Consider the following 55,786-nt stretch of genomic DNA (forward strand, 5'->3'; position numbering starts at 1 on the left):
CACCGGAATCAACCTCCCCGCAGCGAAAACAGCCAAACAGCCGACCCAATGACTCCACACAGCTTGACAATCTGCGGCCCGCTCACCTTTGACACCCAAAGCGCAAACGCCCGCTCACTTTCGAGAGGAAAGTGAGCGGGCGTTGATCAAAAAAGTGCCAGACCTGAGTGGGCGTTGGGAGGCTACTTCTCCACGAGGGTGAGGACGTCGTAGGTGGCCACGATCTCGTCGTTCTGGTTGGTGAGCACGGCGTCCCAGGCAACCTCGCCGTATTCGTCGGTTTCGCGCGGCGTGATCTTCTTGGCTGTCAGGGTCACGCGGATGGAGTCCCCTGCGGCGACGGGCGTGATGAAGCGCAGATTCTCCAGCCCATAGTTGGCCAGGACGGGGCCCGGCGCCGGCTCCACGAACAGTCCGGCGCCCCAGGCGAGCAGGAGGTAGCCGTGGGCCACGATGCCCGGGAAGAACGGGTTGGCTTCGGCGGCCTCCTGGTTGGTGTGGGCGTAGAACGTGTCACCGGTGGAGTTGGCGAAAGCCGTGATGTCCTCCAGGGTGACCTGGCGCAGGTCGGACCGGACGGCGTCGCCAATCCGCAGCGTTGCCAGCGGCTTCCGGAACGGGTGCGTCCCTTCGGTCTCCACCGTGAAGTTCCGGTCAGCGCCGGTGTGCCACACGCCGGTGACGGCCGTGAGCATGTTGGGGGAACCCTGGATGGCGGTGCGCTGCATGTGGTGCATCACCGACCGGATGCCGCCCAGTTCCTCGCCGCCGCCCGCGCGGCCCGGACCGCCGTGGACCAGATGCGGCACCGGTGAACCGTGGCCGGTGGAGCTGCGGGCATCCTCGCGGTTGAGCATCAGGACGCGGCCGTGGTGGGCGGCGATGCCGGTAACCAGTTCCCGGGCCACGTCCGGATCGTTGGTGCACACGGAGGCCACCAGGGAGCCGCTGCCGCGGGCGGCGAGGCGGACGGCATCGGCGATGTCCTTGTAGCCGATCACGGACGAAACGGGCCCGAAAGCCTCCAGCGAGTGGACTTCCTCCGCCTCGGGGTCCTGCCAGTTCAACAGGACCGGTGCCATGAACGCCCCGCCTTCCACCACCCCGGTGGTCCCGTCGGCGGAGGTGACCGACGGCGAATCGAGGGTTCCGTACGCAAGCTCGCCGCCGGCGTCGAGCATGGACTGCACGGCCGCGCGCACGTCGTTGAGCTGTTCCACTGAGGCGAGTGCACCCATGGTGACGCCGTCGGCGCGGGGGTCCCCGAGGACGATGCGTTCGGTGATGCGTCTGCCGATGGCCGCCGAGACGGGGCCAACCAGCTCCTGGGGCACGATGGCGCGGCGGATGGCCGTGCACTTCTGTCCTGCCTTGGCCGTCATTTCGGTGACCACGGACTTGACGAAGGCGTCGAATTCAGGGGTGCCCTCCACGGCGTCCGGGCCAAGGATCGCGGCGTTGAGGGAGTCGGTTTCGGAGGTAAAGCGGACACCGCCCTGGACCACGTTCGGGTGGGACTTCAGGGACAGCGCGGTGGAGGCTGATCCGGTGAACGCCACCAGGTCCCGGTAGTCCAGGACGTCCAGCAGCCCGCGGACCGAACCGGAGACCAGCTGCAGCGAGCCCTTGGGCAGGATGTTTGATTCGACAATGGCCTTGACCACGGCGGCAGCCACGTAGCCGGTGGGGGTGGCGGGCTTGACGATGGTGGGCACGCCGGCGATGAAGGCCGGGGCGAATTTCTCCAGCATGCCCCAGACCGGAAAGTTGAACGCATTGATCTGGACGGCAACGCCGGGGATGCGGGTATAGATGTGTTCGCCGGCGAACGAGCCGTCCTTGGACAGCACCTCCATGGGCCCGTCCACCACCACCTGGGAGTTGGGGAGTTCCCGCCGGCCCTTGGAGCCGAAGGTGAAGAGGACGCCGATCCCGCCGTCGATGTCGATCATGGAATCCACCTTGGTGGCGCCGGTCTGGGCCGAGAAGGTGTAGAAGTGCTCGCGCCGGGCGTTCAGGTACTGCGCCAGTTCCTTGAGCTTGAGGGCCCGCTGGTGGAAGGTCAGCTTGCCCAGCTCAGCCTGGCCGGTGGTGCGTCCGTAGTCCACGACGGCGGCCAGGTCCAGCCCCTCCGTGCTCACCTTCGCCAGGACTTCCCCGGTGCTCGCATCACGGACGGGGACTGCCGAAGCCGACGAGCCGGCGTCGGGCGTCCACCATGCATCCATGATGAAGCTGGGCACTGTCTCCACGGTGTCGACCGTGGCCTGGGGAGCTGTGGCTGTGGTGGTCATCGTTGACGGTCCTTCCAACAAGGGGGCAGGCAAACACGACAGGTCATTACTGACCGTCCGTTCGGTAATATATTCACCATACATGAAGTGCCGTGCCGCAGACTAGAAGGCCGGGACTAATTCGGCCACCCAAAGGAGAACGTATGAGCACCCCATCCCCCATGGAAGCTGCGGAACACCAGCCTTCCGCGCACGAGCTGTGGAAGATCACGCTGGGCGAACTGGACGAAAAAATGGGCGTGAAGATCCTGGAGGAATCCGTGGAGCGCGTGGTGGCCACCATGCCGGTGGAGGGCAACCGGCAGTCGTTCGGACTGCTGCACGGCGGCGCCTCCCTTGCCGTGGGCGAGGCCGTCGGGTCCTGGGCCGCCGTCATCCACGCCAGCACCATGGGCAAGACGGCGGTGGGCGTGGACGTTTCCGCCACCCACCACCGCTCCGCCCGGGAGGGCCAGATCACCATCACGGCCACCCCCATCCACCTGGGCGGCACCCTGGCCACACACGAGGTGCTGATCACCAACGAGGCGGGCCAGCGGCTCTGCACCCTGCGCATCACCAACCTGCTGATGAAGCGAAAAAACTGACACCAAAAATCCGGGTACTGCATCCAAACGTGATGTTCCGGCGGTAGTAAGCGCGTAAGCATGAAACAGCCCGTCCCCGGGCATCCTTCAAGGAGTTCGAAATGCGCAAAATAACCGTCGCCGCTGGAGCACTTTCACTTGCCGCATCACTGGCCTTCGCTGCCCCCGCGCAGGCGGACAGCCGGCATCATGATGACGAACCCGCCCTTCTGTCCGTCCTGCATGGCGTGCCCGGCCTCACCGTGGATGTGTGGGTGAACGGCGATCTCACCCTGGACAACTTCACGCCCGGCACTTTGGCCGGGCCGCTGGAACTGGCGGCCGGGGACTACCAGATCGCCATCACGGGGGCGGATGCCACAAGCGCGGAGGACCCGGTGATCGGGCCGGTGCACGTTGAACTCGACGAGGGCGGCAACTACACCGCAGTGGCGCATCTTGACGCCGATGGCACCCCCACCGCGTCGCTCTTCACCAACGACACCAAGGCGCCCCGGAATGAGAAGAAGGGCAAGCTGACCGTCCGGCACGTAGCCGCTGCTCCCGCCGTCGACGTCCTGGCCGGCGGGTCGGCCGTGATTGAGGGACTCAGCAACCCGGACGAGGCAATCCTGAAGCTTAGGGCCGGGACCATCTCAGCGTCCGTCGCGGCAGCAGGGACCACCGACCCCGTCATTGGGCCTGCGGACATCACGGTCGAAGGCGGGAAGAACACCATCGTCTACGCGTGGGGCAGCCTGGCCGACGGCACCCTGGACGTCGCCGTCCAGGTGGTTGACGGCAAGGACAGGTGCGACGACGACCACTGACGGGCGTCCTGCCTGCGGGCCACGAATGAGCGCCACCCGGGGCGGGGCTGCGAGATGGCCGCCCCGCCCCCGGTGGCTACCTGGCAGACTGCCGGTTCCGGCGGCGCACCAGGACCATCAGGAGGACCCCGACGGCGAGCGCTGCGGCTGCGGCGATCGCGGCGGTGACCAACCCCGACGATCCGGTGTAGGCCAGGTCGCCGGCACCAGCGGAATCATTGCTGTTTCCCCCTGTATTGGCCAGATCCGCCGGGGGCGTGACAGTCGGCGGCATGGTGGGGGCCGGGGTGCTGGCCGGGGTACTTGACGGCGGGGTCACGACGACGGGAGTTTCGGCAGGCGGCGAAGGTGGCGTGTCCGTGGGGGCCGGGGTGGTTGGGGCCGGAGTGGTTGGGGCCGGGGCTGATGGCGTCGGAGTAGCCGGCGGCCCGGTGGGGGCCGGCGGAGCAGGTGGCTGGGCTGCGGCCGGGGCAAACTCAAAGTTGCCGGCACCCGATCTGCTGAACCCATTGACCGTCTCAGCCGTAAAGTGGAGCGTGTCCGTATCCTGCGGAGCGGTGAAGCTCCAGTTTCCGGCTGCATCCACGGGCACATCGAACGAGTCCTTCCCCTGGACCGTGATCCGGACACTGGAACCGGCAGCAACGGCTGAGGCCGGTGCCGCAGGAACCTGGCCGCTGATGGTTTGCCCTGGCTGGTAGGTCCCCCCGGGCCCCGGAGCCGTGACGGCAGGCTTGTTGAGGAAGAGTTCCAGTTCGTAGCCCGGCAGCACTTTCAGCGACTCCTCCAGGGTGGCTGCCACGGCAATGTTGTGGACTCCGTCCGAGTCACCGGCGGAATGGGTACCCACGGCGAAGTTTCCGGTGATCCAGGGGCCGCCGGAGTCGCCGCCTGCCGACTGCACATCATAAGAGAGGAATCCGTTGAACGCGCGGATGTCGTTAGGGTCCGTGGGATAGTTGGGGCCGCCAACCAGGAAGATTCCCACCGCACTGATGTGGCCGCAGGACCACCCCGTCCTCCATCCGGAACGGCAGACGGGCATGCCGGGCACCGGGGACTCGGTTCCGATGATCTTGACGTCCGGGCCTGGCTGCGACGGGTCGCCGTAGGTACTGGTGGCCGGCAGCGGATCCAGGCCCTGCTGGATGGTTCCAAGAACGGCGATGTCAGTTCCCACATTGCCCGGATCGGTGATCGCTGTGTAGTCGGGCCCGGTGGGGGTGTTCGGGTCGAGGACCGGGGAGTTTCCGGGACCGCCAAACTGGCTGAACGCGAAGCTGCCCAGGCGGCCCGCCGGCGCTCCCGCGAGCAGCAGGTCAGCTGTCTTGGCAGTACCGTCTTCTGCGCAGTGTCCGGCGGTCAGGACAGCGGGCAGTCCGGCCGGATCAAAGGCAGAGAAGCCCGTCGAACAGGTAAACCCGGTGTCGGACCTGTACCCGACCCCGCCGGGAACGTCCGCCTCCGGCTTGAGGGGGGCGGCGCCGTCGAGCACCACGTTGGTGTACTTGGAGACGAATTCCGCTGGCGAGATCCTGCCCGGCGCGGCGTCCGTGGACGGGGTGCCGGGCAGGCTGGAGGCCGTTCCGGGAGTTCCCTCCTGGGTTGATTGGGCGGATGCGACGCCGCCTGTCCGGATCACGAACCTGCCGCCGGAGGTGACCACCGCCTGCAGCCCCGCCGTACCCACCTCGCGCACGTAGGCGTGGAAGAGCTGCTCTGTGCTGGCCGCCACCTGCGAGCCGGGTGCGGGCGCGGCGGGCTTGGCGGAGGGCGTCTGCTGGGAAGCGGACGACGGCGGCGGGCTGGCTGGCGTGCCGGCAGGTTCCGTTGCCGGCGAGGTGGGATTCGGAGCGGGACCGGCCGGCTCTTCAAGCGAGATGCCGGGGACACTTGCTGCCAACTTCCCGACCGCCGACTCCAGCTCGGGTCCGCTGCCGGTCACGATGATCCTGGTGTCCTGGAACCTGATGCCGGTATAGCCGGGGATGGTGCGCAGTTGTTCCGCCGCAGCCGCTGCCTGGCTGCCCAGCTCCCCGGCCGCGGTGAACTGTTCCGGCGTGAGGCCCAGGTCCCGCAGTATGGCGGCGTCAAGGGATGCCTGGGGAAGGCTGCTGTTCCCGGACGGGCTTGCGGCACTGTCCGCAGGGGCGGTGCTCGTGCGACCTGGCGAAGATGTGGCTGAGGGTTGGGTTGGGGAGCTCTCTGTCGGGTCAGTGAAGGCCCACCCAGGCGCGGCCCCCAAGGCCGAGGCGGCCAAAATTCCTGTAGCCGCCCCCACTGCGAGGCTGCGCTTTCCTTGCCTGAATGCCGTGGCGGTTCTCATCGTGGTTCCTTTGCGTAGGCAGCTCCGGACAGCACCAGGACAGCGTCCAGTTCCGAAGGGCTGAGTCCATTCGCGAGCAGGTAGTTCCGGGTGTCCAGACCGCGGACAAACGCGACCACCGCGAGCCCGCTCTGCTCCAGCAGGGGCGCCAGTTCCGGCTCAGTCAGGTACCGCTCGCGGCTGTGGGGCGGCCCGTGGGTGCGGTACCGCTCATTGATGCCGCGGGCTGCCCGCCGGTAGCCGTCGGCGATGGCATCGTCGGAGTCTCCCGCCAGGTCCTGGATCAGGGCGGCGACGAGTCCACTGCGGTCGCGGCCGGCGGCACAGTGCAGCAGGACCTTCCCCTTCGGAGCCGCCAGGGCGATGCTCCGGAAGACGCCCACCAGCTTTTCCGGGAAAAGACGGGCATTTTCGGCATAATGGGCGGGATCATTCAGGTAGGCGCCGGTGACCGCGGTGAAGCGTGGATCACCGGGCTCCTCCGTGGGTGCCTGCACCACGTCGATTCCTGCCCAGGCAGCGGCCGGCACCACGGGATCGTTGTCCCGGCGCCGCCCCTCCGCAGTGTTGCGAAGGTCCACGACGGTGCGGACGCCGTCGTCGAACACCTGCTTCCAGCCTGTTTCAGTCAGCCACTCACGCCGGCCCATCCGGTATATACCCCCGGAAACGTGCCAGGCGTTGACAGCTCCATCCCAGTCCATGGGCCTGCCAAGTTTGTTCACCCGGACAGCTAACCACACGCCCCGTAATGCCGCACGTCACAAAAAAACGCGGCCGGTAAGGGTACAAAGGCCCCACAGCGTCAATCCACCGGGCAATACTCTTGCAACGCAAGCTACTCAATGTGACTCATGTTCAAAGGGGACCCCAGTGGGAAATGCTCTATTACGACGCCGAATCCCGGCTTTCGCCGCCGGCCTCGCCAGCCTGGTGATGGCGTCGGGCCTTGCGGCCATTCCAGCCGAAGCGGCACCGGCTCCAAAGGTGGACTACGTCGCCCTCGGTGATTCCTATACCGCTGGCATTGGCGCCGGACCCTATGACGAAACTAAAACCTGCATCCAGACCTCCGGCGGCTATGTGGACATTGTGGCTAAGACGGGTCGTGTAAACCTGCTCGTGAACGCCGCTTGCAGCGGTGCGGAGCTCACAGGCGGGCCAACAAGCGTGGCCGCACAGCTCAGTGACCCCGAGACGCTGGCCGCTTTGGCGGATGCCGAACTGGTGAGTTTCACAGCAGGCGCGAACGATTTGGGATTTGCACAGATAATCGGAATCTGCGCGACGTTGAGCCCAACAGATTGCAGAAATGCCGTCACTGCGGCGACCTCAGAGGCGAGCCTGAGTGCGCTCACCCTGGCGTTAGCTGAAACATACAAGGCGATCCAGACAGCCGCACCGCATGCGACGATCGTCGTATTGGGATACCCACAGCTCTTCGACACAACTGACCCGATCATTCCCCTCCCCATCCCCCTGACGAGCCAGGAGCTAATCAACCTCGGAACCCTGGCCATCAACGGGGCGATTAAGGATGCGGTCAACTTCGCGAATGAGAACTACGGCACGAACGCCGTTTACGTTGACCTGACCGACCGGTTCGCCGGGCATGAGGTCAATTCGGGGGATCCTTGGATCTTCTTCGCCGCTTATGTCGATTCAACTGGCACAGTTCAGCTTGATCCGCGAAGCTTCCACCCGAACAAGGCCGGGCACCGGGCCTATGCCTCTGCATTGCTCGCGTCGGTGAGGCTCGGCCAACTCGTGCGACTTTAGGCATGCTGCCTTAGCCGCGCCGGGCCAGCCGGTACTCAAGCCCGGCGCGGACGGCAGGCCATTCGTGGTCCAGGATGGAGAACACCACGGTGTCCCGGAGGTTTCCGTCGCTGGTCCTCGAATGGCTGCGGAGCACGCCGTCCTGTTTGGCGCCGAGCCGGGCAATCGCCTCCCGTGACTGGTGGTTCAGCCAGTGCGTGCGGAACTCAACAGCGGGGCAACCGATCACTTCGAAGGCGTGCCTGAGCAGCAGCAGCTTGGAATCCGGGTTGGTGCCGGTCCCCTGCGCCGACGCCGCATTCCAGGTGGAGCCGATCTCCACGCGCGGGGTTGCGGCGTCGATGTTCATGTAGGTGGTCATGCCGATGATCCGGCCCGGTCCGCCGGTGGCGGCGTCGATCAGCCGGGTGGTGAACGGGAGCATGGTTCCCTGCTCCTGCAGCGAGAGCCGCCGCCGGATCTCCGCCGCCATGGCGTCCGGAGCCGGGACAGAGGTGTACCAAAGCTTCCAGAGCTCGCCGTCGGTGGCGGCGTCCACCAGGCCGTCGTGATGCTCCTCCGCGAGCGGCTCCAGGATTACATGGCGGCCGGTCAGGGTAAGGGGTTCAAGGAAAGTCACTTCCCCAGCCTAGGCCCGCTCACCTGGCGGGTTACGCTGGGGAAGCACCACGACGTCGAGCGAGGGAGTTATTTTGTCAGGAATCAATCCGGATCCCGAGGACGACAAGGTCACCGGCCTTGAGCCTGGCGGCGGGGTTCCGCCGGGCGAAACTCCGCCGGGAGAGGCATCAACCGCGGGCCCGCAGGGTCATGACGAGCATGGCACCAGGAAGGGCACGCAGTTCCTGTGGATTGCCATTATCGGCGTCGTGGTCGTGCTGTGCCTCCTGTACTTCATCGGCTACATTGTGGGTTTCTTCGACTAGCCAACGCTCCTAGCTGGGCCAGTCGAAAAAGCCCTTGCCCGTTTTGCGCCCCAGTTCGCCCCGGGCCACCTTGTCCTTGAGGATCTGCGGCGGCGCGAACCGCTCGCCCAGGGTGGAGTGCAGGTACTCGGCGATGCCCAGGCGGACGTCCAGTCCCACAATGTCCGTAGTCTTCAGGGGCCCGGTGGGGTGCTTGTAGCCCAGGACCATGGCGGCATCGATGTCTTCCGCGGACGCCACGCCTTCCTCCACCATCCGCATGGCCTCAAGTGCAATGGCTACGCCAAGGCGTGATGACGCGAAACCCGGAGCATCATTGACGACAACGGCGGTCTTACCGAGTGCTTCCACCCACTTTTTCGCCGCGGCGGCAAGTTCGGGAGATGTGCGCTCGCCCAGCACCACTTCGATGAGGGTGGAGGCGGGCACGGGGTTGAAGAAGTGCAGGCCCAGGAAGTTCTCCGGCCGCTTCAGTTCGCGGGCCAGCCCGTTGACGGACAGCGACGAGGTGTTGGAGGCGATGAAGGCGTCTTCGGCCAGCCGTTCCTCGATGCCCCGCAGCGCGGAAACTTTCAGGTCCCAGTCTTCCGGGACGGCTTCCACCACCAGCTGGCGGTCCTTGAAGGCGTCATAGTCCACCCCGACGGTCAGCCGGGACACCATCTCATCGAGGTTTGCATCGGTCACACCTCGCTCAATGCTCTTCGCGGCCGCGGACTCCACCCGTTCCCTGGCGGCCTCCGCCGATTGTTCGTCGCGCTCCACCACCAGCACGTCGGCGCCTTTGATCAGGAAGGCGTGGGCAATGCCGGCGCCCATGCGGCCGCCGCCCAGCACGCCGACAGAAGTGGGAAGGTTGGCGGGAACTTCAAGCTTGCTCATGGTCTACTTTCCGTCGGCTGGAATGGTGGAGGCGGCGTTGGCCTTCTTCGCTGCGTTGCGGTCCAGGAATGCCTGCATGCGGTCGAACTTGGCCTGGGACTCGAACAGGATTCCCTGGGCCAGCTGGTCGATGAGCGGATGGGCTTCCGCGGGGGCGTGGAACACGGATTTGGTGATCCGTACCGCCAGGGGGTCCTGGCGTCCGATCCTGCTGGCCAGGCTGTGGGCTGCATCCAAAAGATCTGCGGGATCATGGATTTCAGTGATGAGGTTGGCGGCACGGGCCTCGTCTGCGCCGAGAACCAGTCCAGCCAACAGAATCTGCTTGGCCAGCGGTTCGCCCACGAGTTCCTTGAGCCGCCAGCTGGCACCGGCAGCAGCCAGGATTCCGAGGCCTGTTTCCGGGTTGCCGATGCGTACGTTGGGGGTGCCGATCCGGAAGTCGGCGGCATAGGCCAGTTCGGCGCCCCCGCCCAGGCAGTAGCCGTCCAGCGCAGCGATGACCGGCATGGGCAGTTTGGCGATCCGGACGAAAATGGTGGAGTTGATTCCCTGCAGGGCGTCATCCCGGCGCCGTTCGCGCAGCTGGGCGATGTCGGCGCCGGAGGCGAAGACTCCGTCCACGCCGGCGATGATCAGCACCTTGGGGTTCTGTTCCAAGGCTGCACACACGGTGTGCAGCTCATCCACCATCTGCTGGTCGATGGCGTTCTTCACCTCGGGCCGGTTGAGCAGCACCACCACGCGGTCATCCCGCTCCTCCACCAGCAGGGCGGCGAAGTTTTCCGATGCCAGGTGGACGCCGACCCCCATCAGATCTTCTCCAGCAGCATCGCGGTGCCCTGGCCAACGCCCACGCACATGGTGGCCAGGCCGATCCGGGCATCTTCGCGTTCCATCCGGCCCAGCAGGGTGATGGCAAGCCGTGAGCCGCTGGAACCCAGCGGATGCCCCAGGGCGATCGCTCCGCCGTCGCGGTTGACGATCTCCGGTTCCAGGCCCAGGCGCCGGATGCAGGCCAGGGACTGCGTGGCAAAGGCCTCGTTGAGTTCGACGGCGGACAGGTCACCTACGCTCAGGCCGCTTCGCTTGAGCACTTTCTGGGTGGCAGGAACGGGACCGATGCCCATGATCTCCGGTTCGCAGCCGGCGGAGGCGCCGTCGATGATGCGGGCCCGGGGAGTGAGGCCCAGCCGCTCGATGGCTGCCTCCGAGGCGACAATGATCGCCGAGGCGCCGTCGTTGAGGGACGATGAGTTGCCCGCGGTGACAACTGACCCGCCGTGCGACACGGGCTTGAGTCCCGCCAGAACATCCATGCTGGTGCCGGGGCGGGGGCCTTCGTCGGTGTCCACCACGGTTTCGGACTTGCGGGACTTGACCGTCACGGGAACAATCTCGTCCCTGAAGCGGCCGGCCTGGATGGCGTCCAGGGCCAACTGGTGGGAGCGGACCGCGAAGGCGTCAGCGTCCTCACGGGAGATGCCGTCCACCCTGGCCACTTCCTCGGCCGTTTCAGGCATGGAGTAGGTCATCTTCCCGTCGCGGGACAGTCCGCCGTGCTGGAAATGCGGGTTGGTGAACCGCCAGCCGATCGAGGTGTCGAAAATCTGGCCCGGCTTGGCAAATGCGGCGGTGGGCTTCTCCTGCACCCAGGGTGCGCGGCTCATGGATTCAACGCCGCCGGCGATGACAATGTCCGCGGCACCGGCCTTGATCATGTGGCTGGCCTGGATGATGGCGCTCAAGCCGGAGGCGCAGAGCCGGTTGACGGTGATCCCGGGAATGTGCAGCGGCAGCCCGGCCAGCAGGGTGGCCATCCGGGCAACGTTCCGGTTCTCCTCCCCCGCGCCGTTCGCGTTGCCGAGAATTACCTCGTCAATGCTTTCGGGATCCAGACCTGCGCGTTCCACGGCTTCGCGGACCACCAGGGCCGCAAGATCATCCGGGCGCACGGAGGACAGGGCGCCCCCGTACCTGCCCACGGGCGTTCGGACCCCGCCTACAAGGAAAGCCTGCGGACCTGCGGTTGCAGCCATGGAAACACCCTTCACGCGATAAACAGCACTGTCATCGGCGGCCGGCGCAGTGGGATAACCCACTTACCGACCGTTCGTTCTGTAAATGGTACACGGGAGTCCGTGGGTGCGCGTCCAGTTACAGGACGGTTACCCCCAGGTGCGCGGCCATGAGCGGCGCGAGGAGTCCCAGCTGGTAGTCGTCAATCACCGTGCCGGCCAGGCTCCCCAGTCCGCTGATCCTGCGGAATTCCGTACCCCTGAGGTCGAAGTCCTTCAGCTTGGCTCCGGCCAGGTCCACCGTTCCCACCGTGCAGTCCACCAGTTTCACGCGGGTTGCCACCGCGGCGCCAAGGTCAAGTTCATTGATGATGCAGCCCGTGATCAGCACGTCCGTGAGCTTGGCGCCACGGAGGTTGAGGAAGTCCAGCTTCCCGCCGTCGATCCGGACGGACTGCCAGCCGCTTTCGTACAGTTCCGCGGACCCCAGGCGGGGATTCCGGAACTCCACCTCCTGCCAGGTGCTGCGGGCGCCCCTGAACACCGGCGCATACAGCTCCGCGAGGATACAGTCGCGGAATGAGGCGCCGCGGAGCTGGGTCTCGTTAAAGGACGGGGCATCGAATTCGCATTCGGCGAAGACAGCACCTCCCAGGTCCAGTCCCTCAGCCGCGGGACGGCTGAACCGCGCGTTCTCATGCCTCCCGCCGCGCCGGAACTCGTGTTCCGGATGGTCCTCGAGGTCCTGCAGCCCCACGGGGGAAAGCCGGGGCGGAACCACTTTGGCCGCACCCCTGCCGCGCACTTTATCCATGGCCCGAGCCTAGCGGCGGGCGCCGACAAGGAACAGCGCGGGCAAGCCGGGGACTTGAAATAGTAAGCAGGCTTTGCTTATCGTGAAAGGGCACGGTTGATCGACGGAAACGAAAGGAGGCCGGAACCATGGGCCTCGGAGACAAGATCAGTAACGCGGCAGAGGACCTTGGCGGCAAGGCCAAGGAAGCTGCAGGCAACGTGACCGATAACGACCGTCTGAAGGCAGAAGGCCAGGCCGACCAGGTCAAGGCAGATGCCAAGAAGGTCGGCGAAAATGTCAAGGACGAGTTCAAGCGGGACTAGTTCCTTGCTGGTGCAGCCGTAGCGAACGGCGTGCTGCAGCAGCCCGACGGCGGTGGATCCAGTGGATCCACCGCCGTTTCGCTGTCCGGACATCATCGAGTGCTGAGTACTTGTCGTTTTGAGGCCCCATAACGGCAAGTACTCAGCAATCGATAGGGTTCACCAGCCGCTGCGGGTGGGAGTGTGTCCCTTCCGGGAATCCTCGGGCATGGTCATTTCTGCCCTGAGGCCAAGCAGGCGGACGGGGCGGCCCGGCTCGATTTTCGACACCAGATCGAGCGCCGTCGCCAGGACGACGGCGGGATCCGGCGTCGCTGGGATCTTCCGGCCGAAGGTGGTGGTGCTGAACGGGGCATACCGCACTTTCAGCGTCAGGCCAACCACCGGCCGTCCCTCGGCAGCGACATCCTCCAGTACCCGCGCAGCCAACTCCCTGACGGCGTCGTCAATTTCTGCAGCATCTGTCAGGTCGTGCTGGAAGGTGGTCTCACGGCTGTGGCCCCGCGCCACCCACGGGGTATCGTCGACCACCCGGGCACCATCACCCCGCCCAAGCTGGGCGTACCAGGGACCCATTTTGGGGCCGAACTCCGGGACAAGGTCATTGGGGTCCACAGCTGCGAGGGCAGCAACGCTCTTGATGCCCAGGCTGGCCAAGCGCTGCGATACCTTGGTTCCCACGCCCCACAGGTCAATCGTGGGCCGGTCACCCATCACGTCGAGCCAATTGCCTTTCGTAAGCCGGAATATGCCGGCAGGCTTGCCGAACCCGGTGGCAACCTTGGCGCGGACCAGGGTGTCGCCGATGCCGATGCTGCAATGGAGCCGCGTTTCCGCCAGGACGGCCTGCTGGAGTTGCCGGGCCCAGGCCTCCGGATCCGTTGACTCGATGCCAACGAATGCCTCGTCCCAGCCGAGCACCTGAACGGTGGCTCCGGCCTGCGAGCGCAGCACGGCCATGACCTTCTCAGATGCCTCCAGGTACGCCTCCTGGTCCACGGGCAGGATGACCGCGTCCGGCACTTTCCGCGCGGCGATGCGCAGCGGCATTCCCGAGCCCACGCCGTAGGCCCTGGCCTCATAGGAGGCAGTGGACACCACTGCCCGTTCGGCGGGATCACCACGGCCGCCCACGATCACCGGCCTGCCCGCGAGCTCAGGCCGGCGGAGCACCTCGACGGCAGCGATGAACTGGTCCAGGTCCACATGCAGCACCCATGGTTCGCTCACATGCCCCAGTCTGCCCCGGGCCGGCGGCGCAGGCCACCTTTTCCACAACCTTCAGGGCTGGAACGCCAAAGGCGGGACTTCCACGGGGCGTGCGGTTAACCTTGGCCGATGACCATCGTTGACCTGGGCGCCGAAAGCGCCGCCGCGGGCGGCTCCCCCCGACTGCGCGCCTACCTGGCCGTACCTGACGGGCCGGGCCCTTTCCCCGCCGTCGTCATGATCCACGAGGTGTTCGGCCTTGATGACCAGACCCGCCGGCACGCGGACCGGCTGGCCCGGGCCGGCTACCTCACCCTGGCACTGGACCTGTTCAGCGACGGCGGCCGGCGGCACTGCCTGGTGGGAACCATGCGTGCCATGGCAGCCCGCACGGGCCGGCCCTTCATTGACATCGCCACGGCGCGAAAATGGCTTGCGGACTCTGAACTGGGCAACGGCAGGACCGGGGTGATCGGCTTCTGCATGGGCGGCGGGTTCGCCCTGCTGGTGGCACGGGACGGGTTCGACGCCGCCTCCGTCAACTACGGGCGGCTTCCGGGCAAGCAGCAGGAGGACCTGGAGGAAGCGCTGCGCGGAGCCTGTCCCATCGTGGCCAACTACGGCAGTGCCGACAAGTCCCTGAAGGGGGCCGCCGCCCGGCTCGAAACAGCGTTGGACCAGCTGGGCATCGAGCACAGCGTCAAGGAATTCCCTGCGGCGGGCCATTCCTTCCTGAACGATGAAGAGCTGGGTCCTGCACTCCTCCGGCCGCTGATGCGGGTCATGGGCGTGGGCCCGGACCCGGATTCTTCGCCCGAAGCGTGGCGGCGCATCGAGGACCACTTCGCCACGTACCTGAAGGGCCAATCTCCATCGATTGCTCCGTAGCTGCCCTTTAGAGCGCCCAAAACGGCAGCTACGGAGCAATCGATGGAAAACGCCGACGGCGGGCCGCCCACCAAAGGGGGCGTCCCGCCGTCGACCTTTGTTCCCGGGGGAACGCCAAGCTAGCTGAAGAGCTCGCTCTTGGGCTGGTTGTTCTTGACTTTCTGCCAGCCCAGCCACAGGACCACCGCAAAGAACGGAATGGTGCCAAGGGTCCACAGGCCCAGGTAGAACACCTCGCCGGTCTTGCTGGTCATGGTGTCAAAGCCGATCAGGACCGTGATGGCCAGCAGCCCCACCAGACCGGCCCAGCTGGTCCACGGCGAACCGGGCATCGCCAGGCCGGAGGTGACACCCTTGCGCCGGCGCAGCACGATCTGGCTGGCAAAGATGGAACCCCAGCAGAAGATCACGCCGATCGAGGCGGTGTTCAGGGCGAGGTCGAACGCGTGCGAGCCGCCCAGCCAGATGTTCAGCATGATGCCCACCAGGTAGAACGCCGCGATGGCGAGGATGGCCGCGTACGGAACGTGCCGCTTGGACATCTTGGTGAGCCACTGGGGAGCGTGGCCATTGTTGGCCATGGTGCGGAACACGCGGCCGATGGAGTACAGGCCGGAGTTGCAGGAGGACAGTGCGGCGGTGATAACGATCATGTTCATCACGTCGCCCACCCAGCCGAGGCCCATCTGGCCAAACACGGTGACGAACGGGGACGTGCCGGCCTTGTACTGGTCGGACGGCAGCAGCATGGCCAGCAGGGTCACCGAACCGACGTAGAACACCACAATGCGGAGTACGACGGCGCGGATCGCCTTGGGCACTTCACGTTCCGGGTTCTGCATCTCGCCGGCGGTGATGCCCACCAGTTCGATGCCGTTGTAGGCGAAAATCACGGCGTTCAGGACCAGGACCATCACCAGGGCGCCCTTGGGGAACATTCCACCCTCAGCGGCGAAGAGGTTGGCCACCGATGCGTGACCATCGCCCACCTGGGCGTTGGTGACCACCATGAAGGTGCCCACGGCCAGGAAGATCAGGATGGCGCCCACCTTGAGGCAGGAGGCCCAGAATTCGAACTCGCCGAACGCCTTGACGCTGAGCAGGTTGACGGCAACCAGCAGGACCAGGGCTGCGATGGCTGAGGCTTCCACCGGGACGTTGGGGAAGAAGAACTGGAAGTAGAGGCCGATCGCGATCAGTTCGGCGATACCGGTCATGCCCCAGTTGATGAAGTACATCCAGCCGGAGAGGTAGGCGCCCTTCTTTCCGAACATCTCGCCGGAGTAGCTGACGAACGAGCCGGAGGTCTGGCGGTACATGATGAGTTCGCCCAGGGCCCGCATGAGCAGGTAGGCGATCACGCCGGCGATGGCGTAGGAGAAGATCAGGGCGGGGCCGGTGGAGGCGAGGCGGCCGCCGGCTCCCATGAAGAGGCCGACGCCGATGGCGCCGCCCATGGCGATCATGGTTACGTGGCGCCTGCCCAGCGTCTTGCTGTAGCCCTCGGCGCTGAGGGTGGGGTCGGCGACGGCGGTGGATGGTGCCGTGCTGTTCTTGAGGTCTGTGGGGGTACTTTGAGGCACAACTGTTCCTTGTGGGTTGGGGGTTGGCCGCATCCGGACTTCGTATGATCGAGCTCACAAAATTCGGCTTTAAGGTCTTTGCACCTGCAAATGTGAGCGCGGATCCTCGAACTGCCGAAGCTTCACGCGGCCTGACCATCTTACAAGACGGTGCGGGGTGGTACGTGACGCGCACTACACGCCCCCGGCGGCGATAGGCTGGCGGAATGGCAACAGTCCACCGCTTACCGCCCGCTCCGCAACCGCAGCTGTACCGTTTTTCCCGCCTGGACGTGGCCACCCTGTTCCTCTACGTTGCCATCGCCGGGTTCTTTGCAGCTGCCGGCGACCTGCTGGCCCCGTTCCTCCGGCAAATTGCCCCGTCGCCTGCCGCCGCATCGTATGCCATGAACCTGTTGTTCTATGCCTCGGTGGGAATACTGGCGCTGCTGGCGGCCCGCAAGGTTGTGGTCCGCGATCTCAGGGTGCTGGCCACCCGGCCCTGGTTTACGCTGCTGATGGTGCCGGCAGCCGTGATCGCCATGATGATCCTTACCGCTGTTGTGGTGGCGGCGAACGGGCAGGTGGAGACCTCCGCAAACCAGGCGGGACTGCAGGCACTCATGCAGCAGGTCCCCGCGTGGCTCATGGTTCCGCTGCTGGTGGTGGTGGGCCCGTTTGTGGAGGAATACATCTTCCGCCACCTGCTGATCGGCAAGCTCAGCCGACGCCTCAACATCTGGATCTGCTGCGCCCTGTCCGTGGTGCTGTTCGCAGCGCTTCATATCGTGGGACAGGAAGCGGTCACCCTTACCGCCCTGCTCCCCTACCTGGCCATGGGTGCCACGCTGGTGTTCGTTTACATGTGGACCGGGAAGAATCTGATGTTCTCCTACTTCGTCCACGCCGCCAAGAACCTGCTGGCAGTGATCCTGGTCTACGCCATCCCGCCGGAACTGTTTGAGCAGATGCAGAACATCCAGGCATAGGCTTTCCCTCTTCGCAGCATCTTCCGTATCTCCCCGGCCGCCTTTACCGTGGACGGATGGGACTGAATATCCAGATAGTCATCGATTCCGCCAGCCCTCACGAACTCGCTGATTGGTGGGCGGAAACCCTGCAGTGGGCAGTGGAACCCCAGGACGCCGCGTTCATCCGGTCCATGATCGACCAGGGCTTCGCCACGGAGGACCAGACCATGCTGCACCGCGGCAACCTGGTGTGGAAGGACGGCGCCGCCATCCGGCCGCCTGAGGAAATCGAGGCCAAGGCACCCGCCCAGCGCATGCTGTTCCAGACGGCTCCCGAGGGAAAAACGGTGAAGAACCGGGTGCACTGGGACGTCAGGCTGGACGGCCGGGACAAGGACGAGGTTCGGCGCGAGCTCGAGGCCCGCGGCGCCTCCTTCCTCTGGTCCGCGCGCCAGGGCCCGCATTCCTGGCACACCATGGCGGACCCCGAGGGCAACGAGTTCTGCATCAGCTGACGCCGATTACTAGACTTGGACGGTGAGCAACCAGATCCCCGCCCCGGTGTCCGACGTCTTCGATCCCACGCGCTGGCGGGTGGTCTCCGGCTTCGAGGACTTCCAGGACATGACCTACCACCGGCAAGTGGAGCGGGATTCCGACGGCGGCTGGGTAGGCGACCTGCCCACGGTCCGCATCGCATTCAACCGGCCAGAGGTCCGCAACGCGTTCCGGCCGGGCACCGTGGATGAGCTCTACCGCGCCATGGACCACGCCCGGATGACGCCCGACGTCGCCACCGTGCTGCTGACCGGCAACGGCCCCTCCCCCAAGGACGGCGGCCACTCCTTCTGCTCCGGCGGCGACCAGCGGATCCGGGGCCGGGACGGCTACCGGTATGCCGACGGCGAGACGCAGGAAACCATCGATCCCGCCCGCGCCGGCAGGCTGCACATCCTGGAAGTCCAGCGGCTCATGCGCACCATGCCCAAGGTGGTCATCGCCGTCGTCAACGGCTGGGCAGCAGGCGGCGGGCACTCCCTGCACGTCGTCGCTGACCTCACCATCGCGTCCCGGCAGCACGGCAGGTTCAAGCAAACGGATGCCACGGTGGGAAGTTTCGACGCCGGCTACGGGTCGGCGCTGCTGGCCCGGCAGGTGGGGCAGAAGGCCGCCCGGGAGATTTTCTTCCTGGCCCGCGAATATTCCGCCGAGGACATGGTTCGGATGGGTGCCGTGAACGAGGCGGTGGACCACCAGCGGCTGGAGGAAGTTGCCCTGGAGTACGCCGCGGACATCGCCCGCCAGTCCCCGCAGGCCATCCGCATGCTGAAGTTCGCCTTCAACCTCGCGGACGATGGCCTGGCCGGCCAGCAGGTGTTCGCCGGTGAGGCGACCCGCCTGGCATATATGACGGACGAGGCCGTGGAGGGCAAGGAGGCCTTCCTGCAAAAACGCGACCCCGACTGGTCACGCTTCCCGCACTACTTCTAAGGCAGGACAGCACATGAACAGCGAAACTTCCCCTGACCAGGCCCCGGGCGGGCCCCTCAACATCGAACCCGCCCTGAAGGCCCTCGCGGCCGCCCTCCATGGCGAGGGCCCCGCCGTCGAACTGTCCGTCGGCCCCGGCGGCAGCCTCGTGGTGGGACACGTGGAAACGCCGGGCTGCGACGACGCCGTGGCCGTCGTCCGCACCTCAGGTTCCACCGGAACGCCCAAGGCGACCGTGCTGACCGTGGAATCCCTGGCGGCCTCCTCCATGGCCACGGCCCTGCGGCTCAAGGGCGAGGGCCAGTGGCTGCTGGCGCTGCCCGTCCAGTTCGTTGCCGGCATCCAGGTGCTGGTGCGGTCCCTGTTCGCCGGCACCCGGCCCTGGGTCATGGACATGTCCGGCGGCTTCACCCCGGAGGCCTTCACCGCCGCCGCGCTGGAACTGACGGACAAGATCAGGTTCACGTCCCTGGTTCCCACCCAGCTGCAGCGGCTCCTGGACGATCCCTCGCCGGACACGCTCGCCGTACTCCGCCGCTTCAACGCCATCCTGCTGGGTGGCGCTCCCACCCCGCCGGCCCTTCTGGCAGCTGCCCGGGACGCCGGGGTCCGGGTGGTGACCACCTACGGTTCGGCCGAAACCTCCGGCGGCTGCGTGTACGACGGCTACCCACTGGAGGGCGTCTCGGTCCGGGTGGCCGAGGACGGCAGGATCCTGCTCGGCGGGGACACGGTGGCCGCCGGCTACATCGAGGCACCGGACGAGGAAACCGGAACCTTCTTCGAGGAGGACGGCGTGCGCTGGTACCGCACCAGCGACCTGGGTGTTATTGACGACGACGGCCGGCTCACCGTGCTGGGCAGGGCGGACGACGTCATCATCACCGGCGGAGTCAAGGTCTCCGCCGGACACGTCCAGGAGCAGTTGGAAAAGTCCGACGCCGTCGCCGCGGCTTTCGTGGCCGGTGTGCCATCCGCGGAATGGGGCCAGGCCGTGGCGGCCTTTGTGGCCCTTGCCGGGGAAGGTGCCCGGCAGGACGCCGGGGACACCGCCGTCGTGCTCCAGCAACAGTGGCAGCAGCAACTGGGGGTTCTGGCACCCAAAACCGTCCTCACCGCACCGGCCCTGCCGATGCTGCCCAACGGCAAACCGGACCGGCTCGCCATGACCGCCGAACTCAGCGCCCTGCACGGGGGAAAGTAGAGTTGGACCTGCACCACCGCGGCGGGTGCGCACGTTCCATCCTGCCGTCTTACCGAAACAACACGAGGTACTAACCGTGGCCACAGCCGCCCAATGGATCCAAGGCGCCCGACTCCGGACGCTGCCGGCAGCGATCGCGCCGGTGCTGATCGGCACTGCCGCCGCCTACGAAATGGACTCGTTCCTGCTGCCCAACGCCATCCTCGCCGCGCTGGTGGCTCTCCTGCTCCAGGTGGGTGTGAACTTTGCCAACGACTATTCGGACGGCATCCGCGGGACGGACGATGACCGGGTGGGTCCGCTGCGGCTGGTGGGCTCCGGCGCCGCGAAGCCGGAACACGTCAAGTGGGCGGCGTTCGGAACGTTCGCCCTGGCCATGGTGTTCGGCTTGGTCCTGGTGTTCCTCACCCAGGCGTGGTGGCTGATTCTGGTGGGGCTGGGCTGCGTCATGGCTGCCTGGGGCTACACGGGCGGCAAGAACCCCTACGGCTACATGGGCCTTGGCGATCTCTTCGTCTTCGTGTTCTTCGGCCTGGTGGCCACCCTGGGTACCACCTACACCCAGGCCGGCCACATCAGCCTGTCCGCGGTCATTGGCGCCATCGGCACCGGCCTGATCGCCACGGCGCTGCTCATGGCCAACAACGTCCGGGACATTCCCACGGACATGCAGGCCGGGAAGAAAACCCTGGCCGTGCGGCTGGGGGACAAGCATGCGCGGGAAAGCTACGTCCTGATGCTCGCCGTCGCCATCCTGCTGGTGGTGATCCTGGCACCGGGCCGGCCCTGGATCCTGATCGTGCTGCTGCTCATTCCGGCCTGCCTGATGCCGGCCTGGCTGATGATCAACGGGCGCAAGCGCAAGAGCCTGATTCCGGTCCTGAAGCAGACCGGCCTGATCAACCTTGGCTACAGCGTGCTGTTCTCACTGGGACTGATCCTCAGCCACGGGTTCTAGCCCTTGTTGTGGCTGCCTTTGGCGTTGTTGATGGTGATGTCCGGGTTGGCGTCAAGCAGCGCGTCCTCGGCGTTGGCGTCCTGGACCTCGCCGGCGGAACGCAGCGGCTTGGCCTTCCCGGAGAAGCGGTGCTGCAGGGCTGCTGCGGCGGCGTCGCGCTGCTTCTGGAAGAACAGGTAACTAATGGCAAAGGCAATGAGCGCGGCGCAGATCACGGACATCAGGACCCCCACCTGCAGAAGCGCAAACAGGGCAAACAGGGGCACGAAGATCGCAATCCGGATCAGGGAATATTTCAAAAAGGCCACTATTCAAGTTTAGCCGCCTCCGCCAGCGGCCCCTGCGCGTCCTGACGATAGACTTAATGGCATGCTCTTCCGTGTGGCTTTGGCCGTCGCAGTCCTCGTCATCTTCGTGTATGGCCTGGTGGACGTGATTCGCACTGAGGGCCGTTTGACCCGTGGAATTTCGAAACCTGCCTGGATCATCGTGCAGATCGTCCTGCCCGTCCTGGGCGCCATCCTGTGGCTCGTGATCGGCAGGCCGCGCGGCACGGCGCAGCCGCGACCCAGCTACCCGCATCCCACTGCACCGGACGATGATCCGGATTTCCTCCGCAACCTTGAGGCCCGCCGGCGCAACCAGGCCGAGGCGGAGCGCCTGAAGAAGCTCCGGGATGAGCTGGAGGCTAAAGCCAAGGAGGACGGCGGCAATGGCCAGCGCGGCACCGATGAACACGATGCCGACGGACTGAAATAGGGCCTGTGGCGTTCCAACCCGGCGGAGATGAGGGGCGCCTGCCGGCTCCCCCACCGAGGCCCGGCCTGTCCTACTCCGCGCCGCCTCCCATCCCCGTCACTTCCCCGGTGCCCCGGCTTGTCCGGACGGCCCGCACGCTTTGGGTTCTCAGCTTCGCCGCGGGGCTGGCCGTCCTGCTGGGATCCTTCCTGGCCCGTGACTCCAACCTGCAGCGGCTCCGTGGCGTGGTGGGGGACATGGCGGCGGGCAGCGACGCCGGATCGGTGGGTACCGCGGCGGAGATCGTGTTTTGGGGCAGCATCGCTGCCCTGCTGCTGGTGACCGCGCTTGAAGCAGCTTTCCTGGGCGCGGTGCTGGGCCGCCGGAACTGGGCACGCTGGGTCCTGCTGCTGCTGCTGGCCGCCCACGTTCCCGTCCTGCTCCTGGCATCGGCCTTCCTGGTCCCCAGCGGCGCCGAGGGCAGCTACGTGGTGATGGCCTGGGGCGCCGGCCTCCTCCTTGCCGCCGCCGGGCTGGTCCTTCTGTTCCTGCCGGCCGCCGGAGCGTGGCTGAAACGGAAACCTGCCTGAGGCGGGAGCCTGCCGGAAACGGGAGCCCAGCAGGCTTGGGACTTGCCCTCCCTACGCCGACTGGGCCTGCCTGTTCCTGACCGCGAAATCAGCCAGGACGCCCTCGCAACTGCGGATCACCACCCGGCAGACCTCAAGGGCGGATCTGGGAGTGAGCGGGCTTTCAGCAGCCCTGCGCCAACGTGCCAGGCAGCGCCGCGCCTCGGTGGCCAGCAGATCCGGGCTGGAGCCAGCCGCCAGGCCCAGCCGCAGATCCGGAGCCGTGCCGTGGCCGCCAATGATCCGTTCGGCTTCCGCCGCCAGTTCGGGGGCAAGCTCCACCCCCGTGGTCCGCAGGGCTGCCAGCAGCCGTAGCTCACGGAACTCATGTGCGTTGGCCTGCAGCCGCTCCAGGGACGCCGCCAACTGTTCCGAACCCTCGCGGGGGCGGCTGTCCAGGAGGTTCCCCACCGCAACCAGCGCGGTCCTGGCCTTGAGCGCCTCTGCCCGCGCCTGGAACTGCCGTTCCAGCACCTCCAGCAACGGGTCCAGGCCGCTGCGGCGGGCCAGTTCATGGGCCAGCGGCGTTGGTTCCGGGTATCCGTTGCGGATGAGGACCACGGCCAGCCGGATACCGAAAAGCCCGTAGCGCGCCAGGAGTGACCGCCGTGCTTCTTCCGTCAGTCCCTCAGGTTCCCTGGACCGGCGGAACCTGTCGGCCGAAAGCATCATCCGTTCGCGCGCGGCCCGGTCCAGGGTGGCCAGCAGTTGGAGGGCCTCGAAGTCCGGCTGGCGAAGAGTGCGGGCGCTCTGGGCGAGCAGTCCGGCGACGGGGACAACGCCCAGTGCCAGCTTCCGGAGGTTGGGGTCCCGGCTGTACCTTTCCGCGATGGTGCCGGCGGACAGCAGGGAGTCGATGCGGCCGGCCCCCACCTCGTCGGCCCGGGACAACACCGCGAGGGCGTTAACCGTACCCGAGCGGCCGGCCCCGGTGTCCTGGAAGGATTCAAGGAACCGGAGGTCGGACGCGTGCAGGTGGCGCATCAGGTAGATGACGGCATCAGCTTCCGACGCCGAGTCCTCCGGAGTGAGGAACCTCACGGACCGTGCTGACACGTCCTGTGAGAGGGAGGCGATGCCGGGGGTGTCGATCAGCGTCATGGCCTGAAGGGCCGGCGCCGGCCATTCGACGTCGAGCCGGTCCACGTCTTCCGCCTGGACGCCGTCAAGGACGAAGACCAGGCGCCCGTCCACGCGCTTCAACGGCAGGTTCCGGGGCTCCCCCGTGATGGGGTGGAGGGTGATGCGGGGAGTGTGTCCGTGCCGGTACCAGGTGACGATCCGGGTGCATTCCCCGGTGTCAGTGGGCGCGATTTCCTCACCGATGATGGCGTTGAGGAGCGTTGACTTTCCTGCCTTCACCATGCCGGCAACCGCAATCCTCAAAGGCTCCGCCAGGCGCCGCGCATAGCCGCGCAGCGCAGCGGCGGCCTGCGGGTCGTCGCCGTAAACCTCCAGCGCTTCTCGGATCAGCCCAGCTGCCCCTGCAGTAGTGGACGGCGTCATCCAACCCCCACCCCGCTGCGGGTCCCGGCTGCAATTACCTCCGCGGCCACGGCCTTCGCGGCCCGGTGCAGCGCATCCACCTTTTTGAGTTCGCCCCTGATGTCCCGGATGCGTCCTTCCCTCTCCTGGGCATACGATGCGGCAGCCTTCTGGGCCGCGGCCACCGAATCAGACAACGACCTGTGGTACTCGTCGGCGATCTCGGTGAAGTGGTCCCGGATGGTCCGCTGAACCAAACGCAGCCTGTCCTTCAGCTGCTTTCCCACCTGGAACGTCACGTCGTCGAGCTGGCGCCTTACCAGCGCTTTCGCCTCGCCCTGGCGCCGCTTGAGCCGCGTTTCCTTGTCCTCCCGGTAGGCCTTCCGCCCCAGCAGCAGCCCGGCGCCCACCGAGAGCGGATTGATCAGTGCCATCCCGAAAATTCCCGTCAGGAGGCCAAACATCAGGACGCCACCATAGGACCCGCGCATGCCGATCAGGACTTTCTGGACCGGGTTCACGCGGCCCGGATCCAGTCCCGGCATCTGGTCCACCGGATCCAGGGCGTCCCCTGAGTCGGCCACGTGCAATACGGGCAGCGATACTTCGTCGGCGGCGAAGTGATCGGCCACCTGGGCGGCCAGCCATTGCGACCGCTCGCTGGTCCAGACGAAGGTGTCCGAGATGGCAGCGGCGACGCACTCTTCGAGCCACTGGGAGAACTGCGGCCAGACCGGTCCGGGATCGCCCTGGTCGATGGCCGTCTCCGCTTCCCGCTGGATCCGGCGCAGGCGGTCCCGGAGGTCGTACTCCATGTCGGCAATGAGGTCATTGATGCCGTCGCTGAGGGTCAACTGCCAGCGCGCGGACCGTTTCCGCAGCTCGTCCGCCTCTGTCTTGGCCCGCCCAAGGTCCGCGAGCATCTGCGGCGTACCGGCAGGGTTTTCCAGGGCCTCAAGCTCGGACTGCAGGGAGAGCCGCAGGTTGTCAGTCACGGACAGCAGGTCCTGGCTGACGGACCGGCGCTGGATGCGCTGCGCCTTGCCCACCACATCGTTGCGCAGGTGGGCCACCAGGGCGGGGAAGCCCGATTCTGCGTTGAGCTCGCTGTCCTGGAGCCGGGAGGCCTCAAGCCGGAGGTCCGCAGACAACGGGAACAGCGGAATCTCCGGCGCCACCTGGTCCAGGTGTGTCCTGTCCAGCTCCTCGACCCTGCGCCATTCCGGGTAGAGGTCTGTCTTGGAGAGAACGGCTGCAACGCTGGGGGTGATCCGCATGGCCTGGCGGAGGAACCGCAGTTCCGGCTCCGTGTATTCCTGGGAAGCGTCAGATACCAGCAGCATGGCGTCGGCGGTGGGCAGGGCGGTAAGGGTGGTGAGGGTGTGGGTGGAGCCCATGCCGCCCACCCCGGGGGAATCAATGATGCTCAGGCCCCCGGTGAGGATCCGGCGGGGCAGGCAGACTTCCGCGGCCATGAGTTTCCTGCTGTTGCCCGGGTTGCCCTTCTCCGACACGAACGCCGGAAGTTCTGCCAGGTCGACGGGCCGGCGCTCAACGCTGCTGTCCCCGACATCGCCGGCAGCGTCCCCGTCGGGCTGTTCCGGCGCGGGGACCACCACCGCGGCTGAGGCCGGGTCCCCGTAGCGGACGATGGTGGGCACCGAGGTGGCAATGTCGTCGTCCACCGGGCACACCGGTGCGTTCACCAAGGCATTGATGAGCTTGCTTTTCCCCTGTTTGAACTCCCCCACCACAATGACCCGGATGCTGGGGTCCTGCAGCCGGGCCATGGCCTGGGCCAGCCTCCTGCGCAGGTCCGCGCGATCCCCGCTGCCTACCAGCTGCAGGCCCTCCTCGACGAGCCTCACCAGCTGGCCGGCCGTCGTTGGACCAGGTGCCCTTGCCGGTCCTGCTTCTGCCACAGCCGCCCCCTTTTTCCGTGCGCCGTCGGTACTGCGGGAAGAGCCCGGCAGGAGGTGATTGCCTCCTGCCGGGCTTACCTCCCGGACATAGCGTGTTGGAACCAGCGTGTTACAGCACGGTGGAGTCGTCAACCACCGAATCGTCAATGGTGGTGTCGTTATCCAGGTCAATATCGGTGTGGCTCGAGTTGTCCTCCGTGAAGTCGAGCTGGTTGTCCGCGACCACCAGGTTGTCCTCCACGTTGCTCGTGGCCGAGTTGTCCTGGAAGGAGTCCTCAACGTCAACGTCCACCGCCGTGGTGGTGGAGTTGTCCTGGTTGAAGGAGTCCTCCACTGCCGTAGTGGTTGAGCTGTCCTGGTTGAAGGAATCCTCCACCTCCACAGTGCTCTGCGTGGAGTTGTCCGAGTTGTCGTTGAACGAGTCCTGGACGTCGAGGTCCGTGTCGGTGCTGACGGAGTGGTCCGAATGATCCGAGTTGTCGGAGTGGTCCGAGTTGTCGTTGAAGGAGTCGTCCACGTCCAGGTCCAGGTCGGTGTTGTAGGAGTCGGCGATGTCCGTCTCCTCGTTGCCGATGTTGACGTCTCCGCCGGCATGGATGGAATTGTCCGTGGACTCGTCGGTGGAGCGGTCGGTGTTGTAGGCATCCCTGATGTTGTTCGAGTCCTGGAGGTCAGCGTCATCGCCCGCGGCCACAGCATGGTCCCCGGCTGCCACCACGGCGTGGTTGTCGAACCACTGCTCCACGTCTCCGTCCGCCCAGATGTTTTGGCTGACGGACTGGTCGGTGACGGTGTCCCGGTCGTCCACCATGGTGGTGCTGGTGGTATAGGAGAAGTGGTTTACCACGTGGTGCAGCTGCTGTACCGCATGGGCGTGGTCGTCCTGGTCGTAATTCCTGCCGCCATGTGCGGCCCCCTGGCTTCCGCTGTGGACAGCTGTTGCACCCACGGCATGACCCGCCGAGGCGCCTGCTCCAGCCCACACGTTACCGGCGCCGGTGTTGTATTCGCGCTCGAACGACGGGGCGTTGACGGTGATGGGTGCATAGTCCAGGACCACAGGCATCGCAGCGTCAACGTCAGCCAGGCACACGTTCCCCAGGCCGTGTTCGGACAACGCCCTCTCCGGGTCATCCAGGAAAGCCTGGATAGCCTTGCGGTTGCCAAAGAGGTGCATCAGGAATTGAACAAGGTCGTTTGCGAGTGTTGGCATATGCGTGGTCCTCACATCTTCGTTAAGTTACGGATCATCCGGTGGAACGCGGCCGGCTGCTTCAAACCTAGGTTCGCTGCCGGAGACAGGGCATCGGGCGCATTCCCCCTACCGGTTGGATCCGCCCCGGGGCGCTTCCGCCTCCGCTGCTAGGGGCATTAGGGACTACTCCTGTTGCGGGTTCATATGCTGGGAATTCTCAACGCCGAGTGCCACCCTTAAACGGGCCAGCAGATCGGACCGGTTTTCAGCGCCAAGACGGCGACGGATCCGGGCAATGTGGTGTTCTGCCGTCCTGGGCGAAATGTAGATGGCTTCACCGATCTCCCGGTAGGTTTTGCCCTCGAGCACCAGCCTGGCCACTTCCTTTTCCCGCTCACTCAGCCCGGAGCCGTCCGGCTGGTGCGCCCTGCCGCCGTTCTCGGCAGGGGTTCCTGTCTGAATCCCGGCCCCGGACATGCCGCCGGCCGGGCTGCCCTGCGGGTGAAGGTCCCGGGCGCAAGAGAGCAGGCGCATCATGTCCCGCCGTTCGTCGGCACGTGCGGCAGCGTGGCCAGCCAGCCTTGCACCTTCCCAGGGCATTCCAACAGCACCCAGCAGCCTGGCTGCGCCCTCCACGTCGGAGGTGCGGAAGCGGCCGGCGAGCACCGAAACCCAGGCTTTCCCTGCCGTGGCCAGGACTGCGGCAAGCTGGCTGTGGGCGGAAGCCCGTGCCAGTGCCGTTGCATGCGGGGCAAGATCGGCGGGGCTTTCATTCAGCAATGCTGCCTGGACGCCTGCCCAATGCAGGGGAACGGCCCACAAGGCGGGTTCGCCCAGGCGGCCCAGCAGTTTCCATGCCTCTTCAAGGTAGTGCGCCACGCGCCGCGTCTCCCGCAGGCGGGCAGCAGCGATCAGCAGTTCCCCCCACGGCAGCAGGTTGTAGAGGTCCACCGACGTATGGAGCATGGCCTCGCGGGCCCGTTCCCATGCCCTGAGGAGTTCCGGCACGTCGCCGTTCCGGCGGGCGAGACCCACCTCGAGTGCCGCGCACATGAACTCGTCGCGCGGGACCAGCGGCCAATGGTTGGCCTTGGCGGCTTCCGTGGCGGCCAGACGGGCATCCTCGAGTTTGTCCTGCATCATGCACGCCCAGGCCTGCAGCAGCAGGAGCCTGGGCTGCGCGGCGTTGCCTCCCTGCCCTGCAGCGGCGGCAGCCCTGCAGACCGTTTCCGCAAGGTGCGGCTCACCGGTGTGCAGGGCCAGCAGGGCTGCCAGGGCGGCTGGCGTTTCCGGCAGCGGAAGTGATGTTCCTGCCGAGTTCAGCATGTCCGAGGCGTGGATCAGCACGGAGATGCCCTGTTGCGGCTTCTCTCCCAGGGAGGCAAAGACGCCCTGGCCCGTCTGGACCAGGGTGGCGGCAAGGAGGGTGGGCGACGCTGCCGGCGCCCCGGGCTGGAAGAACGCCTCCGCACCGTCCCGGTCTCCAACCCCTACCAGGACGACGGCGGCGAGGGGCGCTGATACGCCCACCCGCTCCGGTCCCAACCAGCTGTAGACATCGGCTCCGCGGGCCAGCATTCCCCGTTGCGCCCAAACGGAGGCAGCCACGTCCGCACCCCGGCGGGCATCCTGCGGTTCAGTACTGACCAGCAGCGTGTCGATGGTGCGGGCAGCGGCATCAAGCTCGCCATCGCCGGCTGCCGCCTGCGCGCGCCGTGCCGCCGTCGCCACCGGATCGGCGCCGGCCAGGAGGGCCTCCTCGTAGAGCTGCGACGAGAGCCTGGGGTTATGCTCCAGCGCACTGTCCGCTGCCAGCTCGAGTTCAGCGGCTACCCGGGCGTCAGTAAGACCTCCCCGGGCCAGGTCGCGGGCAAGGTTTCCCAGCCGCTGTCCTGTCGAGGTGAACAAATCCACGAGCTCACGCTGGAGCGCGTGAACCTTGGCAATGGGTGTGGCGGCCAGCAGTGCGTGCTGCGCCGTCCCCACCACAGTGCCGTCCGGCCTCAGCAGTCCTGCGGCCTCTGCCCGGTCAACCAGGGCATCGAGGTCCTCCACCCCGCCGTTGCCGATCTTCTGCTGCAGGTCCGCAGGCAGCGGCCCCGGCAAAGCGAACCCCACTGACAGCGCCAGCAGCAGTTCGCGCACCACGGCGTTGGTGCCCTTCAGCTGCCGGGCCATCAGCTCCGCAGCATTCAACGGGTGCCCTTGGTGGTCCGGTCCCGCAAACGCGGCCTCCGATTGTTCCTCCCGCTGAAACTGCACGTCCTGATACTGCCCGTCCTGATGCTGCATGTCCTGAAGCTCCGCTCCCTGGATGCGCCCATCCATATCAGGCCGCCGGAGAGGTGGTCGGGGCCGTTTCCACGGCTGCTTCAACAGAAGGGGACGCGGACTCAAGCGGTGTCTCTTGCGTCAATGACGTAGCTGCCACGGCCGCCTCCGTTATGGTCGTCGGGGGATTCGGGTCAGATGTCGGACTTGGGCTGTCCGTCGAGGTGGGCAGGGGCGTTTCTCCTGTGGGCGGAGCGGTCGCCGGAGGAGTGGTGGTGCCTCCTGTCCCGGAATCGGTTGGAGTTTCGGTGCCTGAACTCTGCGTGGGTTCGCCCGTACCGCCGGGCTGCTGGGTGTCCGGAGGGGTCCCGGACGCGGTATCGGATGGGGTGTCCGAAGGGGTCCCGGAAGGGGTGTCGGACGGGGAGGTGGGATCCACGGTAACGGCCTCGGGAACAACGGCTGCGCCGTCCGGCGTGCCGCCGGAACCTGCGAGTGGATCGGCGACGGCAGCTCCGCCTGCCACAATAGGTCCGTCCGCAATGGCGCTGCTTCCTGGCCCCGGCCCTTCGCTCGCTGCCTGCCCGGCGTCGGGTGCGGCAGCTGCTTCCAGTCCAGGACCTGGGGCCAGTGGTTTCCTGGCGCTGGCCTCGATTCCTGCAAAGGGGGCGGGGACCCCGGCCGCCGTCGTTGCTTCCCCGGCACCGGCACCGGTGTCGGCAGCGGCTGCATCTGCGCCAATTGAACCGCCCGTAGTGCTGGCCCCGGCCTGCGGCACGAACATGGCCGTCAGGCTGCCAAAGCCGTCCGGGCTTTGGGCGGCAGTAGCCGTGAGGACCGTCAGGACAGCAGCTGCCGCGGCAACAGCAGTCACCCGGACGGTGGGTTTCGGGGCATGCGCGCCCCCGTGCCGTGCACCGCGGACGGCGCCTGGCCCTGCCGGCCCACCTGCCGCCGTCGTATATTTGCGCGACCAGCTGGGCAGGCCCGGGCCCGTTGGCGCGGGAGGCACGTCAGAGAGTACGACGGCGGGCGGAGCCTCCGCGGCCTCCGTTTCGGTGGCTGCCGCCTGGGATTCCGCTGCTTCGGCTTCCGCCGCAGCTGCGGCGTGGGCAAGGACGGCCGCCACGGCGGCGCCCAGGCAGATGGAGGACTTGGGGTCCGCGTCCACGGCGATGGGCCGGTCCAGCTCCTCGGACACTATTTGGGCCACCAGCGGAATCCGGGACGAGCCGCCGATCAACAGCACCGTGGACAGGTCCGCCGGCTCCAGGTGGAGTTGGGCCAGCGAATGCTCCAGGGCCTCCACCGTTTCCCGCACGGGCTCTTCGATCAGCGCCTCGAACTCTGAACGGACCAGGCGCACCTGCTGCTGGACGCCGGGCAGCAGCACCGGAATGCTGGCCTCACTGTCCGCAGAGAGCGCTTCCTTGGCCTCCACGCATTCCCGCCGGAGCCGCGTCAGGGCACCCAGTACCGCCGGATCGCTGGTGTCCAGGTCTTCCAGCGCGTTCCCCATATGCGCAGCCACGTACCGGAATACGGCGGCGTCAAAGTCGGCGCCGCCCAGGTCTTCGATGCCCTCCGGGCGCCCCAGGAGCTCAAAGCGGCTGCTGCCGGACTTCCTCAGTACAGCGGTGTCGAAGGTGCCGCCGCCGAGGTCGTACACAGCGATGGTGCTGCCTTCCTCCACGCGCACCTGGGAGGCGTAGTGCAGGGCTGCGGCCTCGGGTTCGGGAAGGAGGGTGACGTTCTCCAGGCCATGCGCGGCGAGGGCATCACGGATCACTGACAGGCGGTGGTTGCCCCAGGCTGCGGGGTGGGTCAGGAAAACGGCCGACGCCGGGCCACCTTCGCGTTCGGCGGCCCGGTCAGATACCCAGCGGGTCATGGTGGCGAAGACGTCCTCCGGCTGCAGCGCCAGGGTGCCAAGGACGAAGGGGACGTCGTCGCCAATGCGGCGCTTGAATTCCCGCATCACGCGTTCGGGCGAGTCCAGTCCGCGGCGTTCCGCAGCCTCACCCACCAGGACTGCGCCTTCCTCCGGGTAGTACACCACGGAAGGTACGGATGCTCCACGCGCGCCGAGGGGCAGGCACTCGGGCACAGCGGAGGGACCTTGGTGAAATCGAACAACGGCAGCTGCCGTGAAACTGGTCCCGACGTCAACGGCGAGAGCGTAGCTCATGGGTACCTCGGAAAGCTGGTGTTTCACCTGCAAGCTTCATCACAGGGAACGTCACCAACGTAGCATTACCGAAGGACCGGGGAATACCCCTGTTGCTACATCGAATGGTTATTTACCGGGCAGTAGCCGTAACTGAGTGCCGCCACCCGTTTTCGGGTCCAAAAAACCCCGGTTTTAGGGCCGGAAGGCCCTGTTGAACGGCCTGCTGACCCGCTCTAAAGACCCGAGTAAGAGTGGAGCCCGTTGAAGAACTGGTTCACGATGGTGAAGTTGAAAATCACGCACAGGTAGCCCACGATCGACAGCCACGCTGCGCGTGTTCCGGTCCAGCCGCGGGTGGCACGCGCGTGCAGGTAACCGGCGTACACAACCCAGATCACGAAGGTCCATACTTCCTTGGTGTCCCAGCCCCAGAACCGGCCCCAGGCTTTCTCGGCCCAGATGGCACCGAACATCAGGGTGAAGGTCCAGCCGATGAAGGCGATGGCGTTGATGCGGTAGGACAGGTTTTCCAGGCTCAGCGCGGACGGCACCAGGCGCATGAACCCGAGCTTGTCGGCACCCCCGGCAGCCACGGTCTTCTGCCGGTGGGACTGCACCAGCTGCAGTGCGGACATGGCAAAGGTCAGCGTGAACAGCGCGGAGGAGAGCACCGCGATGGAAACGTGGATGACCAGCCAGTAGCTCTGCAGGGCGGGAACCAGGTGGCCCACGGGGGTCCAGAATGCCACCGAGGCAGCCACCAGCATTATGACCACCAGGCCCACCACGAAGGTGCCCAGGAAGCGGAGGTCGCGCCGGATCAGCGAGAGCAGGAACACGGCCGCCACCAGGAACGCGCCGGTGGTGAGGAATTCGTACATGTTGCCCCACGGCACGCGGCCAGCGCCCAGTGCCCTGGTGACCACGCCGGCACCGTGGATGACGGCCGCAAGGGTGGTCAGGGCAACGGCGACCCGTGCCGGGACCCGGCGCTCCGCAGCGTACTTCATGTCGCCGTCGGCCGTCACAACGCCGCCGGTTCCTGCGCGGCCGGTCTTGGCAGCGGACGACGACGGGCGCTCGGCGCGGCCTGCCGGCCCGTCGAGGCGGGACTCGACGCTGGAGTCCTCACGTTCCCCCGCCCCGGCAGCAACACCAGCGGCTACGGGGACCTTGGCGGCAGCACTTGCCTGGGCAGCCTTGAGGTCCACGGCGCGCAGCGCCTTGCTGCTCTTGGCCAGGTCCCAGGCGAAGGCGATGAAGGCCACGGTGTAGGTACCCGCCGCCAGCAGCATGAAGAGTTCGCTGTACTGGCCCATGGTTTCGTTGATTCCGAATGGCATTACTGATCCTTTTCGGGCCCGTTGGGGCCTGCTGGGGTGGTGACGGGGCCTGCGGCATTGCCGGCGGAGCCTGCGACATTATCGCTTGCCCGGCTGGGAGTTCGCTGGGACTGGACAACGTCTTCAGTGGCAAGGACTTCAGAGGCACCGTCCTGGGAGGGGGTGCCTTCGGTGTCTTCCGGCAGCTGCCACTCGGCGGAGAACAGTTTCCGGAGGGCTGTTGCCTCCCCGGCCAGGCGGTGGTCCTCGCCGCGGGCCAGAAGTCCGTATTCCACCATGGTGCGGCCGTCCGCTGCGGTGCCCGTCCGCACCCAGACGCGCCGACGGTTGACGTAGAGCGAGAGGATCAGGCCGGCCACGGCCAGCAAAGCGAAGACCAGCGCGTAGGCCTGTCCGGGGTTGTGGTGGATATCCACGCCGATGTACCGCTTCACGCCGTCGAAGCTGATGGTGCCTTTGCCGTCCGGCAGCGTGTAGGTGGAGCCCGGCGCCAGGGTGATGCCGCCGGCCGCCAGGTTCCTGGCGTTGAGCGGGGTCAGGTTCTTGACGTCCAGTTCGAAGACGTTCTGCGGGGCGCCGCTGTTCAGGCCCAGGTCCCCGTAGTAGGAGTTCAGGGTCAGCTGCGGGTTGAACAGCTCGGGGTCGGCGCTGAACGAGACATTCTTGTCGGTCACGAACGCGGTGGGGAGGAAGAAGCCCACGAACCCCAGCTGTTCCGGCTGGGCGTCCGGCACCTTGATGACCACGGAGGAGTAGTAGTTGTCGCCCTGCAGTTTGGCCACCACGGGACCCTGCATGGCCACGTTGCCGGCTCCGTCCCGGATGGTCACCACCGGTGCGTAGCCGTTGCCGGTGAGGTAGATGCTGGTCCCGCCCAGGGCTACGGGATCGTTGACCTTCAGGATCTCCTGCTTGGGCGGGGCGTCCGGGTTTTCCTTGGTGGTGACGGTTGCGGCGAAGTCGATGGGCTGGCCGAACTTGCCCCTGGATTCGCGGTCGAACGTAATGTTGAACTTGTCCAGCTGGAGCGAGTACGGCTGCAGCTGGCTGGACTGGAAGTTGGTGCCCGGGTTGAACTGGTCGTAGCCCACCAGGGTGTTCACGAACGTGTCGCCTTCCACCAGGATGCGCTGGCCGCTGTACCCGAACAGGCCGCCCGCGGCCACGGCCACCAGCACGCCGATCAGCGAGGTATGGAAGACGAGGTTGCCCACTTCCTTCATGAACCCGCGCTCGGCCCCCAGGGACGGACGGTCGCCGTCGGCGTCCCGGACTTCCACCCGGTAGCCACGCTTCCGCAGCAGCCCCGCGGCACCGTTGATGGCGTCCGACGCCGGGATCCCGGCTCCGGCAGGAATCACCAGCGTGCCGTATTCCGGCAGCCGGGAGAGGCGCTGCGGCGTGCGCGGCGGCTGGGAGCGCATGGCTTTGTAGTGGGCGATGGCGCGCGGCACCACGCAGCCGATCAGCGAGATGAACAACAGAAGGTAGATGGCTGAGAACCAGGCCGAAGAGTAGACATCGTAGAGCTGCAGGGAGTCCAGCAGCTTGCCGTAGTCCGGGTGGTCCTTGATGTACTGGGTCACCACGGCCGGGTTGGCGGGCCGCTGCGGGAACAGGGAGCCGGGGACGGCGGCGACGGCGAGGAGCAGCAGCAGGAACAGCGCGGTGCGCATGCTGGTCAGCTGGGTCCAGGCCCACCGAAGCATGCCCTTGGGCCCCAGGGCCGGAAGGGCGGCCTGGGCTTTTGCCTCCGCAATGGGGGCGGTTTGCTTCTTCTTTACGTTCACACGCTCGCTCATCAGATCGGCAACTTCACGTCGGTTTGGAACCAGTACTGCAGCCCGGTCACCCAGGTCCCCCAGACGCCGGTGGCCATCAGAAGTCCGAGTACCACCAGGATTCCGCCGCCGGTCCGCTGGATGGCCAGCCGGTGCTTGCGGAAGAACGCCATGACGCCCATCCCCCGGCGCAGGGCCAGGGCGATCAACAGGAACGGAATGCCCAGTCCCAGGCTGTAGACGAACGCCAGGAAGGCGCCCTTGGCTGCGGAGGATCCCCCGGAAAGGCTCAGCAGCTGGACGGCTGAATAGGTGGGGCCGATGCACGGCGCCCAGCCCAGCCCGAACGTCAGGCCCAGCAACGGCGCGCCCCAGAGCCCTGCCGGCGGTTTGGCATGGATCTTCGCGTCCCGCTGGAGCCAGCTGAAGCCGCCCATGAAGACGATGCCCATGATGATCACCAGGACCCCCAGGAGCTGGGTGATCCAGGCGTTCTGGCTGCCGGTGATAAGGGTGCCCAGCTGGCCGAAGGCACCGCCCAGCAGCACGAAGATCACCGAGAAGCCCAGGACGAACAGCCCGATCCCGGCCAGCATCCGGCCGCGTTTCTGCTTTTGCAGGTCCACGCCGCTCAGGCCGGTGACATAGCCGAGGTAGCCGGGAACCAGGGGAAGGACGCAGGGGGAAAGAAAGGAAACCAGTCCGGCGAGCAGTGCCACGGGAATGGCCAGCAGGAGGGAGCCGCTGAGGATGGCTTCAGCGAAGGGGCTGTTCACGGTTCCGCCCTACTCGGCCACGGCGGCGCTGATGAGGGCTTTCAGGGTGCCCTTTTCAATCTCGCCGAGCACGCGCGAGGCCACGCGTCCCTGCTTGTCCAGGACCAGGGTGGTGGGCACGGCGCCGGGCGGTACCAGGCCGGACACGGACAGCAGGACGCCGCCGTCCTTGTCGTCAAAACTCGGGTAGGTCAGGTTGAAGGTCTTCTCGAACGCCTCCGCCGTGGGTTTTTCGTCCCGGAGGTTGACGCCGAAGAACTGGACGCCCTGGTCCTTGAACTCCTGGTGCAGTTCCTCCAGCAGGGGCGCCTCCACCCGGCAGGGGGCGCAGGCGGCGAACCAGAAGTTCAGGACGCTCACCTTGCCCTGGAAATCCGCGGGGGCCACTGCCGTGCCGTTGAAAAGCGCACCCTGGATCTGCACGGCTTCCTTGCGGTCCCCGGCCGCGAACTCGGTCACGGAGCCGTCACCGGCCACATAGTTCTTGTTGTCCCCCGCCTTGGCCTGCTTGGCCAGCGCGTCCTCCTGGGCACAGCCGGACAGGCCCAGGGTCAGTGCGGTGAGGGCCATGCCGCCGGCGGCGAGCATGCTCCGGCGAGAGGGAAGGTTGCTGATGCTCACGGTCAGGCTCCAGGGGTGCTGGCGGCACCGGGAAGAAGGGACGCCGCGGGTTCGCTGTACTCGACCCGCACAAGCGAGCCGTCGTCGTCGAACACCAGGGACGTAACGGATGTCAGGGTGCATTCGCGCTTGCGCGGATCGTGCCACAACGGCCGGCCTTCGGCGCTCAGCCGGGCCGTCCAGATGGGCAGCTGGTGGCTCACCAGGATGGCTTCGGGCCCTTCGGTGCCAAAGTCGCCTGCAGCCAGTTCTATGGCCCGCAACCGGGCATCCTGCGCGGCAGCCGCCACCCTCGCGGCCTGCCGCTTGTATGGTTCGCCCCAGGACGGGCGCAGCGGGTTGACCAGGCGCGGCCAGTGGCGGGGCCGCCGGAGTTCGGCCTTGGTGACCTTCATGCCCTCGAAGTAGTTTTCGGCTTCGATGATCCGCTCATCGGTGTGGATCTGCAGATGCAGGGCTTCCGACGTCGGCCGCGCAGTTTCCTGCGCACGGTCCAGCGGGGAGGCGGCCAGGTAGGTGATGCGGGCCCCGAGCTCGGCGCGCTGCCGGAAGTGCTCGGCAAGTGTCCGTGCCATCTCCTGCCCCAGCTCGGAGAGGTGGAATTCGGGAAGCCGCCCATAGAGAACGCCGTCGGGATTATGGACCTCGCCGTGGCGGAGCAGATGGACAGTGGCTTGGGGCATGTTTACCAGTTTCTCAAAGATGGCGTGCGATCCGAAATCTTCCGCCCTTGCTTCTACAAACAGTAGAACTCAAGTTTTTGAAGAAATGTTCCGAGGTCGGGAACAAAGCATGCAAATGCATGTTTATACTGGATGCAGCAAGTTAGTTGAGGCTTCAACAGATGAAGGTTCAACGGCAGGACCCATATCCCTCATACCTATACAAGGAGCAACATCATGGCACTTCCCGCAGACGTCACCACCGGAACCTGGACCCTGGACAACTCCCACAGCGAAATCGGCTTCACGGTCCGGCACGCAGGCATCAGCAAGGTCCGCGGCCAGTTCAAGGATGCCGCCGCCACCCTGGACCTGGCCCAGGACGTTGCTGACTCCACGATCAACGCCACCATCCAGACCGCCAGCTTCGATTCCGGCGACGCCAACCGCGACGGCCACGTCAAGGGCGAGGACTTCTTCGACGTGGAGAAGTTCCCGGAGATCTCCTTCGTGTCCAACGGCCTGGTGGCCAAGGGCAACAGCTACGAGCTCACCGGCGACCTGACCATCAAGGGCGTCACTCGTCCGGTGACCCTGGAAACCGAGTTCAACGGTGTTGCCGTTGATCCGTTCGGCAACACCCGCGCCGGCGTTTCCGCCGAGACCACCATCAGCCGCAAGGACTTTGGCCTCACCTGGAACGCTGTCCTGGAAGCCGGCGGCGTGCTGGTCAGCGACAAGGTTGCCATCAACCTGGAACTCGCCTTCATCGCTCCCGCAGCATAATTCCACCCCGCCAGGGGCACACCCCGGCACCAGGCCTTCCCGGCCTCGCGCCGGGGTCCCCTGTTTAACGGCAGCCACCTGCGCGAATAGCCGCCGAATCACCCACAACGCCGCCTGCCGGGGGTACGGTGGACTTAAGCCATGCTGGGGGGAAGGCAGAGGACCGATTCCCGGCAGCCTACCCGGATCCCAACCTGCAGAAGGAACGCCATGAGTACTCCTCCCGTCCCGCCGCCCGCACCCCAGGACCCCCATTCCGGCAACGGCCAGCCCGGGCATGACCAGGCCGGCAACCAGTCCGGAGACAAGCAGCCCCGCTACGGTCAGAACGCGCCCCAGTATGGCCAGAATGCCCCGCAGTACGGCCAGAACGCGCCCCAGTACGGCTCCCAGCCGCCGGCAGCGCCGCAGTACGGCCAGAATGGCCCACAGTATGGGCAGAACCCACCGCAGTACGGCTCCCCGTATGGGCAGAATGCGCCCCAGGCTCCCGGCTACGGCCAGAATGCGCCCCAGTACGGGCAGTCGCCGTATGGCCAGTACCCTTCCGAGCAGCCGCAGCCCGCTGGCAGCAACGGAATCCCGCAGCTGGTGAACATCTCCTTCTGGCTGCTCATCGCGTCAGCCGTGATCTTCGTCGTCGCCATGCTCACCGGCCTCACCCAGCTGGACGATCCCGCCTACCGGCAGGCCTTTGAGCAGCAGATGGAGGCAGGCGGCGCCACCGGAGTCACCTATGACGACATCCAGGGAGTCATTGCCGGAACCCTGGTGGTGTTCGCCATCATCGGGGTGGCCCTCTACCTGCTGGTGGCCTTCTTTGTCCGGAAGGGCAAGAACTGGGCGCGTATCCTGGGCACGGTGTTCGCTGCGCTGTCAGTGCTGGGCCTCTTCGGTCCCCCCAGCCTGGGCACAATCGGAACGCTCCTGGGAATCGCGGCCATCGTGCTGCTCTACCTTCCCGGGGCGGCCCCCTACTTCCGGAAGCAGCAGCCGTTCGCCAACCCGTACTCGGGCGGCTTCGGCAACCCGTACGGACGGTAGCGGTACCAGCGCTGACACGCAGGCGGCCCGGGATGCAGCATCGCATCCCGGGCCGCCTGCTTTAACCTGTCAAACCGCTAGGCCGTCTGCCCGGGTGTCTGGGCCCGTTGGGCATGGTAGGCCAGGATCTGGAGTTCGGTGGCCATGTCCACCTTCCGGAGGTTCACGCCTTCGGGAACCTGCAGCATCACCGGCGCGAAGCTCAGCACGCTGTGCACCCCTGCCGCCACCACGCGGTCGCAGACGCCCTGGGCCACTGCGGCGGGAAGGGCCAGCACCACCATGTTGGCCCCGGTCCGGTGCAGGACGGTTTCAAGGTCTGCCACGTCGCTCACGCGCAGCCATCCCACCTCGTTGCCCACCACCATCTGGTCGGCGTCGAAGATGGCCACCACGTCGAACCCCCGCGATTCAAAGCCGCCGTAGCGCGCCAGTGCCTTGCCCAGGTTGCCGGCGCCCACGATGGCCACTTTCCAGTCGTGGGTCAGTCCAAGCGCGGCGGCAATGTGGCGGCTGAGGTACTGCACCTCGTACCCGACGCCCCTGGTCCCGTAGGACCCCACATGGGACAAGTCCTTGCGCAGTGTCGAGGAACTGACCCCGGAGGCTTCTGCCAGGGATTCGGAGGAAACGCGCTCCACGCCCTCGGCCAGCAAGGTGTTCAGGGCGCGGAGGTAAATGGTCAGCCGTGCCACCGCGGCAGGAGGTATCTGCTTGGCGAGTGCGCCCGTGGCATCCGGAAGGTCCGGTACAGGCTGGGGCGTTGAACCCAGGGATGTCACCCGCACCTCCCTTGCGTCGCGTTGTGAGTCCACTCTAGGTCCCTGCCGCTCATGCCTTCAAAACCCGGGCCATCGAAAACCCGCGACATCCGGGCATCTGATGTCACTGCCGCCACTCCCCTACTGGGCCATGGCCCGCTGCAGCACGCGTTCCAGGCGGGCCTCGTCAATCTTCCAGAAGTCGCGCTGCACGCCGTCCACCAGCACTACGGGGATTTCCTCGGCATAGCGCTCACGCAGGTCGGGCTGGTTGTCCACCAACTCTTCGCTCCACGTCAGGCCCAATGAGGCAGTGACCCGGGCGACGGCGTCGCGCGCCTCCTCGCAAAGGTGGCAGTCAGCTTTGGTGACCAGGACAACGCGGGGTGTAGCCATGGCTTAACGGTATCGCCGTTCGCGGCGTGCGGGCGACGCCGACGGCGGCCGGGCAGTGGATTGACTAGACTCGAGTCCATGCCCGAGGAGAAATACGTCGCCGTAGTCACGCGTCCGGTTGCTGCGCCGCAGCCGGGCGAGGCGGCGTTTTTCGACGTGGACAATACCTTGATGCGTGGCGCCAGCCTCTTCCATGTGGCGCGGAAGATGCACCAGCGCGGAGCCTTCACCCTGAGGCAGGCGGCCGGTATGGCCTGGCAACAGTTCAAGTTTGTGGCCCGCGGCGAAAACATGGATGATGTCCACGCCGTCAGGGACTCGGCCCTGACCCTGGCAGTGGGCATCAGCGTGGACGATATCAAGGCGCTGGGCGAAGAAGTTTACGACGAAATGATTGCGTCACGGATCTGGCCGGGCGCCAAGGCCCTGGCCGAGCAGCACCTGAGGGTGGGCCGACGCGTCTGGCTGGTGACGGCTACCCCCATCGAAGTGGCCACCGTGATCTCCACCCGGCTGGGACTGACCGGAGCCCTGGGAACCGTGGGCGAGGTTTCGGACGGCATGTACACGGGCAGGCTGGTGGGAGACATCCTGCACGGCTCGGCCAAGGCCGTGGCCGTCCAGGCCATCGCGGACGAGGAAGGCCTGGACCTGAAGCGCTGCTGGGCCTACAGCGACTCCTACAACGACGTCCCGCTGCTTTCGCTGGTGGGCCACCCGGTGGCCATCAACCCGGACGCCAAGCTGCGCCGCCACGCGCGCGACCACAACTGGCCGGTCTACGATTTCCGGGCCGGCCGGCGTGCCGCCACCTTAGGGCTCAAGGCGGCCACCTTTGGCGGAGCCGTTTACGGCCTCTGGAAGGGCTTCGCCCGCATCCGCGGCCCGCGCATCTAGCTTTCTCCGCCACAAACGAAAATGCCCGCCGCCTTGGAAGGCGACGGGCATTTCCACGCTGTTCGAAGTATGACTACTTCTTGTTACGGCGCTGGTGACGGGTCTTGCGAAGCAGCTTGCGGTGCTTCTTCTTGGCCATACGCTTGCGACGCTTCTTAATAACTGAACCCACGAAAGTTCCTTACAAACTAGATGCAGTACCTGTCTGATGGAGAATGTCCGTGGACAGAGCTACGAACTGAACAACTGACAGATTCTTACAATGACGTAAAACGTTCCTTAACAGGGTACCGCTTATCGGGAGCGGCTCAGGACAGGCCGCCTCAGGCGGTCTCGGTGTGGCCGTCCACCACAGCACCCTTAAGGTACTGCTCGACGGCGTTTTCGGGTACCCGGTAGGAGCGGCCGAAGCGCACTGCCGGCATTTCGCCGGAGTGGACCAGGCGGTAAACAGTCATTTTGGAGACTCGCATGACCTCGGCTACTTCAGCCACGGTCAGGAACTTCGCGTTGGAGAAGTTCTGTTCTGCCGACATTTCCCTATTTTCCTTTGCTGACGGATGGACAACAGTGACCCCAGGTACGTGCCAATGCGGTGTTCCGATGCTGAGCCATCCACCAACCACCTAAAAAGATACTCTAGATGTTCCTGTGGCAGATGTGAAAGTAGTGTTTCCCCTATTTCAGCCCCTAATTTGACTGCCGCCGCTTCCGTGCCGATGCCGCCAGTTGCTCAAGGACGGACGCGGAAACGTCCCAGTCCATGCAGGCATCCGTAACGCTTTGCCCGTAGACCAGCTCCGACCGCCCGGCTGCATGATCCGCAACATCCAGGTTCTGCGCGCCGCCCACCAGGAAGCTTTCCAGCATAACGCCGGCCACGGCCCGCGCCGCAGCACCGCCTTCCTCCAGCTGGGCTCCGATTTCCAGGGCGACCTCGGCCTGCCGGTGGTGGCTCTTGCCGCTGTTGGCATGGCTTGCGTCCACAATCAGGCGCGGGTTCAGTCCCTTGCCTGCCAGTTCTTCGGAGACGCGTTCGACGTCGGCCGCTGAGTAGTTGGGCCCCTTGCGGCCGCCGCGCAGGATCACGTGGGTGTCCGGGTTTCCGGCCGTTGCCACCAGCGCAGCCCGGCCGTCGCCATCGATCCCCAGGAAAGCCTGGGCAGCCGCCGCGGCACCGCAGGCGTCAATGGCCACCTGAAGGCCGCCGTCGGTCCCGTTCTTGAAGCCGATGGGCATGGAGAGTCCGGAGGCGAGCTGGCGGTGGATCTGGCTTTCCGTGGTGCGGGCGCCGATGGCACCCCAGGAGATCAGGTCCGCCATGTACTGGGGGCTGATCGGTTCCAGGAACTCGGTGGCGGTGGGCAGGCCCAGCGCGGTGACCTGCTGCAGGAACTGCCGGGCGGTCCGGAGGCCCGTGACCATGTCGTGGCTGCCGTCAAGCCGCGGGTCGTTGATCAGGCCCTTCCAGCCCACCGTGGTGCGCGGCTTTTCGAAGTAGGTCCGCATCACGATCAGCAGGTCTTCCTGGTGCTTCTCCGCCTGGCTGACCAGCCGGCGGGCGTATTCCAGCCCGGCTTTGGGATCGTGGATGGAGCAGGGGCCAACGATCACCAGCAGGCGGTCATCAACACCGTCCATGACGGCGCGCACTTCGTCGCGCCCGCGTTCGACGACGGCAGCAGCCCGGGCGTCCAGGGGCAGTTCCGCGAGGAGGTCGGAAGGAGCGGGCAGCGGAGTGAATTCGCTGACGCGCAGGTTCGAAGTGGACGTGGTGTCGCTGGCGGTTGCTGCAGCTGTTGCGGTGCTCATGTTCGGGTCCTGTTCCAGATGGGAAGCGGGCCCGGATTTCAGAACCCGCCGGAGAAACGGCGAAGGGCAGAGAATGATCTCTGCCCTGTTGGCTCTGAAGGAATGTGGATGCGTGTCAGTCAGACGCGGGCCCCTCCAGAGCCAACGAAAAATACGCATACCAACGGTTAGTCATGGAAGAGACCATAAGCCCGGGCCGGGCCGGGCGCAAAATCAGTGTCCGTCACATTCCGTTACCGCCGGCTTTGGAGTCCGGCCACCAGTTCTGCGTGCTTGCGGTCAGTCAGGCGGTACCAGTACATAATGCCCACCGCTGCCAGCACCAGGACAGCGGGCAGCAGCCCCGCGGCGGCGCGGATGGCCATGACCGCGGGGGCAGCCTGCTCCGCCAGGGACGAGGAATACCCGCCCCACGCCAACGCGAAGGCCACCAGTCCGCCGCCGAAGCCCATGCCCAGTTTCCGGGTTGCCGCCAGGAGCGCATAGTTGATGCCCTGGACCCTGACACCGGTCTTCCATTCGCCGTATTCCACCGTGTCCGCGATCAGGGCCCAGGTGAGGATGCTGACCGTTGCGGCCGACACCTGCGCCACCACCATGCCGGCCGCCGCCAACCAGGGAACTCCAGCGGGTGCCAGGAAGACCACCATCCCGCCTGCTGTGCCGAGGAGGCAGCCCAGGGTGAAGACCGCCTTCTTGCCCCACCGGGCCACCGGGCGCGGCATCACGACGGCCAGCGCCAAGGTGATTACCACCTGCGTTGCCGCCAGTAATGGGAAGAGATCCACCCGGCCAAGGACGTCACGCAGGTAGTAGAACTGGGCGGCCACGGTGGCGGAGTTGCCCGTCACCAACAGCACGGAGCTGAGGCACAGGACCAACAGCGGCGAGTTGACCTTGAGCGCCTCCACGGTCTGGCGCCAACTGATCCTGGGAACGCTGCCGGCCACCTGTTCCCGGCATGCGATCCCCGTGAATACGTAGAGCGCGGATCCGATCACCGCGAAGGCCAGCGTCAGCACGGTGAAGATCTGCTGGATGTCCCCGCCCCTGCCCAGGAGCGGGGCCACGAAGAACCCGAGCACTGCGCCCGTGGACAGCCCGCCGATGGTCCGGGCGCCGGCCAGCCTGGCCCGTTCCGCGGGGTCCTGGGTCATGGCCCCCACCAGGCAGCCGTAGGGAACGTTCACCAGGCTGTAGGCAAGGCAGACCAGGCCGTACGTGCAGTAGGCGTACAGGAGTTTCAGCGCCGGTTCGACGTCGGGCACATGGAACACGGCAATCCCGAGCACCAGCGGAACAAAGCCGAAGACCACGAAGGGCCGGAACTTTCCCCAGCGGGGGCTGTGGAAACGGTCCACGATCCGGCCGGCGGCAATGTCGGTGAAGGCGTTGAACACCCGCGCCACCACCAGGAGCGTGCCGGCGGCGGCGGCGCCAATGCCGGCAACATCGGTGTAGTAAACCAGCAGGAACATGTTGGCGGTACTGATGATCATGCTGTTCGCCGCGTCACCCGCGCCGTAGCCCACGATGGCGGCCCTGTTCAGTCGCTTCATTTCTCCTCGTCCACGGGCAGAGAAAACGCTTTCTCATCCCGGGGGGGGAATCTACCCCAAAATCTTGCGGAGAAACACCAGTTGCCGGATCCAGTGGTGTTCCTGGCCGCCTTCATGGTTGTTGAAGCGGTATACCTCGATCTCCTTCTCCGCCCGGCTGGCTGAGGATGCGGACATCCCGGAGCCGTAGGCATTGAAGCTGGCGAACACAGTGGACGGCGGGCAGATGTCGTCCATCAGCGCCGCTGAGTACAGTGCCGGCGCGATGGCGGAGCGGGCCAGGTTCACGCCGTCGAAGTAGCCCAGGACGGCGAGCGTGGACTCGTAGCGGTCCCGATGGCGTGCCAGGAACTGGGCAATTTCCGGGTACGGCCCGCGCGGGGTGATGTCGATGGCCCGGGGGAAGTCCTGGAGGAAGGGGACATCGGGCAGCGCGGCGATGACGCCGTCGAGCCTTCCGGCGGTAAGCCCTGCCGCGGCCACCACCAGCCCGCCGCCCTGGCTGACTCCGGCCAGCACAACCTTGGACGGATCGACGGCGGGGTGGGCCTGGGCGGCCTCAATCGCGCGGAAGGCGTCCACATAGACCCGGCGGTAGTAATAGTCCTCCCGGCTGGCGATGCCCCGGGTCATCAGGCCGGCGTGCGCCACGTCCCCGGCTGAAGAGTGTGGATCAGCGGTATGCCCCAGCGTGAAGCCGTACCCCTGGCCGCGGGTGTCCATGATGAAGTGCGCGTACCCGGCCTGCGCCCAGCGCGTGTCCTGGTTAACCAGGCCGCGGCCGCCGGAATAGCCGATGTAGTTCACCACCACGGGAAGCTGCGCGCCGGCATCCCGGTGGGCGGGAAGGTGCAGCCAGCCCCTAACCGGTGCGCCGCCAAAACCGGCGAAGGTGACGTCGAAGGTGTCGATCACCGTGAGGTAGTTCTCCACCGGCTCAAAGGACGCGGACAGCGGGAAAGCGCGCGCCTCCGCCAGCGTGGCATCCCAGAACGCGGCCAGGTCCTCGGGCGGGGTGACGCCGGAGGTGTAGCTGCGCAGCTGGGCCAGGGGAAGGTCGAAGAGGGGCATCGTTGTCCTTCGGCTTTCAGTTGTTTGTAGGCCTCACGTGGAGTTCCTCTATTTTTACTTCACGTACCCCTGGTGCGCGGTGATGAGCGGTTCGTAGCGGCGAAGGCTGGTTCCGGCGGCAATGATTCCGCGCAGCTGTGGCAGTCCGCCGGTGGCTGCCCCGGCGGCGCGGGCCTGGATGAGCACGTTACCCAGGGCTGTGGCCTCGACGGGGCCGGCCACCACGGGGCGCCCGGTGGCATTGGCGGTGAGCTGGCAGAGCAGGGTGTTCTGCGAGCCGCCGCCCACTACGTGCACCACATCCACCTCACGGTCCGCGAGGCGTTCTGCCGCCGTGATGGTCCTGGCATACGCAGCGGCGAGGCTGTCCATGATGCAGCGGGTGATGGCCGCCGGATCGTTGGGCAGGACCTCACCGGTGCGCCGTACGGCCGCCCGGATCCGCTCCGGCATACTGCCCGGCGCAATGAAGTAGGGATCGTCGGCATTTACCTGCGGACCGCCGGCGGGCAATGCCGCGGCGGCCGCCAGCAGTGCGGCGAGGTCCGGCTGGAAACCCTCGCCGGCCCAGGTCCGCTGGCATTCGCTCAGCAGCCATAGTCCACCCACGTTGCGCAGGTAGCGGATGGTGCCGTCCACGCCCCGTTCATTGGTGAAGTTGGCTTCCCTGCCGGCCTCAGTCAGAACCGGATGCTTCAGTTCCAGCCCCACCAGGGACCAGGTACCGGAGGAGATGTAGGCAAAGGCGTCATCCCGGGCAGGAACGGCAACCACCGCGGAAGCAGTGTCGTGCGAACCCACCGCTACAACGGTGGTTTCCCGGTGCAAGCCCACCGCTGCGGCAACATCCGGCAGGAGGTTTCCGTAGGCTTCCCCTGGCTGGATCAATGGCGGGAACAGGTCCTTCCGCAGCCCCAGCGCCCTGAAGAACTCGGTGGCCCACTCCCCCGCCACGGCGTCGAACAGCCCGGTGGTGGAGGCGTTGGTAGCCTCGGTCCGGCGCACCCCGGTCAGCAGGAACGCGATCAGGTCCGGGATCAGCAGCGCCTTCAACCCGTCCAGGTGACGTTCGGTGGCCAGCTGGTAGATGGTGTTGAACTGCAGGAACTGCAGCCCCGTGGTCTGGTACAGGCGCGCCGGGTCCAGTTTTGCGTGGACAGGGGCAATGGCTGCCCTGCTGCGGTCGTCGCGGTAGCTGAAAGGCTGTGCCACCAGCTTCCCCGACGCATCCACCAGGCCGTAGTCCACCGCCCAGGTGTCAATGCCGATGCTGGTGATCGTTTCGCCCTGCACGGCCGCCACTGTGGCCGCGGCGCGGAGGCCGGCCAGGACCTCCGCGAACAGGGCGTCGAAGTCCCAGCGGAGGCCGCCGTCGAGCTCCACCACGCCGTTGGGGAAGCGGTGCACTGTCTCCAGCGACACCCCGGCCCCGGTAACGCGGCCCAGCATCACGCGCCCGGAGGAGGCACCGATGTCGACGGCGGCAAACACTCCGGGGACAGGAACCGTGCTCATCGCAGGAAGGCTGCGGCCACTCCGGCGTCCACGGGGATGTGCAGGCCGGTGGTGTGGGACAGTTCGTTGCTGGTGAGGACGGCGGCGGCGTTGGCCACGTGCTCGGGCAGGACTTCGCGCTTGAGCAGGGTGCGCTGGGCGTAGTACTCGCCCAGTTTTTCCTCGTCCACGCCGTAGACTGCGGCGCGCTTGGCGCCCCAGCCGCCGGCGAAGATGCCGGAGCCGCGGACCACGCCGTCGGGGTTGATGCCGTTGACGCGGATGCCGTACTCGCCCAGTTCGGCCGCGAGCAGCCGCACCTGGTGTGCCTGGTCTGCCTTGGTGGCGGAGTAGGCGATGTTGTTGGGGCCGGCGAACACGGAGTTCTTGGAGGAGATGTAGATGATGTCCCCGCCCAGGCCCTGCGCGATCATCACCTTCGCTGCTGCCTTGGCCACCAGGAACGAGCCCTTGGCCATGACGTTGTGCTGCAGGTCCCAGTCCTTTTCGGTGGTTTCCAGCAGCGGCTTGGAGATGGACAGGCCGGCGTTGTTGACCACCAGGTCCACTCCGCCGAACGCCAGGACGGCGGCATCGATGGCGGCCGCCACCTGTGCTTCGTCCGTGACGTCCGCCTGGACGCCGATGGCAACGTCCGGCCCGCCAAGCTCTTCGGCCACCTTTTCGGCGTTCTCGAGGTTCAGGTCTGCGATGACAACGCAGGCGCCTTCCGCGGCGAGGCGGGTGGCGATGGCCTTGCCGATGCCGGAGGCTGCGCCGGTGACCAGGGCAATGCGGGTGGCGTGGGACTTGGGCTTGGGCATCCGGGCCAGCTTGGCTTCCTCCAGCGCCCAGTACTCGATCCGGAACTTTTCGGATTCCTCGATCGGGGCGTAGGTGGAGATGGCCTCGGCGCCGCGCATCACGTTGATGGCGTTGATGTAGAACTCGCCGGCAACGCGGGCGGTCTGCTTGTTGGCGCCGAAGGAGAACATGCCCACGCCGGGCACCAGCACAATGGCCGGGTCCGCGCCGCGCAGTGCGGGACTGTCCTGGTCCTTGTTGCGGTCGTAGTAGGCCTGGTAGTCCTCGCGGTAGTCGGCGTGCAGCTCGTGCAGCCGCGCGATCGAGTCCTCAATCGAGGCGTCGGCGGGCAGGTCCAGGATCAGCGGCTTGACCTTGGTGCGCAGGAAGTGGTCCGGGCAGGAGGTGCCCAGGGCGCCCAGGCGCGGGTGCTCCGCGGCTTCGAGGAAGTCCAGGACGACGGCGTCATCGCTGAAGTGCCCCAGCTGCGGCTTGTCCGTGGAGGCCAGGCCGCGGATCACGGGTGCCAGGGCTGCGGCCTTGGCGCGGCGCTCTGCCTCCGGCAGGGCACCGTAACCCGGCAGCTTGCCGCCGAAGGGCTCGGCCTTGCCGTTGTCCCTGATGTACTTCTCAGCCTGTTCGATGATCCACAGCGAGTTCTGCTCGGCTTCTTCGCTGGTATTACCCCAGGCGGTGATACCGTGGCCGCCCAGGATGGTGCCGATGGCCTGGGGGTTGGCTTCCTTGATCGCGGCGATGTCCAGGCCCAGCTGGAACCCCGGACGGCGCCATGGCACCCAGACAACCTTGTTGCCGAAGATCTTGGTGGTCAGCGCCTCGCCGTCCACCGCCGTCGCAATGGCGATGCCGGAGTCCGGGTGCAGGTGGTCCACGTGCGCTGCGTCCACCAGGCCGTGCATGGCGGTGTCGATCGAGGGAGCGGCGCCGCCCTTGCCGTGCAGGCAGTAATCGAACGCCGCCACCATCTCGTCTTCACGCTCCACGCCGGGGTAGACGTTCTTCAGGGCGTTCAGCCGGTCCAGGCGAAGCACCGCCAGGTTCTGGGCCTTCAGCGTGCCCAGGTCCCCGCCGGAGCCCTTGACCCACAGCAGCTGGACGTCCTCGCCTGTCACCGGGTCCTTTTCGGTACCCTTGGCGGAGGTGTTGCCGCCGGCAAAGTTGGTGTTCCGCTTGTCCGCTCCCAGGCGGTTGGAACGGGCAATCAGGTCTTCAACAGTCTTGTTACTCATGGCTAATCAGGCGCCCCATCCGGCTTGCTGGCCGCCCACGCGGTCCTCGTTGATCTTCTTCTGGTATCCGCTGGCCTTGAAGGCGGCCAGCGGGTCCGCGGGGAGGCCGCGGGTTTCACGCCACTCGGCCAGGATGGGCCGGACGTCTGTGTAGAAGGCATCGTTGAAGATGCCGTTGGCGGCCAGGACATCCCCGGAGCGCTGCGCTTCGGCCAGGGCTGCGGTGTCCACCAGCAGGGCCCGGGCGGTCATTTCCTGGACGTTCAGCACCGAACGGATCTGGCCCGGAATCTTCTCCTCCAGGTTGTGGCACTGGTCCAGCATGAGAGCCACGCCGGAATCCTTGCCGAAGCCGCCGCCCCGGATCACCTCGTGCATGATGCGGAAGAGCTGGAACGGGTCAGCGGCACCCACGATGAGGTCGTCGTCGGCATAGAAGCGCGAGTTGAAGTCGAAGGAACCCAGCTTGCCCAGGCGCAGCAGCTGCATCACGATGAACTCGATGTTGGTGCCGGGAGCGTGGTGGCCGGTATCCAGGCAGACGAACGCCTTCTCGCCCAGCGCCAGGGTCTGGGCGTAGGAGGTGCCCCAGTCCGGAACATCGGTGTGGTAGAAAGCCGGCTCGAAGAACTTGTACTCGAGCACCAGGCGCTGTTCGTCACCCAGCGCGGCGTAAATCTCCTGCAGTGACTCGGCCAACCGGTCCTGGCGGCCGCGCATGTCATCCTGGCCGGGGTAGTTGGTGCCGTCTGCCAGCCAGATCTTCAGGTCCTTGGAGCCCGTAGCGTGCATGATCTCGATGCACTCGAGGTGGTGGTCGATCGCCCGGCGGCGCACGCTCTGGTTGGACGAGGTGAGCGAGCCAAACTTGTACTCGTCATCCTGGAACGTGTTGGAGTTGATGGTGCCCAGGCCCACGCCAAGGCCGGCCGCGTACTCCTTCAGGGCGGCGTAGTCATCCACCTTGTCCCACGGAATGTGCAGAGCCACCGTGGGCGCCAAGCCCGTCAGTTCGTGAACCTTGGCGGCGTCCGCCAGCTTCTCCTGCACCGTCCGGGGGGTCCCGGGTGTGCCAAACACCTTGAACCGGGTGCCTGAATTTCCATAGGCCCACGAGGGGACCTCGATGGCAAGCTCCCCGAGCCTGCCCAGCGCCGTTGCTACGTCATTCATGATGGTTCTTTCCGGTGTTTGATGATCAGTCTGATGCGTTGTGGTGGTTGCCCCGCTGCTGGAGCCGTGCTGGTGGTGCCTGCGTTTATCGGTCAGCCTGCGGAGGACTGTGCCGCCAACTGGCTGTCGAGGTTGAAGACTTCTTCCAGGACCTGGAACCCTTCGTCGGGCGCCTGGCCGGAATCTTGAAAAAGGGTTGCCATCTCCGCCTGCCAGCGGGCGTTGACGTCTGTGAGGGCCATGCGGGCACGGACGGCATCGAAGTCGTCGCACTCCACGTAGCCCACCAGCAGCCCGTCCGCGGCAAGGAAGAGGGAGTAGTTGTGCCAGCCCGCTTCCTTGAGGGCGTGGAGCATTTCCGGCCACACCGCCGCATGCCGGCGGCGGTATTCGTCGATCAGCGCCGGCTGGACAGAGGAACGGAAACACACCCTCATTGGGAATCCCTTCAACTTCGAAAAGTTTTGAATCGTTTCATTGGTACGATTCAAAGTACTCTTGGACTTGAGCAGGTGTCAAGCAACAGCAGAAACCTTTTGATCTCCCGCACGGAACCCACCCGCGGCGGCATATCAGCACGGAGAGTCGATGAACCGCACAGCCAGTATCAAGGACGTGGCCACCCACGCAAGCGTGGCCGTGGGGACGGTATCCAACGTCCTGAACTATCCGGACCGCGTGTCGGACCGGACCAAGGAACGGGTGCTGCGCGCCATCGATGAACTCGGCTTTGTCCGCAATGACGCCGCGCGGCAGCTCCGGGTGGGCCACAGCCGTACCATCGGGCTCATTGTCCTGGACGTCGGCAACCCCTTCTTCACCTCGGTGGTCCGGGCCGCCGAGGACGCCGCGGCATTGCAGGGCAGCGCGGTCCTGCTGGGCGACAGCGGCCACAATGCCAGCCGGGAGGCCAACTACATCGACCTCTTCCAGGAGCAGCGGGTCCAGGGCCTGTTGATTTCGCCGGTTGGTGACATCACGGACCGGCTGGACCTCCTCCGCGAGCGCGGAGTGCCCACGGTGCTGGTGGACCGGCTGGCTGACGAGTCCAAGTTCAGCTCCGTGGCGGTGGATGACGACGCTGGGGGGTACCTGGCTGCCCGGCACCTGCTGGACACCGGCCGCCGCCGGCTCGCATTTGTTGGCGGCTCCACCTCCATCCGGCAGGTGGCGGACCGCCTCCAGGGGGCCCGCCGCGCCGTCAAGGAGGAGCCGGACGCCACGCTCGAGGTGCTGGACGCGGAAGGACAGACAGTCCTTGCGGGCCGCAGCGTGGGTGACGTGCTGGTGGAACGTGGCCGGGAGGGGCTGCCGGACGGCATTTTCTGCGCCAACGACCTCCTGGCCCTTGGCGTCATGCAGTCGCTCACCATGACCCATACGTTCCGGATCCCCGAGGACGTGGCACTGATTGGCTATGACGACATCGATTTTGCGGTGTCCGCCGTGGTTCCGCTGTCCTCCATCCGCCAGCCGACTGAATTGCTGGGCCGGACGGCCATCGAGCTGTTGTCAGAGGAAGTGGAGTCCCAGACCCCCGTGCACCGCTCAGTGGTGTTCACACCGGAGCTGGTGGTCCGGCAGAGCACCGCCACACCCGCCCGCTGACCCTTCCGGCAGGTTAGTTCCCAGCCTGCTGCAGCCACTTCATGGACTCGGTCCGGGAGGTGAAGAAGCGCGTGGGGCAGGGCGGAACGTGGACGCCCAGGAAGAAATTCGCGAGGATGCGGTCCACCGGGCTCGCCCCCAGCAGGGCAATGCGGTTGGCCGCGCACGGGATGGAGAACACCGAGCGCGCCTGGATGCTCACATTCTCAGTGGTGGCCATGTCCACCAGCATGGGATAGCTGCCGGCGCCGGCCACCCGGTTGACAGTGGCCATCGCGGCCTGCGCATCTTCGACTTCTATCCGGACGCTGGGTTCCCAGATAAGGTGGATGATCCCGTCGTCGCGCAATTCCACGGTGCCTTTGCCGCCGTCGACCGTTACGGGCTCCATGACCCCGCCTCCCTCCAGTGGGCAGTTCCTGAACCCTTCCATCTTGCCCCAGGGGGGCCGGCCCGGGGCGCACGCCGCTCCCCCCGGGCTCAGGCTTGCCCCAAGGCCGGCTTGACTAGTCAGCATGCTTACTAATAGGTTGGTCGACGTGCCCGTGGCCTGGATCACCAGTTCAACGCCACGTGTCGCGGCCCGCCAGGGCTGCATATGAAAGTGAAAACTGCATTTGAAATAAACAGTTCCGCAGGGGCTCTCCATGGGGGCGGAGCCTCGAAGGATTCATTGCGCCACACCCCGGCGCTGAAAGGATTTACCGAAAATGCGCACCAAGGTCTCAGCTTCAGTAACCGCCCTTGCCCTCTCCGGCGCCATGCTCTTTGGCATGGCAGGCCCGGCGACGGCCGCGGCACCCGCGGCTCCTTCCGCCGCCTCCCAGTCGTCACAGGTTGCCAACGTGACCGGGACCATCAACCAGACCATCGATGGAGTAGGCAGCTTCGCCGGCTCCTTCACGCCCACCGGCTTCAGCGCCCAGGACGGCCAGCTCATGGTCACCGGCCTGCTGCAGGGCACCTTCACCGACCTCGCCGGAGCTACCCAGTCCGTCGACCAGACGGTCACCACAACCGCTGCTGCTGCACCCACCACCATGGCCGGCGGCGGCGGGGCCGGCTGTGACGTCCTGAACCTGGTTCTCGGTCCCCTGCATCTGGACCTCCTGGGCCTCAACGTTGACCTGAACCAGGTGGTCCTGGACATCACCGCCCAGACCGGAGCGGGCAACCTGGTGGGCAACCTCCTGTGCGCCATCACCGGCCTCCTGGATGGCGGGAACGGCCTGAGCGGGCTGGCCAACCTGCTGAACCGGGTCCTGGGACTGTAGTATCTCCAGCACTTCACCAAGCAGGCGGTGACAAGAGCGGGCGGACCTTCGAGGCCGCCCGCTCTTGCTGCCTAAAGCCGCTCCACCACCAGGTTCCGGTAGGCGGCCCGGAGCGGCGCCATCTGGCGGAAACCGATCCGGCCGCCGCCAAGCACCTTCCCCGAGGCATCCTGCCAGTCAAAGAGGAGCAGCCCGTTGATGGAAAATGCCACCCGGGCCCCGTCCTTCACTACCTCCAGCCGGTAGAAGCCGGCGGCGTCCTCAGTGGGCGGCAACGGGTCCGCGCCCTGCGCCACGAGCTCGAAGCCCGCACTCTTGCGCAGGTTGCAGGTGCGGAAGGCACGCTCTGATGGGTACTTGTGCCGGAAATAGGAGACGTGCAGGGCATCGATGTCGCCCGAGTGGTACTGGGGATAGTAGCCCGTCCGCGGTGCCAGGGCAGGGCTGAAGAGGTCCAGCCCTTGGTGTCCCGCGGCTGCAAAGAACAGCATGGCCAGGCCGGGCTCCGCGAGCGGCAGGAAGTCCCAGCCGATGCGGATTCCGTCCGGGAATTCCACCGGGCACCAGAACGTCCAGTGCGCATGGTCGCCGAATTCCTGGTCATCCAGCGCAGCGGAAAGTTCCAGGGCTCCTTCGTGGCTTCCGACGCTTACCGGTCCTTCGGCCACCCATCCGGCCACGTCACCAGGTCCTGCCAGTGGGTTGCTGTAAAGGGTCCCCGTCTCCAAACGTGTTGCGCCCACCTAGCCGCGTCCCGCCGTCGTGCTTAACTCCTTGGTGCCGGGCTCTGCGCTGGAGCCGCCATATCCCAGGGCACCAAGCTGCCTGGCCACCTCGGCAGCCACCAGTGCGGCACCATGCCGGGAGAAGTGGGTGTCGTCGGCCAGGCCATCGGGCCAATGCGCATGCTCCCCGGGCGCGAAGTGGCAAAAGAGTCCCCGGGACTCGTCCGGCCCCAGGCGGACGTACAGGCTCCGGGTCCAGTCGTTCAGGTCCACCACCGGGACCGCCAACTCCCGGCCGAGTTCGCGGACCACTTCCGGATAGTCCTCCAGGCTTTCTTCCAGAACAGCTCCCGACGCCGGGAGGCCGTTTGGGTGCCTGACGTCCAGGAAGTGCCGCCGCTCCACGGAGGTGCACAGTAAGGGCGCGGCCCCGGCAGTACGCACCTCCCCCACCATGGTCCGCAGGTTCGCCGCGTACCCGGTGCGGGCAGCGAGGTGGTGCTTTTTCTGGTCGTTGTGGCCGAATTGGAGCAGCACCACGTCGCCGGGCCCGGCCTGGGCGAGCAGGTCCGCCCACAGCCCCTCACCGCGGAAGGATTCCGTACTTGCCCCGCCCTTGGCAAAGTTGTGCACAGAGCCCCACCGGTAGGTGAGAGGGGCCAGGTGCGCGCCCCAGCCGCTCATGGGGAACTCCTGCGTGGGGCAGTTGGCCACGGTTGAGTCTCCGGCCAGCAGAATTTTCATGGTCAGCCTTTCACCGAGCCGATGAGCATGCCCTTGGCGAAGTGCTTCTGCAGGAACGGATAGAAGATGAGGATGGGCAGGGTGGCCACCACGATAACGGCGAACTTGATGCCCTGTTCCGGCGGGATGTAATTGGGGTCCACGTTGCCCGTGCCCAGCAGGTCCGAGGCAGCGGTGACCTGGCGGAGGTACATCTGGAGGGTCCATTTGGAGTTGTCGCTGAGGTAGAGCAGGGGCGACATGAAGTCGTTCCAGATGCCCACCGCATAGAAAAGTGCAAAAGTGGCCAGCACGGGTTTGGACAGCGGGAGCAGGATCCGCCAGAGGATCCCGATCTCGGTGGCACCGTCCATCTTGGCCGATTCCTCAAGCTCCGCGGGGAGTTCCTGGAAGAAATTCTTGATGATGATCAGGCTGAACGGGTTGATGGCCGCAGGCAGGATCAGCGCCCAGTAGGAGTTGAGCAGGCCCAGGTCCTTGACCAGCAGGAAGGTGGGGATCATCCCGCCGGAGAAAACCATGGCGAAAACCACCAGGGACAGGATGACGTTCCTGCCCCGCAGGGTCTTCTTGGCCAGCGGGTAGGCCATGGTCACGGTGAAGGCCAGCTGGACCAGGGTGCCCACCGCGGTGACCAAGATGGTGGTCACCAGGGCCCGGACGAACGCCGGCGTGGCGAAGATGTACTCGTAGGAGCCCAGGGTGAACTGTTCCGGCCAGACGAAGAACGCCCGGCGGGTGATCTCGGCTTCGGTGGCAAAGGACCCGGCGAAGACGTAGACGAACGGCAGCAGCGTGATGATGCCGATCAGGGACAGGAAGACGTAGTTGACGGCATCGAAGATCCGGCCGCCGCGGGTGTTGTGGATCTTCATTAGAACAGTCCGCTCTGGTTGAATCGCTTGGCCAGCCAGTTGGTGCCGAAGATCAGCACAATGCCCACCAGGGATTTGAACAGGCCCACCGCGGTGGAGTAGCTGTAGGCACCCTGGGTGATGCCCACGAAGTAGACGTAGGTGTCAAAGACGTCCGCCACTTCCCGGTTCAGGGCGTTGGTCATCAGGTAGATCTGTTCGAACCCGGTGTTGAGCATCTGCCCGATGGCGAGGATCAGCATCACGATGATCGTGGACCGGATCGCCGGCAGGGTGATGTGCCAGACCCTGCGGAACCGGCCGGCGCCGTCGATGATGGCCGCCTCATACTGGTCCTGGTCCACGGTGGACAGCGCGGCCAGGAAGATGATGGTGCCCCAGCCGGTGTTCTTCCAGATTTCCTGCAGCACGATCAGGGGCCGGAACCAGGCGGGGTCGGACAGGAAGTCGATGTTGGTGCCCATGACGCTGTTCAGGAACTGGAACAGCGGGCCGATGTCCAGGGCAAACAGCAGGAAGCTCAACGACGCCACGATGGTCCAGGACAGGAAGTGCGGAATGTACACCAGCGTCTGGACGGTGCGTTTGAGGATGGACAGCCGGACCTCGTTCAGCAGCAGCGCCAGAATGATGGTCAGTGGGAAGGCGACGCCCAGGTTCAGGAAGGCCAGGATCAGGGTGTTGCCCAGCAACCGCGGAAAGTCCGGGTTGGCGAAGAAGTCCTCGAAGTTCCGGAATCCAACCCAGGGGCTGCCGTTCACGCCAAGGAACGGGACGTAATCCTTGAACGCGATGGATACGCCGTACATGGGGGCGTAGCGGAACACCGCGAAGTAGACCACGCCCGGCAGGAGCAGCAGGTACAGCCACTTGTAGTGTGCGAAATGGACGGAGAAC

55 protein-coding genes (1 of these 55 cut by a window edge) are annotated in these 55,786 nt (G+C 66.1%); 18 read left to right on the top strand and 37 right to left on the bottom strand.

Translation table 11 applies throughout. The features are described from left to right. Positions 1-182: 182 nt before the first annotated feature. Positions 183-2,294 (bottom strand): phenylacetic acid degradation bifunctional protein PaaZ, encoded by a 2,112-nt coding sequence (gene paaZ, locus ACR65K_RS18375; RefSeq protein WP_440154436.1) that lies wholly within the window; start codon positions 2,292-2,294, stop codon positions 183-185. A 143-nt stretch (positions 2,295-2,437) separates the two neighbouring features. On the opposite strand from paaZ, the gene ACR65K_RS18380 reads away from it, so the two are divergent. Beyond that, positions 2,438-2,881, top strand: a complete 444-nt coding sequence (locus ACR65K_RS18380) for a PaaI family thioesterase (protein ID WP_440154437.1) — start codon at positions 2,438-2,440, stop codon at positions 2,879-2,881. A 101-nt stretch (positions 2,882-2,982) separates the two neighbouring features. Next, on the top strand, positions 2,983-3,690 hold the full coding sequence (locus ACR65K_RS18385; RefSeq protein WP_056328841.1) for a DUF4397 domain-containing protein: 708 nt from the start codon (positions 2,983-2,985) through the stop codon (positions 3,688-3,690). A 76-nt stretch (positions 3,691-3,766) separates the two neighbouring features. Here the strand turns inward: ACR65K_RS18385 and ACR65K_RS18390 are convergent, their stop codons facing one another. Continuing rightward, complete coding sequence (locus ACR65K_RS18390) at positions 3,767-6,016, bottom strand: S1 family peptidase (RefSeq protein ID WP_440154438.1); 2,250 nt, start codon at positions 6,014-6,016, stop codon at positions 3,767-3,769. Further along, positions 6,013-6,720 carry a tyrosine-protein phosphatase gene (locus ACR65K_RS18395; protein ID WP_440154439.1) on the bottom strand — a complete coding sequence of 236 codons (708 nt, stop codon included), beginning with the start codon at positions 6,718-6,720 and terminating at the stop codon, positions 6,013-6,015. The genes ACR65K_RS18390 and ACR65K_RS18395 overlap by 4 nt, the downstream gene beginning before the upstream one ends. A 169-nt stretch (positions 6,721-6,889) precedes the next feature. Here ACR65K_RS18395 and ACR65K_RS18400 point away from each other — a divergent pair, with 169 nt between their 5' ends. After that, positions 6,890-7,795 carry an SGNH/GDSL hydrolase family protein gene (locus ACR65K_RS18400; RefSeq protein ID WP_440154440.1) on the top strand — a complete coding sequence of 302 codons (906 nt, stop codon included), beginning with the start codon at positions 6,890-6,892 and terminating at the stop codon, positions 7,793-7,795. A gap of 10 nt (positions 7,796-7,805) precedes the next feature. On the opposite strand, the gene ACR65K_RS18405 is transcribed toward ACR65K_RS18400, so the two are convergent. Further along, positions 7,806-8,414: a GNAT family N-acetyltransferase gene (locus tag ACR65K_RS18405; protein ID WP_440154441.1), complete on the bottom strand. Its 609-nt coding sequence runs from the start codon at positions 8,412-8,414 to the stop codon at positions 7,806-7,808. 73 nt (positions 8,415-8,487) lie between these two features. On the opposite strand from ACR65K_RS18405, the gene ACR65K_RS18410 reads away from it, so the two are divergent. Then, a complete protein-coding gene (locus ACR65K_RS18410; RefSeq protein WP_440154442.1) occupies positions 8,488-8,721 on the top strand; it encodes a DUF6480 family protein in 234 nt (77 codons plus the stop codon). 9 nt (positions 8,722-8,730) lie between these two features. Here the strand turns inward: ACR65K_RS18410 and ACR65K_RS18415 are convergent, their stop codons facing one another. The 4 genes from ACR65K_RS18415 to ACR65K_RS18430 form a co-directional block, all read right to left on the bottom strand. Beyond that, complete coding sequence (locus ACR65K_RS18415) at positions 8,731-9,603, bottom strand: 3-hydroxyacyl-CoA dehydrogenase family protein (protein WP_440154443.1); 873 nt, start codon at positions 9,601-9,603, stop codon at positions 8,731-8,733. A gap of 3 nt (positions 9,604-9,606) precedes the next feature. Next, positions 9,607-10,416 carry an enoyl-CoA hydratase/isomerase family protein gene (locus tag ACR65K_RS18420; protein ID WP_440154444.1) on the bottom strand — a complete coding sequence of 270 codons (810 nt, stop codon included), beginning with the start codon at positions 10,414-10,416 and terminating at the stop codon, positions 9,607-9,609. Then, positions 10,416-11,642 (bottom strand): thiolase family protein, encoded by a 1,227-nt coding sequence (locus ACR65K_RS18425; protein WP_440154445.1) that lies wholly within the window; start codon positions 11,640-11,642, stop codon positions 10,416-10,418. The genes ACR65K_RS18420 and ACR65K_RS18425 overlap by 1 nt, the downstream gene beginning before the upstream one ends. Positions 11,643-11,760: 118 nt before the next feature. Beyond that, positions 11,761-12,435, bottom strand: coding sequence for a pentapeptide repeat-containing protein (locus tag ACR65K_RS18430; protein ID WP_440154446.1), 675 nt, complete (start codon positions 12,433-12,435; stop codon positions 11,761-11,763). A 128-nt stretch (positions 12,436-12,563) separates the two neighbouring features. Here ACR65K_RS18430 and ACR65K_RS18435 point away from each other — a divergent pair, with 128 nt between their 5' ends. Next, positions 12,564-12,740 (top strand): CsbD family protein, encoded by a 177-nt coding sequence (locus tag ACR65K_RS18435; RefSeq protein WP_056328815.1) that lies wholly within the window; start codon positions 12,564-12,566, stop codon positions 12,738-12,740. A 159-nt stretch (positions 12,741-12,899) separates the two neighbouring features. On the opposite strand, the gene ACR65K_RS18440 is transcribed toward ACR65K_RS18435, so the two are convergent. Next, on the bottom strand, positions 12,900-13,970 hold the full coding sequence (locus tag ACR65K_RS18440; protein WP_440154447.1) for a DNA polymerase IV: 1,071 nt from the start codon (positions 13,968-13,970) through the stop codon (positions 12,900-12,902). 108 nt (positions 13,971-14,078) lie between these two features. Between ACR65K_RS18440 and ACR65K_RS18445 the strand changes: the two genes are divergently transcribed. After that, positions 14,079-14,837 (top strand): dienelactone hydrolase family protein, encoded by a 759-nt coding sequence (locus ACR65K_RS18445; RefSeq protein WP_440154448.1) that lies wholly within the window; start codon positions 14,079-14,081, stop codon positions 14,835-14,837. 119 nt (positions 14,838-14,956) lie between these two features. Here ACR65K_RS18445 and ACR65K_RS18450 read toward each other — a convergent pair whose 3' ends face one another. Further along, the gene (locus tag ACR65K_RS18450; protein ID WP_440154449.1) at positions 14,957-16,420 is read right to left on the bottom strand and encodes an amino acid permease; all 1,464 of its coding nucleotides are present in this window, start codon (positions 16,418-16,420) and stop codon (positions 14,957-14,959) included. A gap of 206 nt (positions 16,421-16,626) precedes the next feature. On the opposite strand from ACR65K_RS18450, the gene ACR65K_RS18455 reads away from it, so the two are divergent. The 5 genes from ACR65K_RS18455 (at position 16,627) to ACR65K_RS18475 (ending at position 21,023) form a co-directional block, all read left to right on the top strand. After that, positions 16,627-17,388 carry a CPBP family intramembrane glutamic endopeptidase gene (locus ACR65K_RS18455; RefSeq protein WP_440154450.1) on the top strand — a complete coding sequence of 254 codons (762 nt, stop codon included), beginning with the start codon at positions 16,627-16,629 and terminating at the stop codon, positions 17,386-17,388. Between the two features lie 56 nt (positions 17,389-17,444). Next, positions 17,445-17,885 carry a VOC family protein gene (locus ACR65K_RS18460; RefSeq protein ID WP_056328799.1) on the top strand — a complete coding sequence of 147 codons (441 nt, stop codon included), beginning with the start codon at positions 17,445-17,447 and terminating at the stop codon, positions 17,883-17,885. Positions 17,886-17,907: 22 nt separating this feature from the next. Further along, positions 17,908-18,861 (top strand): 1,4-dihydroxy-2-naphthoyl-CoA synthase, encoded by a 954-nt coding sequence (locus ACR65K_RS18465; RefSeq protein ID WP_440154451.1) that lies wholly within the window; start codon positions 17,908-17,910, stop codon positions 18,859-18,861. Positions 18,862-18,874: 13 nt separating this feature from the next. Then, positions 18,875-20,065 carry an AMP-binding protein gene (locus ACR65K_RS18470; protein ID WP_440154452.1) on the top strand — a complete coding sequence of 397 codons (1,191 nt, stop codon included), beginning with the start codon at positions 18,875-18,877 and terminating at the stop codon, positions 20,063-20,065. A 76-nt stretch (positions 20,066-20,141) separates the two neighbouring features. Continuing rightward, positions 20,142-21,023: a 1,4-dihydroxy-2-naphthoate polyprenyltransferase gene (locus ACR65K_RS18475; protein ID WP_142028941.1), complete on the top strand. Its 882-nt coding sequence runs from the start codon at positions 20,142-20,144 to the stop codon at positions 21,021-21,023. Here the strand turns inward: ACR65K_RS18475 and ACR65K_RS18480 are convergent. Beyond that, a complete protein-coding gene (locus ACR65K_RS18480) occupies positions 21,020-21,331 on the bottom strand; it encodes a DUF4229 domain-containing protein (protein ID WP_440154453.1) in 312 nt (103 codons plus the stop codon). The two genes, ACR65K_RS18475 and ACR65K_RS18480, sit on opposite strands and share 4 nt — an antisense overlap. 61 nt (positions 21,332-21,392) lie before the next feature. Here ACR65K_RS18480 and ACR65K_RS18485 point away from each other — a divergent pair, with 61 nt between their 5' ends. Together ACR65K_RS18485 and ACR65K_RS18490 are read left to right on the top strand one after the other, a co-directional pair. Next, positions 21,393-21,782, top strand: coding sequence for a PLD nuclease N-terminal domain-containing protein (locus ACR65K_RS18485; RefSeq protein ID WP_142028943.1), 390 nt, complete (start codon positions 21,393-21,395; stop codon positions 21,780-21,782). A 5-nt stretch (positions 21,783-21,787) separates the two neighbouring features. Further along, on the top strand, positions 21,788-22,351 hold the full coding sequence (locus ACR65K_RS18490; RefSeq protein ID WP_440154454.1) for a hypothetical protein: 564 nt from the start codon (positions 21,788-21,790) through the stop codon (positions 22,349-22,351). 51 nt (positions 22,352-22,402) lie between these two features. Here ACR65K_RS18490 and ACR65K_RS18495 read toward each other — a convergent pair whose 3' ends face one another. From ACR65K_RS18495 to ACR65K_RS18540, 10 genes are all read right to left on the bottom strand, one after another. Then, positions 22,403-23,896 (bottom strand): dynamin family protein, encoded by a 1,494-nt coding sequence (locus ACR65K_RS18495; protein ID WP_440154455.1) that lies wholly within the window; start codon positions 23,894-23,896, stop codon positions 22,403-22,405. Further along, positions 23,893-25,797 carry a dynamin family protein gene (locus tag ACR65K_RS18500; protein WP_440154456.1) on the bottom strand — a complete coding sequence of 635 codons (1,905 nt, stop codon included), beginning with the start codon at positions 25,795-25,797 and terminating at the stop codon, positions 23,893-23,895. Before ACR65K_RS18500 ends, ACR65K_RS18495 begins: the two co-directional genes overlap by 4 nt. A gap of 109 nt (positions 25,798-25,906) precedes the next feature. Further along, positions 25,907-27,010, bottom strand: a complete 1,104-nt coding sequence (locus tag ACR65K_RS18505; protein ID WP_440154457.1) for an IniB N-terminal domain-containing protein — start codon at positions 27,008-27,010, stop codon at positions 25,907-25,909. A 165-nt stretch (positions 27,011-27,175) separates the two neighbouring features. Then, positions 27,176-29,170, bottom strand: coding sequence for a LuxR C-terminal-related transcriptional regulator (locus ACR65K_RS18510; RefSeq protein ID WP_440154526.1), 1,995 nt, complete (start codon positions 29,168-29,170; stop codon positions 27,176-27,178). 151 nt (positions 29,171-29,321) lie between these two features. Continuing rightward, positions 29,322-31,451 (bottom strand): Hsp70 family protein, encoded by a 2,130-nt coding sequence (locus ACR65K_RS18515; RefSeq protein ID WP_440154527.1) that lies wholly within the window; start codon positions 31,449-31,451, stop codon positions 29,322-29,324. Between the two features lie 215 nt (positions 31,452-31,666). Beyond that, entirely contained in the window at positions 31,667-32,776 is a 1,110-nt protein-coding gene (gene ccsB, locus ACR65K_RS18520) for a c-type cytochrome biogenesis protein CcsB (RefSeq protein WP_440154458.1), read from the bottom strand. Further along, a complete protein-coding gene (gene resB, locus ACR65K_RS18525; RefSeq protein WP_440154459.1) occupies positions 32,776-34,578 on the bottom strand; it encodes a cytochrome c biogenesis protein ResB in 1,803 nt (600 codons plus the stop codon). The genes ccsB and resB overlap by 1 nt, the downstream gene beginning before the upstream one ends. Continuing rightward, positions 34,578-35,333 (bottom strand): cytochrome c biogenesis CcdA family protein, encoded by a 756-nt coding sequence (locus ACR65K_RS18530; RefSeq protein WP_056328767.1) that lies wholly within the window; start codon positions 35,331-35,333, stop codon positions 34,578-34,580. Before ACR65K_RS18530 ends, resB begins: the two co-directional genes overlap by 1 nt. A 9-nt stretch (positions 35,334-35,342) precedes the next feature. After that, positions 35,343-35,948 (bottom strand): TlpA family protein disulfide reductase, encoded by a 606-nt coding sequence (locus ACR65K_RS18535; protein WP_494568037.1) that lies wholly within the window; start codon positions 35,946-35,948, stop codon positions 35,343-35,345. 8 nt (positions 35,949-35,956) lie between these two features. After that, positions 35,957-36,637, bottom strand: a complete 681-nt coding sequence (locus ACR65K_RS18540) for a histidine phosphatase family protein (protein WP_440154460.1) — start codon at positions 36,635-36,637, stop codon at positions 35,957-35,959. Between the two features lie 216 nt (positions 36,638-36,853). Here ACR65K_RS18540 and ACR65K_RS18545 point away from each other — a divergent pair, with 216 nt between their 5' ends. Continuing rightward, complete coding sequence (locus ACR65K_RS18545; RefSeq protein ID WP_056328761.1) at positions 36,854-37,402, top strand: YceI family protein; 549 nt, start codon at positions 36,854-36,856, stop codon at positions 37,400-37,402. 210 nt (positions 37,403-37,612) lie between these two features. After that, the gene (locus ACR65K_RS18550) at positions 37,613-38,446 is read left to right on the top strand and encodes a heme-copper oxidase family protein (protein ID WP_440154461.1); all 834 of its coding nucleotides are present in this window, start codon (positions 37,613-37,615) and stop codon (positions 38,444-38,446) included. A gap of 77 nt (positions 38,447-38,523) precedes the next feature. Here the strand turns inward: ACR65K_RS18550 and ACR65K_RS18555 are convergent, their stop codons facing one another. Beyond that, positions 38,524-39,228 (bottom strand): redox-sensing transcriptional repressor Rex, encoded by a 705-nt coding sequence (locus ACR65K_RS18555; RefSeq protein WP_056328755.1) that lies wholly within the window; start codon positions 39,226-39,228, stop codon positions 38,524-38,526. Between the two features lie 120 nt (positions 39,229-39,348). Continuing rightward, positions 39,349-39,603 carry a glutaredoxin family protein gene (locus ACR65K_RS18560; RefSeq protein WP_056328752.1) on the bottom strand — a complete coding sequence of 85 codons (255 nt, stop codon included), beginning with the start codon at positions 39,601-39,603 and terminating at the stop codon, positions 39,349-39,351. A gap of 78 nt (positions 39,604-39,681) precedes the next feature. Between ACR65K_RS18560 and ACR65K_RS18565 the strand changes: the two genes are divergently transcribed. Then, positions 39,682-40,500, top strand: a complete 819-nt coding sequence (locus ACR65K_RS18565) for an HAD family hydrolase (RefSeq protein ID WP_440154462.1) — start codon at positions 39,682-39,684, stop codon at positions 40,498-40,500. Between the two features lie 73 nt (positions 40,501-40,573). Here the strand turns inward: ACR65K_RS18565 and ACR65K_RS18570 are convergent, their stop codons facing one another. The 9 genes from ACR65K_RS18570 to ACR65K_RS18610 form a co-directional block, all read right to left on the bottom strand. Further along, entirely contained in the window at positions 40,574-40,672 is a 99-nt protein-coding gene (locus ACR65K_RS18570; RefSeq protein ID WP_003792170.1) for a 30S ribosomal protein bS22, read from the bottom strand. A 151-nt stretch (positions 40,673-40,823) separates the two neighbouring features. Continuing rightward, positions 40,824-41,036, bottom strand: a complete 213-nt coding sequence (locus ACR65K_RS18575; RefSeq protein WP_043452394.1) for a helix-turn-helix domain-containing protein — start codon at positions 41,034-41,036, stop codon at positions 40,824-40,826. 154 nt (positions 41,037-41,190) lie between these two features. After that, a complete protein-coding gene (locus tag ACR65K_RS18580) occupies positions 41,191-42,312 on the bottom strand; it encodes a 3-deoxy-7-phosphoheptulonate synthase (RefSeq protein ID WP_440154463.1) in 1,122 nt (373 codons plus the stop codon). Between the two features lie 233 nt (positions 42,313-42,545). Continuing rightward, positions 42,546-43,871, bottom strand: coding sequence for a glycoside-pentoside-hexuronide (GPH):cation symporter (locus ACR65K_RS18585; protein WP_440154464.1), 1,326 nt, complete (start codon positions 43,869-43,871; stop codon positions 42,546-42,548). Positions 43,872-43,922: 51 nt separating this feature from the next. Beyond that, positions 43,923-44,942 (bottom strand): acetylxylan esterase, encoded by a 1,020-nt coding sequence (locus ACR65K_RS18590; protein WP_440154465.1) that lies wholly within the window; start codon positions 44,940-44,942, stop codon positions 43,923-43,925. 54 nt (positions 44,943-44,996) lie between these two features. Next, complete coding sequence (locus ACR65K_RS18595; protein ID WP_440154466.1) at positions 44,997-46,457, bottom strand: rhamnulokinase; 1,461 nt, start codon at positions 46,455-46,457, stop codon at positions 44,997-44,999. Beyond that, complete coding sequence (locus ACR65K_RS18600; RefSeq protein ID WP_440154467.1) at positions 46,454-48,490, bottom strand: bifunctional aldolase/short-chain dehydrogenase; 2,037 nt, start codon at positions 48,488-48,490, stop codon at positions 46,454-46,456. The genes ACR65K_RS18595 and ACR65K_RS18600 overlap by 4 nt, the downstream gene beginning before the upstream one ends. A gap of 6 nt (positions 48,491-48,496) precedes the next feature. Then, positions 48,497-49,663, bottom strand: coding sequence for an L-rhamnose isomerase (gene rhaI / locus ACR65K_RS18605; protein WP_440154468.1), 1,167 nt, complete (start codon positions 49,661-49,663; stop codon positions 48,497-48,499). A gap of 92 nt (positions 49,664-49,755) precedes the next feature. Further along, positions 49,756-50,100 (bottom strand): L-rhamnose mutarotase, encoded by a 345-nt coding sequence (locus ACR65K_RS18610; RefSeq protein WP_056328730.1) that lies wholly within the window; start codon positions 50,098-50,100, stop codon positions 49,756-49,758. 151 nt (positions 50,101-50,251) lie between these two features. On the opposite strand from ACR65K_RS18610, the gene ACR65K_RS18615 reads away from it, so the two are divergent. Then, positions 50,252-51,271 carry a LacI family DNA-binding transcriptional regulator gene (locus tag ACR65K_RS18615; protein WP_440154469.1) on the top strand — a complete coding sequence of 340 codons (1,020 nt, stop codon included), beginning with the start codon at positions 50,252-50,254 and terminating at the stop codon, positions 51,269-51,271. 13 nt (positions 51,272-51,284) lie between these two features. Here the strand turns inward: ACR65K_RS18615 and ACR65K_RS18620 are convergent, their stop codons facing one another. Then, on the bottom strand, positions 51,285-51,662 hold the full coding sequence (locus ACR65K_RS18620; RefSeq protein ID WP_440154470.1) for a DUF7793 family protein: 378 nt from the start codon (positions 51,660-51,662) through the stop codon (positions 51,285-51,287). A gap of 319 nt (positions 51,663-51,981) precedes the next feature. Between ACR65K_RS18620 and ACR65K_RS18625 the strand changes: the two genes are divergently transcribed. Next, a complete protein-coding gene (locus ACR65K_RS18625; RefSeq protein ID WP_440154471.1) occupies positions 51,982-52,545 on the top strand; it encodes an ABC transporter substrate-binding protein in 564 nt (187 codons plus the stop codon). Positions 52,546-52,616: 71 nt separating this feature from the next. Here the strand turns inward: ACR65K_RS18625 and ACR65K_RS18630 are convergent, their stop codons facing one another. The 4 genes in view from ACR65K_RS18630 to ACR65K_RS18645 are tightly spaced (at most 2 nt apart) and all read right to left on the bottom strand, a layout consistent with a single transcriptional unit that may run on beyond the window. After that, positions 52,617-53,288 (bottom strand): DUF1961 family protein, encoded by a 672-nt coding sequence (locus ACR65K_RS18630; RefSeq protein ID WP_440154472.1) that lies wholly within the window; start codon positions 53,286-53,288, stop codon positions 52,617-52,619. Beyond that, positions 53,289-54,014, bottom strand: coding sequence for a rhamnogalacturonan acetylesterase (locus ACR65K_RS18635; protein ID WP_440154473.1), 726 nt, complete (start codon positions 54,012-54,014; stop codon positions 53,289-53,291). 2 nt (positions 54,015-54,016) lie between these two features. Beyond that, the gene (locus ACR65K_RS18640) at positions 54,017-54,889 is read right to left on the bottom strand and encodes a carbohydrate ABC transporter permease (RefSeq protein ID WP_110541663.1); all 873 of its coding nucleotides are present in this window, start codon (positions 54,887-54,889) and stop codon (positions 54,017-54,019) included. Next, positions 54,889-55,786, bottom strand: partial view of an ABC transporter permease gene (locus ACR65K_RS18645; RefSeq protein WP_440154474.1) — the 3' portion only. 77 nt of this gene lie beyond the right edge of the window; the window shows 898 of its 975 coding nt (coding positions 78-975); its start codon lies off the right edge, out of view; its stop codon occupies positions 54,889-54,891. The genes ACR65K_RS18640 and ACR65K_RS18645 overlap by 1 nt, the downstream gene beginning before the upstream one ends.

It is taken from the genome of Arthrobacter sp. SAFR-179, from assembly GCF_059414945.1.

Bases quoted from the DNA above. Each gene is read 5' to 3' on its own strand.
- ACR65K_RS18425 (WP_440154445.1), bottom strand. From the start codon at position 11,642: ATGGCTGCAACCGCAGGTCCGCAGGCTTTCCTTGTAGGCGGGGTCCGA.
- ACR65K_RS18415 (WP_440154443.1), bottom strand. From the start codon at position 9,603: ATGAGCAAGCTTGAAGTTCCCGCCAACCTTCCCACTTCTGTCGGCGTG.
- ACR65K_RS18540 (WP_440154460.1), bottom strand. From the start codon at position 36,637: ATGCCCCAAGCCACTGTCCATCTGCTCCGCCACGGCGAGGTCCATAAT.
- ACR65K_RS18625 (WP_440154471.1), top strand. From the start codon at position 51,982: ATGCGCACCAAGGTCTCAGCTTCAGTAACCGCCCTTGCCCTCTCCGGC.
- paaZ (WP_440154436.1), bottom strand. From the start codon at position 2,294: ATGACCACCACAGCCACAGCTCCCCAGGCCACGGTCGACACCGTGGAG.
- ccsB (WP_440154458.1), bottom strand. From the start codon at position 32,776: ATGCCATTCGGAATCAACGAAACCATGGGCCAGTACAGCGAACTCTTC.
- ACR65K_RS18585 (WP_440154464.1), bottom strand. From the start codon at position 43,871: ATGAAGCGACTGAACAGGGCCGCCATCGTGGGCTACGGCGCGGGTGAC.
- ACR65K_RS18545 (WP_056328761.1), top strand. From the start codon at position 36,854: ATGGCACTTCCCGCAGACGTCACCACCGGAACCTGGACCCTGGACAAC.
- ACR65K_RS18420 (WP_440154444.1), bottom strand. From the start codon at position 10,416: ATGGGGGTCGGCGTCCACCTGGCATCGGAAAACTTCGCCGCCCTGCTG.
- ACR65K_RS18575 (WP_043452394.1), bottom strand. From the start codon at position 41,036: ATGTCGGCAGAACAGAACTTCTCCAACGCGAAGTTCCTGACCGTGGCT.
- ACR65K_RS18565 (WP_440154462.1), top strand. From the start codon at position 39,682: ATGCCCGAGGAGAAATACGTCGCCGTAGTCACGCGTCCGGTTGCTGCG.
- ACR65K_RS18395 (WP_440154439.1), bottom strand. From the start codon at position 6,720: ATGGACTGGGATGGAGCTGTCAACGCCTGGCACGTTTCCGGGGGTATA.
- ACR65K_RS18550 (WP_440154461.1), top strand. From the start codon at position 37,613: ATGAGTACTCCTCCCGTCCCGCCGCCCGCACCCCAGGACCCCCATTCC.
- ACR65K_RS18590 (WP_440154465.1), bottom strand. From the start codon at position 44,942: ATGCCCCTCTTCGACCTTCCCCTGGCCCAGCTGCGCAGCTACACCTCC.
- ACR65K_RS18385 (WP_056328841.1), top strand. From the start codon at position 2,983: ATGCGCAAAATAACCGTCGCCGCTGGAGCACTTTCACTTGCCGCATCA.
- ACR65K_RS18430 (WP_440154446.1), bottom strand. From the start codon at position 12,435: ATGGATAAAGTGCGCGGCAGGGGTGCGGCCAAAGTGGTTCCGCCCCGG.
- ACR65K_RS18600 (WP_440154467.1), bottom strand. From the start codon at position 48,490: ATGAGTAACAAGACTGTTGAAGACCTGATTGCCCGTTCCAACCGCCTG.
- ACR65K_RS18380 (WP_440154437.1), top strand. From the start codon at position 2,438: ATGAGCACCCCATCCCCCATGGAAGCTGCGGAACACCAGCCTTCCGCG.
- ACR65K_RS18515 (WP_440154527.1), bottom strand. From the start codon at position 31,451: ATGAGCTACGCTCTCGCCGTTGACGTCGGGACCAGTTTCACGGCAGCT.
- ACR65K_RS18580 (WP_440154463.1), bottom strand. From the start codon at position 42,312: ATGAGCACCGCAACAGCTGCAGCAACCGCCAGCGACACCACGTCCACT.
- ACR65K_RS18455 (WP_440154450.1), top strand. From the start codon at position 16,627: ATGGCAACAGTCCACCGCTTACCGCCCGCTCCGCAACCGCAGCTGTAC.
- ACR65K_RS18485 (WP_142028943.1), top strand. From the start codon at position 21,393: ATGCTCTTCCGTGTGGCTTTGGCCGTCGCAGTCCTCGTCATCTTCGTG.
- ACR65K_RS18445 (WP_440154448.1), top strand. From the start codon at position 14,079: ATGACCATCGTTGACCTGGGCGCCGAAAGCGCCGCCGCGGGCGGCTCC.
- ACR65K_RS18460 (WP_056328799.1), top strand. From the start codon at position 17,445: ATGGGACTGAATATCCAGATAGTCATCGATTCCGCCAGCCCTCACGAA.
- ACR65K_RS18640 (WP_110541663.1), bottom strand. From the start codon at position 54,889: ATGAAGATCCACAACACCCGCGGCGGCCGGATCTTCGATGCCGTCAAC.
- ACR65K_RS18635 (WP_440154473.1), bottom strand. From the start codon at position 54,014: ATGAAAATTCTGCTGGCCGGAGACTCAACCGTGGCCAACTGCCCCACG.
- ACR65K_RS18495 (WP_440154455.1), bottom strand. From the start codon at position 23,896: ATGACGCCGTCCACTACTGCAGGGGCAGCTGGGCTGATCCGAGAAGCG.
- ACR65K_RS18510 (WP_440154526.1), bottom strand. From the start codon at position 29,170: ATGGCCCGGCAGCTGAAGGGCACCAACGCCGTGGTGCGCGAACTGCTG.
- resB (WP_440154459.1), bottom strand. From the start codon at position 34,578: ATGAGCGAGCGTGTGAACGTAAAGAAGAAGCAAACCGCCCCCATTGCG.
- ACR65K_RS18595 (WP_440154466.1), bottom strand. From the start codon at position 46,457: ATGAGCACGGTTCCTGTCCCCGGAGTGTTTGCCGCCGTCGACATCGGT.
- ACR65K_RS18435 (WP_056328815.1), top strand. From the start codon at position 12,564: ATGGGCCTCGGAGACAAGATCAGTAACGCGGCAGAGGACCTTGGCGGC.
- ACR65K_RS18560 (WP_056328752.1), bottom strand. From the start codon at position 39,603: ATGGCTACACCCCGCGTTGTCCTGGTCACCAAAGCTGACTGCCACCTT.
- ACR65K_RS18620 (WP_440154470.1), bottom strand. From the start codon at position 51,662: ATGGAGCCCGTAACGGTCGACGGCGGCAAAGGCACCGTGGAATTGCGC.
- ACR65K_RS18390 (WP_440154438.1), bottom strand. From the start codon at position 6,016: ATGAGAACCGCCACGGCATTCAGGCAAGGAAAGCGCAGCCTCGCAGTG.
- ACR65K_RS18610 (WP_056328730.1), bottom strand. From the start codon at position 50,100: ATGAGGGTGTGTTTCCGTTCCTCTGTCCAGCCGGCGCTGATCGACGAA.
- ACR65K_RS18470 (WP_440154452.1), top strand. From the start codon at position 18,875: ATGAACAGCGAAACTTCCCCTGACCAGGCCCCGGGCGGGCCCCTCAAC.
- ACR65K_RS18505 (WP_440154457.1), bottom strand. From the start codon at position 27,010: ATGCCAACACTCGCAAACGACCTTGTTCAATTCCTGATGCACCTCTTT.
- rhaI (WP_440154468.1), bottom strand. From the start codon at position 49,663: ATGAATGACGTAGCAACGGCGCTGGGCAGGCTCGGGGAGCTTGCCATC.
- ACR65K_RS18615 (WP_440154469.1), top strand. From the start codon at position 50,252: ATGAACCGCACAGCCAGTATCAAGGACGTGGCCACCCACGCAAGCGTG.